General features: G+C 40.3%; 61 protein-coding genes (1 of these 61 running past the window's edge). 34 read left to right on the top strand and 27 right to left on the bottom strand.

The genetic code is table 11. The features are described 5' to 3' along the window. Positions 1-268 carry the 5' portion of a PadR family transcriptional regulator gene (locus FTV28_RS04135; protein WP_004973333.1) on the bottom strand. The gene continues 284 nt to the left of window position 1, outside the view, so only the first 268 of its 552 coding nucleotides appear in the window; its start codon is at positions 266-268; the stop codon falls past the left edge of the window. Positions 269-402: 134 nt separating this feature from the next. Here FTV28_RS04135 and FTV28_RS04130 point away from each other — a divergent pair, with 134 nt between their 5' ends. The 3 genes from FTV28_RS04130 (at position 403) to FTV28_RS04120 (ending at position 4,178) form a co-directional block, all read left to right on the top strand. Further along, positions 403-2,427, top strand: coding sequence for an NADPH-dependent 2,4-dienoyl-CoA reductase (locus tag FTV28_RS04130; RefSeq protein ID WP_179989502.1), 2,025 nt, complete (start codon positions 403-405; stop codon positions 2,425-2,427). A gap of 140 nt (positions 2,428-2,567) precedes the next feature. Beyond that, the gene (locus FTV28_RS04125) at positions 2,568-2,981 is read left to right on the top strand and encodes a nuclear transport factor 2 family protein (RefSeq protein ID WP_004973337.1); all 414 of its coding nucleotides are present in this window, start codon (positions 2,568-2,570) and stop codon (positions 2,979-2,981) included. A 90-nt stretch (positions 2,982-3,071) separates the two neighbouring features. Beyond that, positions 3,072-4,178, top strand: a complete 1,107-nt coding sequence (locus tag FTV28_RS04120) for a YheT family hydrolase (RefSeq protein ID WP_026438425.1) — start codon at positions 3,072-3,074, stop codon at positions 4,176-4,178. A gap of 197 nt (positions 4,179-4,375) precedes the next feature. Here FTV28_RS04120 and FTV28_RS04115 read toward each other — a convergent pair whose 3' ends face one another. Then, on the bottom strand, positions 4,376-4,795 hold the full coding sequence (locus tag FTV28_RS04115) for an internalin (protein ID WP_096900861.1): 420 nt from the start codon (positions 4,793-4,795) through the stop codon (positions 4,376-4,378). Between the two features lie 226 nt (positions 4,796-5,021). Here FTV28_RS04115 and FTV28_RS04110 point away from each other — a divergent pair, with 226 nt between their 5' ends. The 7 genes from FTV28_RS04110 to FTV28_RS04080 all read left to right on the top strand — a co-directional run bounded on the left by FTV28_RS04110 (position 5,022) and on the right by FTV28_RS04080 (position 12,380). Then, positions 5,022-6,662: a CTP synthase gene (locus tag FTV28_RS04110; protein ID WP_004973343.1), complete on the top strand. Its 1,641-nt coding sequence runs from the start codon at positions 5,022-5,024 to the stop codon at positions 6,660-6,662. A 31-nt stretch (positions 6,663-6,693) separates the two neighbouring features. Then, positions 6,694-7,551: a 3-deoxy-8-phosphooctulonate synthase gene (kdsA, locus tag FTV28_RS04105; protein ID WP_004973345.1), complete on the top strand. Its 858-nt coding sequence runs from the start codon at positions 6,694-6,696 to the stop codon at positions 7,549-7,551. Positions 7,552-7,624: 73 nt separating this feature from the next. After that, positions 7,625-8,914, top strand: coding sequence for a phosphopyruvate hydratase (gene eno / locus FTV28_RS04100; RefSeq protein ID WP_004973347.1), 1,290 nt, complete (start codon positions 7,625-7,627; stop codon positions 8,912-8,914). A 13-nt stretch (positions 8,915-8,927) separates the two neighbouring features. After that, positions 8,928-9,332: a septum formation initiator family protein gene (locus FTV28_RS04095; RefSeq protein WP_167846043.1), complete on the top strand. Its 405-nt coding sequence runs from the start codon at positions 8,928-8,930 to the stop codon at positions 9,330-9,332. Next, the gene (gene ispD, locus FTV28_RS04090; RefSeq protein WP_167846042.1) at positions 9,289-10,020 is read left to right on the top strand and encodes a 2-C-methyl-D-erythritol 4-phosphate cytidylyltransferase; all 732 of its coding nucleotides are present in this window, start codon (positions 9,289-9,291) and stop codon (positions 10,018-10,020) included. The genes FTV28_RS04095 and ispD overlap by 44 nt, the downstream gene beginning before the upstream one ends. Positions 10,021-10,147: 127 nt before the next feature. After that, positions 10,148-11,284, top strand: a complete 1,137-nt coding sequence (gene rodA / locus FTV28_RS04085) for a rod shape-determining protein RodA (protein ID WP_179988624.1) — start codon at positions 10,148-10,150, stop codon at positions 11,282-11,284. A 187-nt stretch (positions 11,285-11,471) separates the two neighbouring features. Beyond that, positions 11,472-12,380, top strand: coding sequence for an AEC family transporter (locus FTV28_RS04080; RefSeq protein WP_179989500.1), 909 nt, complete (start codon positions 11,472-11,474; stop codon positions 12,378-12,380). Positions 12,381-12,408: 28 nt separating this feature from the next. On the opposite strand, the gene FTV28_RS04075 is transcribed toward FTV28_RS04080, so the two are convergent. Then, positions 12,409-13,059, bottom strand: a complete 651-nt coding sequence (locus tag FTV28_RS04075; RefSeq protein WP_004973366.1) for a hypothetical protein — start codon at positions 13,057-13,059, stop codon at positions 12,409-12,411. A 98-nt stretch (positions 13,060-13,157) separates the two neighbouring features. On the opposite strand from FTV28_RS04075, the gene ispF reads away from it, so the two are divergent. Continuing rightward, entirely contained in the window at positions 13,158-13,646 is a 489-nt protein-coding gene (ispF, locus tag FTV28_RS04070) for a 2-C-methyl-D-erythritol 2,4-cyclodiphosphate synthase (RefSeq protein ID WP_004973369.1), read from the top strand. A 34-nt stretch (positions 13,647-13,680) separates the two neighbouring features. On the opposite strand, the gene FTV28_RS04065 is transcribed toward ispF, so the two are convergent. The 3 genes from FTV28_RS04065 to FTV28_RS04055 form a co-directional block, all read right to left on the bottom strand. Continuing rightward, positions 13,681-14,202, bottom strand: coding sequence for a protein tyrosine phosphatase family protein (locus FTV28_RS04065; RefSeq protein ID WP_004973370.1), 522 nt, complete (start codon positions 14,200-14,202; stop codon positions 13,681-13,683). 61 nt (positions 14,203-14,263) lie between these two features. After that, on the bottom strand, positions 14,264-15,355 hold the full coding sequence (locus FTV28_RS04060) for a 3-deoxy-7-phosphoheptulonate synthase (RefSeq protein WP_042068745.1): 1,092 nt from the start codon (positions 15,353-15,355) through the stop codon (positions 14,264-14,266). Positions 15,356-15,525: 170 nt separating this feature from the next. Next, the gene (locus FTV28_RS04055) at positions 15,526-16,413 is read right to left on the bottom strand and encodes a sulfite exporter TauE/SafE family protein (protein WP_179989497.1); all 888 of its coding nucleotides are present in this window, start codon (positions 16,411-16,413) and stop codon (positions 15,526-15,528) included. Positions 16,414-16,639: 226 nt separating this feature from the next. Between FTV28_RS04055 and lpxB the strand changes: the two genes are divergently transcribed. After that, a complete protein-coding gene (gene lpxB / locus FTV28_RS04050) occupies positions 16,640-17,815 on the top strand; it encodes a lipid-A-disaccharide synthase (protein WP_179989495.1) in 1,176 nt (391 codons plus the stop codon). Positions 17,816-17,820: 5 nt separating this feature from the next. Here lpxB and FTV28_RS04045 read toward each other — a convergent pair whose 3' ends face one another. After that, complete coding sequence (locus FTV28_RS04045) at positions 17,821-18,774, bottom strand: AraC family transcriptional regulator (protein WP_178867416.1); 954 nt, start codon at positions 18,772-18,774, stop codon at positions 17,821-17,823. A gap of 166 nt (positions 18,775-18,940) precedes the next feature. Here FTV28_RS04045 and FTV28_RS04040 point away from each other — a divergent pair, with 166 nt between their 5' ends. The 3 genes from FTV28_RS04040 (at position 18,941) to FTV28_RS04030 (ending at position 20,906) form a co-directional block, all read left to right on the top strand. Beyond that, a complete protein-coding gene (locus FTV28_RS04040) occupies positions 18,941-20,146 on the top strand; it encodes an alkane 1-monooxygenase (RefSeq protein WP_004973378.1) in 1,206 nt (401 codons plus the stop codon). Positions 20,147-20,322: 176 nt separating this feature from the next. Beyond that, the gene (locus FTV28_RS04035; protein ID WP_178867413.1) at positions 20,323-20,571 is read left to right on the top strand and encodes an AbrB/MazE/SpoVT family DNA-binding domain-containing protein; all 249 of its coding nucleotides are present in this window, start codon (positions 20,323-20,325) and stop codon (positions 20,569-20,571) included. Continuing rightward, complete coding sequence (locus FTV28_RS04030; protein WP_096900853.1) at positions 20,571-20,906, top strand: type II toxin-antitoxin system PemK/MazF family toxin; 336 nt, start codon at positions 20,571-20,573, stop codon at positions 20,904-20,906. Before FTV28_RS04035 ends, FTV28_RS04030 begins: the two co-directional genes overlap by 1 nt. Positions 20,907-20,995: 89 nt before the next feature. On the opposite strand, the gene FTV28_RS04025 is transcribed toward FTV28_RS04030, so the two are convergent. From FTV28_RS04025 to FTV28_RS04010, 4 genes are all read right to left on the bottom strand, one after another. Beyond that, a complete protein-coding gene (locus FTV28_RS04025) occupies positions 20,996-22,195 on the bottom strand; it encodes an acyl-CoA dehydrogenase family protein (RefSeq protein WP_179989493.1) in 1,200 nt (399 codons plus the stop codon). Positions 22,196-22,246: 51 nt separating this feature from the next. Then, entirely contained in the window at positions 22,247-23,557 is a 1,311-nt protein-coding gene (locus tag FTV28_RS04020) for an acyl-CoA dehydrogenase family protein (protein ID WP_179989491.1), read from the bottom strand. Between the two features lie 269 nt (positions 23,558-23,826). Next, positions 23,827-25,200 carry an AarF/ABC1/UbiB kinase family protein gene (locus FTV28_RS04015; protein WP_179989488.1) on the bottom strand — a complete coding sequence of 458 codons (1,374 nt, stop codon included), beginning with the start codon at positions 25,198-25,200 and terminating at the stop codon, positions 23,827-23,829. A gap of 143 nt (positions 25,201-25,343) precedes the next feature. Further along, entirely contained in the window at positions 25,344-25,649 is a 306-nt protein-coding gene (locus FTV28_RS04010) for a hypothetical protein (RefSeq protein WP_154320717.1), read from the bottom strand. 230 nt (positions 25,650-25,879) lie between these two features. Here FTV28_RS04010 and FTV28_RS04005 point away from each other — a divergent pair, with 230 nt between their 5' ends. From FTV28_RS04005 to aroC, 3 genes are all read left to right on the top strand, one after another. Beyond that, positions 25,880-26,260: a DUF1311 domain-containing protein gene (locus FTV28_RS04005; protein ID WP_004973395.1), complete on the top strand. Its 381-nt coding sequence runs from the start codon at positions 25,880-25,882 to the stop codon at positions 26,258-26,260. Positions 26,261-26,366: 106 nt separating this feature from the next. Then, complete coding sequence (prmB, locus tag FTV28_RS04000; protein WP_004973398.1) at positions 26,367-27,377, top strand: 50S ribosomal protein L3 N(5)-glutamine methyltransferase; 1,011 nt, start codon at positions 26,367-26,369, stop codon at positions 27,375-27,377. A gap of 13 nt (positions 27,378-27,390) precedes the next feature. Beyond that, the gene (gene aroC, locus FTV28_RS03995; RefSeq protein ID WP_179989486.1) at positions 27,391-28,485 is read left to right on the top strand and encodes a chorismate synthase; all 1,095 of its coding nucleotides are present in this window, start codon (positions 27,391-27,393) and stop codon (positions 28,483-28,485) included. Between the two features lie 253 nt (positions 28,486-28,738). On the opposite strand, the gene FTV28_RS03990 is transcribed toward aroC, so the two are convergent. The 8 genes from FTV28_RS03990 to FTV28_RS03955 form a co-directional block, all read right to left on the bottom strand. Further along, positions 28,739-29,038, bottom strand: coding sequence for a cyd operon YbgE family protein (locus FTV28_RS03990; RefSeq protein WP_004973403.1), 300 nt, complete (start codon positions 29,036-29,038; stop codon positions 28,739-28,741). Between the two features lie 4 nt (positions 29,039-29,042). After that, on the bottom strand, positions 29,043-29,144 hold the full coding sequence (gene cydX / locus FTV28_RS03985; protein WP_004860610.1) for a cytochrome bd-I oxidase subunit CydX: 102 nt from the start codon (positions 29,142-29,144) through the stop codon (positions 29,043-29,045). Positions 29,145-29,168: 24 nt separating this feature from the next. After that, positions 29,169-30,314, bottom strand: coding sequence for a cytochrome d ubiquinol oxidase subunit II (gene cydB / locus FTV28_RS03980; RefSeq protein WP_179989483.1), 1,146 nt, complete (start codon positions 30,312-30,314; stop codon positions 29,169-29,171). 2 nt (positions 30,315-30,316) lie between these two features. Beyond that, the gene (locus FTV28_RS03975; protein WP_096900849.1) at positions 30,317-31,897 is read right to left on the bottom strand and encodes a cytochrome ubiquinol oxidase subunit I; all 1,581 of its coding nucleotides are present in this window, start codon (positions 31,895-31,897) and stop codon (positions 30,317-30,319) included. Further along, on the bottom strand, positions 31,897-32,088 hold the full coding sequence (gene cydP, locus FTV28_RS03970; RefSeq protein ID WP_004973408.1) for a cytochrome oxidase putative small subunit CydP: 192 nt from the start codon (positions 32,086-32,088) through the stop codon (positions 31,897-31,899). The genes FTV28_RS03975 and cydP overlap by 1 nt, the downstream gene beginning before the upstream one ends. 553 nt (positions 32,089-32,641) lie before the next feature. Then, positions 32,642-33,250, bottom strand: coding sequence for an OB-fold-containig protein (locus FTV28_RS03965; protein WP_096900848.1), 609 nt, complete (start codon positions 33,248-33,250; stop codon positions 32,642-32,644). Positions 33,251-33,403: 153 nt separating this feature from the next. After that, positions 33,404-33,715 carry a Rieske 2Fe-2S domain-containing protein gene (locus tag FTV28_RS03960; protein ID WP_179988655.1) on the bottom strand — a complete coding sequence of 104 codons (312 nt, stop codon included), beginning with the start codon at positions 33,713-33,715 and terminating at the stop codon, positions 33,404-33,406. 14 nt (positions 33,716-33,729) lie between these two features. Further along, on the bottom strand, positions 33,730-34,734 hold the full coding sequence (locus FTV28_RS03955) for an adenosine kinase (RefSeq protein WP_004973415.1): 1,005 nt from the start codon (positions 34,732-34,734) through the stop codon (positions 33,730-33,732). A 139-nt stretch (positions 34,735-34,873) separates the two neighbouring features. Between FTV28_RS03955 and FTV28_RS03950 the strand changes: the two genes are divergently transcribed. The 3 genes from FTV28_RS03950 to FTV28_RS03940 all read left to right on the top strand — a co-directional run bounded on the left by FTV28_RS03950 (position 34,874) and on the right by FTV28_RS03940 (position 39,595). Next, entirely contained in the window at positions 34,874-35,323 is a 450-nt protein-coding gene (locus tag FTV28_RS03950) for a GNAT family N-acetyltransferase (RefSeq protein WP_004973417.1), read from the top strand. A 149-nt stretch (positions 35,324-35,472) separates the two neighbouring features. Next, positions 35,473-38,412 carry an insulinase family protein gene (locus FTV28_RS03945; RefSeq protein WP_179989481.1) on the top strand — a complete coding sequence of 980 codons (2,940 nt, stop codon included), beginning with the start codon at positions 35,473-35,475 and terminating at the stop codon, positions 38,410-38,412. A gap of 34 nt (positions 38,413-38,446) precedes the next feature. Beyond that, positions 38,447-39,595, top strand: a complete 1,149-nt coding sequence (locus FTV28_RS03940; protein ID WP_179989479.1) for a phospholipase A — start codon at positions 38,447-38,449, stop codon at positions 39,593-39,595. A gap of 96 nt (positions 39,596-39,691) precedes the next feature. Here the strand turns inward: FTV28_RS03940 and FTV28_RS03935 are convergent, their stop codons facing one another. The 3 genes from FTV28_RS03935 to ilvA form a co-directional block, all read right to left on the bottom strand. Continuing rightward, entirely contained in the window at positions 39,692-41,032 is a 1,341-nt protein-coding gene (locus FTV28_RS03935; RefSeq protein WP_004973423.1) for a TrkH family potassium uptake protein, read from the bottom strand. Continuing rightward, positions 41,029-41,685, bottom strand: a complete 657-nt coding sequence (locus FTV28_RS03930; protein ID WP_096901585.1) for a TrkA family potassium uptake protein — start codon at positions 41,683-41,685, stop codon at positions 41,029-41,031. The genes FTV28_RS03935 and FTV28_RS03930 overlap by 4 nt, the downstream gene beginning before the upstream one ends. Positions 41,686-41,814: 129 nt before the next feature. Next, complete coding sequence (gene ilvA / locus FTV28_RS03925) at positions 41,815-43,353, bottom strand: threonine ammonia-lyase, biosynthetic (RefSeq protein ID WP_019837302.1); 1,539 nt, start codon at positions 43,351-43,353, stop codon at positions 41,815-41,817. Positions 43,354-43,459: 106 nt separating this feature from the next. Here ilvA and rpiA point away from each other — a divergent pair, with 106 nt between their 5' ends. The 7 genes from rpiA to FTV28_RS03890 all read left to right on the top strand — a co-directional run bounded on the left by rpiA (position 43,460) and on the right by FTV28_RS03890 (position 50,190). Continuing rightward, on the top strand, positions 43,460-44,131 hold the full coding sequence (gene rpiA / locus FTV28_RS03920) for a ribose-5-phosphate isomerase RpiA (protein ID WP_004973429.1): 672 nt from the start codon (positions 43,460-43,462) through the stop codon (positions 44,129-44,131). 91 nt (positions 44,132-44,222) lie between these two features. Beyond that, the gene (locus FTV28_RS03915) at positions 44,223-44,903 is read left to right on the top strand and encodes a M48 family metallopeptidase (protein WP_179989477.1); all 681 of its coding nucleotides are present in this window, start codon (positions 44,223-44,225) and stop codon (positions 44,901-44,903) included. 187 nt (positions 44,904-45,090) lie between these two features. After that, positions 45,091-46,146 (top strand): N-acetyl-gamma-glutamyl-phosphate reductase, encoded by a 1,056-nt coding sequence (argC, locus tag FTV28_RS03910; protein WP_171062573.1) that lies wholly within the window; start codon positions 45,091-45,093, stop codon positions 46,144-46,146. 79 nt (positions 46,147-46,225) lie between these two features. Continuing rightward, positions 46,226-46,999 (top strand): DUF6776 family protein, encoded by a 774-nt coding sequence (locus FTV28_RS03905; protein ID WP_179989475.1) that lies wholly within the window; start codon positions 46,226-46,228, stop codon positions 46,997-46,999. A gap of 19 nt (positions 47,000-47,018) precedes the next feature. Next, the gene (gene clpS, locus FTV28_RS03900) at positions 47,019-47,435 is read left to right on the top strand and encodes an ATP-dependent Clp protease adapter ClpS (RefSeq protein ID WP_004973438.1); all 417 of its coding nucleotides are present in this window, start codon (positions 47,019-47,021) and stop codon (positions 47,433-47,435) included. Positions 47,436-47,444: 9 nt separating this feature from the next. Next, a complete protein-coding gene (clpA, locus tag FTV28_RS03895) occupies positions 47,445-49,721 on the top strand; it encodes an ATP-dependent Clp protease ATP-binding subunit ClpA (RefSeq protein WP_179989473.1) in 2,277 nt (758 codons plus the stop codon). A gap of 115 nt (positions 49,722-49,836) precedes the next feature. Continuing rightward, positions 49,837-50,190: a YnfA family protein gene (locus tag FTV28_RS03890; protein WP_004973443.1), complete on the top strand. Its 354-nt coding sequence runs from the start codon at positions 49,837-49,839 to the stop codon at positions 50,188-50,190. A 75-nt stretch (positions 50,191-50,265) separates the two neighbouring features. Here the strand turns inward: FTV28_RS03890 and FTV28_RS03885 are convergent, their stop codons facing one another. From FTV28_RS03885 to FTV28_RS03875, 3 genes are all read right to left on the bottom strand, one after another. Next, on the bottom strand, positions 50,266-50,754 hold the full coding sequence (locus FTV28_RS03885; protein WP_004973445.1) for a hypothetical protein: 489 nt from the start codon (positions 50,752-50,754) through the stop codon (positions 50,266-50,268). 148 nt (positions 50,755-50,902) lie between these two features. After that, on the bottom strand, positions 50,903-51,823 hold the full coding sequence (gene argF, locus FTV28_RS03880) for an ornithine carbamoyltransferase (RefSeq protein WP_179989471.1): 921 nt from the start codon (positions 51,821-51,823) through the stop codon (positions 50,903-50,905). Between the two features lie 111 nt (positions 51,824-51,934). Next, positions 51,935-52,585, bottom strand: a complete 651-nt coding sequence (locus FTV28_RS03875; protein WP_168417358.1) for a TetR/AcrR family transcriptional regulator — start codon at positions 52,583-52,585, stop codon at positions 51,935-51,937. A gap of 336 nt (positions 52,586-52,921) precedes the next feature. Here FTV28_RS03875 and prpB point away from each other — a divergent pair, with 336 nt between their 5' ends. From prpB to FTV28_RS03855, 4 genes are all read left to right on the top strand, one after another. Further along, positions 52,922-53,806 (top strand): methylisocitrate lyase, encoded by an 885-nt coding sequence (gene prpB / locus FTV28_RS03870; protein ID WP_004973459.1) that lies wholly within the window; start codon positions 52,922-52,924, stop codon positions 53,804-53,806. A 4-nt stretch (positions 53,807-53,810) separates the two neighbouring features. Then, the gene (prpC, locus tag FTV28_RS03865) at positions 53,811-54,947 is read left to right on the top strand and encodes a 2-methylcitrate synthase (protein WP_004973461.1); all 1,137 of its coding nucleotides are present in this window, start codon (positions 53,811-53,813) and stop codon (positions 54,945-54,947) included. A 298-nt stretch (positions 54,948-55,245) separates the two neighbouring features. Continuing rightward, the gene (locus tag FTV28_RS03860) at positions 55,246-55,467 is read left to right on the top strand and encodes a hypothetical protein (protein ID WP_004973462.1); all 222 of its coding nucleotides are present in this window, start codon (positions 55,246-55,248) and stop codon (positions 55,465-55,467) included. A 5-nt stretch (positions 55,468-55,472) separates the two neighbouring features. Then, entirely contained in the window at positions 55,473-55,748 is a 276-nt protein-coding gene (locus FTV28_RS03855) for a type II toxin-antitoxin system RelE/ParE family toxin (RefSeq protein ID WP_004973465.1), read from the top strand. Between the two features lie 7 nt (positions 55,749-55,755). Here the strand turns inward: FTV28_RS03855 and FTV28_RS03850 are convergent, their stop codons facing one another. Beyond that, positions 55,756-56,250, bottom strand: coding sequence for a CinA family protein (locus FTV28_RS03850; RefSeq protein WP_096901591.1), 495 nt, complete (start codon positions 56,248-56,250; stop codon positions 55,756-55,758). 212 nt (positions 56,251-56,462) lie between these two features. Here FTV28_RS03850 and FTV28_RS03845 point away from each other — a divergent pair, with 212 nt between their 5' ends. Then, entirely contained in the window at positions 56,463-56,693 is a 231-nt protein-coding gene (locus FTV28_RS03845; protein ID WP_167846030.1) for a hypothetical protein, read from the top strand. A 529-nt stretch (positions 56,694-57,222) separates the two neighbouring features. Continuing rightward, positions 57,223-57,384: a hypothetical protein gene (locus tag FTV28_RS03840; protein WP_004973471.1), complete on the top strand. Its 162-nt coding sequence runs from the start codon at positions 57,223-57,225 to the stop codon at positions 57,382-57,384. A 54-nt stretch (positions 57,385-57,438) separates the two neighbouring features. Here FTV28_RS03840 and FTV28_RS03835 read toward each other — a convergent pair. Next, the coding region (locus tag FTV28_RS03835) for a transposase (RefSeq protein ID WP_179989469.1) at positions 57,439-57,671 on the bottom strand (233 nt) is incomplete at its 5' end.

Below are 57,671 nucleotides of genomic sequence, written 5' to 3'. Positions count from 1 at the left end.
GTGCAGGCGGGCTTTGCTCGACCATCCAGTTTGCCAGTTCATGCCGCCCCAAAGCTTCTACCTGATAGGTTTTGCTACGACTGCTAGAATCTTCATCTTCTAAGGTTGAAATCCAACCTTTTTTCAGCATGGTATTTAGTTCGCGATAAATTTGTTGATGGGTCGCATTCCAGAAAAACCCCATAGAGCGGTCAAAACGGCGTGCCAATTCAATACCGTTACTGGGTTTTTCAATTAAACTGGTCAATAAAACGTGAGCGAGCGACATAAACAGAGCAACTTTATTTTTTTCAGCTTTAATTATGCAACATGTTGCATAAAAATTAAATCTAGAATATAAAAGTATGCAACAAGTTGCATTAAGCATAAAACAGCCAGCATTTTTGCCAGCAGGGAGATTCTATGTCTGACTATCCACATTTACTTGCGCCTTTAGATTTAGGCTTTACCACTTTAAAAAATCGGGTCTTAATGGGTTCAATGCACGTTGGACTAGAAGAAGCACCGGGTGGATACGAACGTATGGCGGCTTTTTATGCAGAGCGTGCCAAAGGTGGCGTTGGGCTGATTGTAACAGGTGGTATTTCACCGAATGATGCAGGCTTAACCTTTGCGGGCGGCAATAAACTTGATACTCGTCAAGAAGCAGAAAAACATAAAGTGGTGACTCAGGCTGTGCATGATGCAGGCGGCAGAATTGCTTTACAGATTTTACATACGGGACGTTATTCCTATCAGCCCGATATTGTCGCACCGTCAGCAATTCAGGCACCGATTAACCCAAGTAAACCACATGCACTAACATCGGCAGAAGTACAGCAAACCATTGCCGACTTTGTGAATTGTGCCAAATTGGCACAATACGCAGGCTATGATGGTGTCGAAATCATGGGTTCGGAAGGCTATTTAATTAATGAGTTTATTGTTGCGCGTACCAACCATCGTGATGATGAATGGGGCGGCAGTTATGAAAACCGTATTCGTTTCCCAATTGAAATTGTTAAACGTACCCGTGCAGAAGTGGGTGAAAACTTTATTATTATTTACCGCTTGTCGATGTTGGATTTAGTCGAAGGCGGTTCGAGTTTTGAAGAAGTGGTGCAATTGGCACAAGCGATTGAAAAAGCAGGTGCAACCATTATCAATACAGGGATTGGCTGGCATGAAGCACGTATCCCAACCATTGCTACCAAAGTCCCTCGCGCAGCTTTTACATGGGTGACAGAGAAATTAAAAGGTTTGGTTAAAGTGCCACTGATCACTTCAAACCGTATTAACACCCCTGAAATGGCTGAGCATGTTTTGGCTGCAGGACATGCCGATATGGTATCGATGGCACGTCCAATGTTGGCAGATGCTTTCTTTGTGCAAAAAGCAGAGCAAGGTCGCAGTGATGAAATCAACACATGTATTGGTTGTAACCAAGCTTGTTTAGACCATATTTTCTCAATGAAGATTGCTTCATGTTTGGTCAATCCACGTGCTTGCCATGAAACAGAACTCATTTTTAAAGAAGCAACACAGACTAAAAAAATTGCGGTGATTGGTGCAGGGCCTGCAGGTTTGAGCTTTGCAACCTATGCTGCAGAACGTGGGCATCAGGTGACGATTTTTGAAGCATCGAATCAAATTGGTGGGCAGTTTAATATTGCTAAAACCATTCCTGGTAAAGAAGAGTTTTACGAAACTTTGCGCTATTTCAAACGCCAAATTGAGCTGCAACCGAATATTAAATTGGTATTGAATCATACGGCTAGTTTTGAACAATTGCTCAATGCTGACTTCGATGATGTGGTTGTGGCAACAGGTGTAACCCCGCGTCAATTGGATATCGCAGGTATTAATCACCCTAAAGTGCTGAGCTATATTGAGGTATTAAAAGAGCGTAAGCCTGTAGGTCAACGTGTTGCGATTATTGGCGCTGGTGGTATTGGTTTTGATACTGCAGAATATTTAAGCCATGAAGGTGAAAGTGGTAGTCTAAATCCTGAAAAATTCTACGATGAATGGGGAATTGATACCAATTATGCGCATGTCGGTGGTTTAAAAGCAGCAAAAGTTGAAGAATCGCCACGTGAAATTTATTTATTGCAACGTAAAGCATCATCCGTGGGTGCTGGCTTGGGTAAAACAACAGGCTGGATTCATCGTACAGGTTTAAAAAACCGTGACGTTAAAATGATTGCAGGGGCAAGTTATGACCTGATTGATGATCAAGGCTTGCACATCACCGTCAATGGTCAAAGTACAGTGCTCGAAGTTGATCATGTGGTGATTTGTGCAGGGCAAGAGTCTTACACCGCCATGTATGAGCAATTACAGGCAGCAGGCAAAAATGTGCATTTAATTGGTGGGGCGAAAGAAGCAGGCGAGTTAGATGCCAAACGTGCAATTCGTCAGGGTGCTGAATTGGCAGCGAAAATTTAATGTAATTCCTTCTCCCTCTCCTTTGGGAGGGGGCTGGGGAGAGAGTTAATAATCGCTTCTGCCCAGTGCAGCAGTGCTTCAGTCTCACTCAGGGACTCTGCATAGAAATGAAATATCAAAACAAAAAAAAGGAACTTAACATGACTTTGGAAACAACAAAATTAGCGGTACAGCGTTGGCATACAATGCTGCAAAACCATGATATGTCTATTTTGAGTGAATTGCTGGCAGATGATGTGGTGTTTCGTTCACCTGTAGCGTACCAACCTTATGCGGGTAAACAAGTGGTATTTTTTATTTTGACCAATGTAATTCAGGTCTTTGAAAACTTTACTTATCACCGTGAGTTTTATACTGAAGATGGTTGCAATGTTGTACTTGAATTTTCCGCCAATGTGGGAGATAAAAAACTTAAAGGAATTGATATGATTCAATTCAATACACAAGGACAAATTGTGGACTTTGAAGTGATGATTCGCCCGAAAAGTGGTTTAGAGGCATTGGCTGTGCAAATGGGACAACGTATGGCTGCCTTTATGCCAACCGAAAAATAAAATACCGCGTGTGTATGGCAATGAAGTTGTTTTATAGAAATCGGTTTCGGGTTGGCATGCTTGAAAGTGCATGTATTGCTTGGGAGTAAAATGATGTCTACATTACAAAAAATAGCGAAAATTACACAAGCGGTTTTAGATCAGGTCACAGGCGCAGATTTACCGACGTTGTATTATCATCCACATGGAGAAATCCGTCGGGTATTGGATTATTTACCACAGCTCAAAGAAAAATACCGTCCAACACCGTGGCTGTCCAATACACATGCGCATCTTTTATATTTTGATTTAATTAAAAAGAAAACCATTCGTCAGCAGTATGATCGGGTTGATCAACTCACTATGCAAGATGGCGGTATCACCGCAGTTGCTTGGGTGGGTTATGACTTACCTGCAGATACTCCCACAATTGTTTTAATGCATACCATTACAGGTTCTTTGGAAAGTATGCGTGAGTTGGTGCGCGATTTACATCAGCAGACACAGTGGCGTATTGCCTTATGTTTACGTCGTGGGCATGGCAATTTACCTATGCCTGTACCACAAATGAATCTGTTTGGTTCGACGCATGATTTGCGTGAACAAATAGTGTTTATTCAGCAACAATTTCCACAATCTGAATTATATGCTGTTGGTTCTTCCGCAGGGACAGGATTATTGGTGCGCTATTTGGGCGAAGAAGGCGAACAAACTCCAATTAAAGCCGCGTTTGCACTGTGCCCAGGATATAACACTGAACTAGGCTTTCAGCATGTGCATCCTTTTTACAGTAAAGTGATGACCAAAAAATTATTCCAGTTTTTTATTCAGCCCCATCAGGACATTTGGCAAAACGTAAAATCTTTATCGCAAGTGTTAAGTGCGACTACATTGGCAGAGTTTGAAAAGGCGTATTTTGAATTGGCGGGTTTTGAAGATTATGACAGCTACACACAAGCCATTAACCCAATTTATGTGTTTGAGAATGTCAAAATTCCGCTTATGGTTTTAAATGCAGAAGATGACCCAGTGTGCCACATCAAAAACTTTGACCCTTATAAAGAAACCATACGGAAAATGCCAAATATTATGGTAGTGACGACCCGTAAAGGCAGTCATTGTGGTTTTTATGAAGGTGTCGGTTTTACTAAATCTTGGGCATCGCGTTTAATTTCTAATTATTTTAAAGTGCAATCGCAGTTGCTGCAGGCAAGTTAAAGTGAAGCGCACAAACCTATGTAGAAATAGGTAGCTGTATTGCAAATGTATTCACGAGTTATCTCAGCGAAGACTCATCCAAATGAATAAAAAACCCAGTACACAATGACTGGGTTTTTTAACGTCAATTCAAATCTAAGATAAGAACTTACACCTTAAAACTGACTTTAACTTAAAGCTTAGTTTTAAGTGAGCACTTAGTTCTCAAGTGCTGGGGTTGCAGCAGCAATCGCAGCGGCAACAGCATCATCTTCAGATTGAGCACCTGTGTTATTGCTTGGACGTGCTTGAGTTGGTTTATCTTCTGCTACAGGAGCTGCCGCTTTCGGCGCAGGCGCAGGTGCAGCAGCAGGTTGTGCAGGTGTTTCACGACGGATTTCAGTTGTGGTGTTCACTGTTTCAGTGCGCTCCACTTCTACCTGTGCAGGCGCTTCTGGTTCAGCATCTTGAATGTTTTCAACAGGTTCTAGTGGTTCAAATTGAGCAGTTTCAGTAGTTTGTTCAGTTTGAACCTCTACTTGTTCTTGCTCATCTTGCTTTGGCTGTTCTTTTTTTACACATGCAGTTAATAACAACGCCGTTGCAATTGCACCACAAATTAAAAGTTTCTTATTCATAATTGCACAAAATAAAAGATCGGATAGACGGACGTATTATAGCAATAAAATGACAGATGAAAATCCTCTCAAGAAGTTCTAATTTTTTATAGGAAATGCTGATAGAATAACCAATTGTTTATTGTTCTATGAATTGATGCGGAATGACTTTGCTTTATTGGTGCAGAGTAAAGTAAAATTGCGCAACATTGCAGGCCGATTTAGGCTCGATTGTACGAGAAACCCAATGACCCATTTTATTTTCGTGACTGGTGGTGTAGTTTCATCACTAGGTAAAGGTATTTCAGCTGCTTCAGTTGCTGCACTTTTAGAAGCCCGTGGTTTAAAAGTAACCATGGTCAAAATGGATCCATACATTAATGTCGATCCAGGGACAATGAGTCCTTTCCAACATGGTGAAGTTTTTGTCACAGAGGATGGTGCCGAAACTGACTTAGATTTGGGTTATTACGAACGTTTCTTGCGTCGTGCGAAAATGACCAAGTTAAATAACTTTACATCTGGTCGCGTGTATCAAGACGTTCTAAACAAAGAGCGCCGTGGTGATTACTTGGGCGGTACTGTTCAGGTGATTCCACACATTACCGATAATATTAAAGAACGTGTACTTCGCGCTGGCGAAGGCTACGATGTCGCAATCGTAGAAATTGGCGGTACAGTAGGCGACATTGAATCTCTCCCATTCATGGAATCTGTACGTCAATTGATGGTGGAATTAGGGCATAAGCGTACTATGCTCATGCACTTAACTTTATTGCCATATATCAAATCTGCGGCAGAGTTAAAAACCAAGCCAACTCAACACTCAGTTAAAGAATTGTTATCTATCGGTATTCAGCCAGATATTCTCATCTGCCGTACTGAACATGATGTTGATGCTGACACTACCCGTAAAATTGCGTTATTTACCAACGTAGAAGCACGTGCGGTTGTGGTATGTAAAGATGCCAAAACCATCTACCAAATTCCGCGTACATTCTATGAACAAGACGTTGATGATTTAATTTGTGAGCGTTTTGGCTTCAATGATCTTCCAGAAGCAGATTTATCTGATTGGGATAACGTAGTTGATGCATTATTGAACCCTGAATACAGCGTTCGTGTGGCGATGGTGGGTAAATATGTTGAACTGCCAGATGCCTATAAATCTGTAAACGAAGCATTATTGCATGCGGGTATTCAAAACCGCGTCAAAGTTGAAATTGACTATGTCAATGCAGAAGACCTTGAAAGCCAAGACGTTAATACTGTACTTAAAGATGCCGATGCAATTTTAGTTCCGGGCGGCTTTGGTGAGCGCGGTACCGAAGGTAAAATGCAAGCCATCAAATATGCACGTGAAAACGGTGTCCCATTCTTGGGAATCTGTTTGGGTATGCAATTGGCTGTGATTGAATATGCACGTAATGTGGCAGGTATTGCCGATGCAAGTTCAACAGAGTTTAACCGTTCGACTAAGTCGCCACTTATTGGTTTGATTACTGAATGGTTAGATGAGCGCGGCGAAGTTCAACAGCGTTCTGTCGATTCTGACTTGGGCGGCACTATGCGTTTAGGTGCACAAAAATCTGAATTGGTTGAAGGTACCAAAACTCGTGAAGTGTATGGTTCTGCAGAAATTGTAGAGCGCCATCGCCATCGCTATGAAATGAATAACCGTTATATTCCTGTGCTTGAAGAAGCAGGTCTTAAAATTTCGGGTTATTCACCAATTCAGCACTTGGTTGAAACTGTTGAAATTCCGCAACATCCTTGGTTTATTGCGGTACAATTCCACCCAGAATTTACCAGCTCGCCACGTGATGGACATCCATTGTTTGCTGGCTTTATCGGTGCGGCAAAACAACAGCATCAAAAAACCAAATAAGATGGCTTTAGGGATAAACTAGGAAGTTGAAATGTCACAATTAAAACCACAAGAAATTGTACGTTTGGGTGATATACAAATGGCGAATCATTTGCCATTTGTATTGTTTGGCGGCATGAATGTACTTGAGTCTAAAGACCTTGCATTTGAAATTGCTGAAACTTATGTGGATATTTGCACACGCTTAAATATCCCGTATGTATTCAAAGCCAGTTTTGACAAAGCCAACCGTTCTAGCCTGAACTCATTTCGTGGTCCCGGTTTAGAAAAAGGTATTGAATGGCTGGCTGACATTAAAAAGCATTTTAATGTGCCAATTATTACCGATGTGCATGAGCCGTATCAGGCTGCGCCTGTGGCAGAAGTGGCAGATATTATTCAGCTTCCTGCGTTTTTAAGTCGCCAAACCGATTTGGTTGAAGCGATGGCAAAAACTCAAGCCATTATCAACATCAAAAAAGCACAATTCCTTGCGCCGCACGAAATGCGTCATATTTTGCATAAGTGTTTAGAAGCAGGGAATGACAAATTGATTCTTTGTGAGCGTGGTTCAGCATTTGGTTACAACAACTTGGTTGTCGATATGCTGGGCTTTGACATCATGAAAGAAATGAATGTACCTGTGTTCTTTGATGTAACCCATGCTTTGCAAACTCCGGGTGGTCGTGCAGATTCGGCAGGTGGTCGTCGTGCACAAATTACCACCTTGGCACGTGCAGGTATGGCAACTGGCTTGGCAGGTTTATTCCTAGAAGCACATCCTGAACCAGAGCAGGCAAAGTGTGATGGCCCATGTGCATTGCGTCTATCACAACTTGAGCCGTTCTTGGCACAGCTTAAAGAATTGGATACCTTGGTAAAAGGTTTCCAAAAGCTAGATACACACTAAATTAGATCCATATTAAATTATAGACTCATTGATGCCTAAAGCATCACGTTATTAATCAACTGAGGAATTGTTCATGAGCCAAATCGTTGACATTCGTGCACGTGAAATTTTGGACTCTCGTGGTAACCCAACCATCGAAGCAGACGTAATCTTAGCATCTGGCGTAGTTGGCCGTGCATGTGCACCATCAGGTGCTTCAACTGGTTCTCGTGAAGCTCTAGAACTTCGTGATGGCGATAAAGCACGTTACTTGGGTAAAGGCGTTAAAACTGCGGTAAATAACGTCAATACTTTAATTCGTGATGCTTTACTTGGTAAGTCTGTGTTTGAACAAAAAGACATCGACAACACCATGATTGCGCTTGATGGTACTGAAAACAAAGAAAAATTAGGTGCTAACGCAACTTTAGCCGTGTCTTTGGCTGCTGCGCGCGCTGCTGCTGATGAAAAGAAAATTCCTCTTTTCCAATACATCGCAGACCTTCGTAACAACAGCATTTTAACCATGCCTGTACCAATGATGAACATCTTAAATGGTGGTTCACACGCAGACAACAACGTTGATATTCAAGAGTTCATGATTGAGCCAGTGGGCTTTACTTCATTCTCTGAAGCATTACGTGCTGGTGCAGAAATTTTCCACTCATTAAAATCTGTATTGAATCAAAAAGGTTTAAACACAGCAGTGGGTGATGAAGGTGGTTTTGCGCCAAACTTACGTTCTAACGAAGAAGCAATCACAGTTATTCTTGAAGCTATTGAGAAGACTGGCTACAAAGCGGGTTCTGACATCATGTTGGCGCTTGACTGTGCATCTTCAGAATTCTACAAAAATGGTCAGTACATTCTTGCAGGTGAAGGCAACAAAGCATTCACAAGCAACCAATTCTCTGACTATTTAGCTGGTCTTGTAAATCAATATCCAATTATCTCAATTGAAGATGGTTTAGATGAGTCTGATTGGGAAGGTTGGTCTTACCTCACTTCGATCTTAGGTGACAAGATTCAATTGGTCGGTGATGACTTGTTCGTTACTAACCCGAAAATCTTACAACGCGGTATCGATGAAAAAGTAGGTAACTCAATCCTGATCAAGTACAACCAAATTGGTACTTTGACTGAAACGCTTGATGCAATTTACCTTGCGAAAGCCAATGGTTACACAACTGTTATTTCACACCGTTCAGGTGAAACTGAAGATTCTACAATTGCAGATCTTGCAGTAGGTACAGCAGCAGGTCAAATCAAGACTGGTTCACTGTGCCGTTCTGACCGTGTAGCAAAATATAACCAATTACTTCGTATTGAAGAATTGACGAATGCTGCATATCGCGGTAAAGCTGAGTTCAAAGGTTTGAACTAAGCGAAATTAGTAGATGTCATTATTAAATGTATTTGACTCCAAAGCGAGTAAAGCATTGTTGGGCCTTGCGATCTTTTTGATCGCAGGGTTTCAATATTTACACTGGTTTGGTGAAGGTGGTTATCGTGACCATGCTGCACTGACAGAAAAAATCCAACAACAAATAGAATTAAATACAGAGCTGAAGGAGCGCAATCGTGTACTTGCAGCAGAAGTTTATGATTTAAAAAATGGGGTAGAAGCCATTGAAGAGCATGCCCGTTTAGATTTAGGCTTAATTAAGCCACATGAAACCTTTGTGCAAATGAGCACCATCAGCACACAATATAAACCAATTTATATTCAACCAAATTCCACAGTAGATTTACGCACCAATGAATCACAACAACCTGCAGCAGCAACCGCCCCGACACCCTAAACTTTGGGCGGTTATTCCCGCAGCGGGTTCTGGTAGTCGTTTTTCTAGAACTGAACTTAAACAATATCAGTATATTCAAGATCAAACAGTCTTAGCGCACAGCATCGCACGTTTAAATCACTTGCCTTTAGCGGGTTATGTTTTGGCGATTGGTCAAGCAGATGATGTGGCGCAAAACCTAAACTTGGCAGAAAAAGAAAAAGCACATTTTTGCGTAGGTGGTGCAGAGCGAGTGGATTCAGTCTTGAATGCACTGCATTATTTATCTGAAATCGCCCATGTAGATGACTGGGTTTTGGTGCATGATGCAGCGCGTCCTTGTGTGACAGCTGCTTGCCTTGAACAGTTGTATCAGACTGCACTGGCAACAGATCAAAGTGCAATTTTGGCTATTCCAGTGCGTGATACTTTAAAAAAGGTAAGCCAAGGCACAAAAATTGAAACCACGGTAAGCCGTGACCAACTTTGGCAAGCGCAAACTCCGCAAATTGCTAAACTTGATGTGCTTAAAACAGCCATTGAATCTGCATTAAAACAGCAATTGACGATTACCGATGAGGCCAGTGCTTTAGAAGCAGCAGGGCAAATTGTAAATGTTGTGCACGGTCGTTCGGATAATATTAAAATCACCTATCCCGATGATTTAGAGCTGGCACGTTTAATTTTAGCCTCACAACAACATGGATGATAAAAATCTAGTGTAATTAACACCGCGTTAAACTTGAATCTTCAACGATTAAGCTTTAATGATTCACTCTGTGCCGCTTTGCTTCTATAATTGTCCATCCTGTCTATTTTAAATACCTTTGAGTCGCATGAATCCATCGCAGCAGTATCGTTTTTTACGTCACTCATTACGTGATGGTAGAAGCATTAAAAATGATTCCTCACGCTGGACTAAATTACATTTAGATCCATGGTTGCTGTGTTTTCTGATTTTAAATGCGATTCTGGGTTTAATGGTGGTATATAGTGCCACCGCGCAAGATATGGGGATGGTGCTGCGTCAAGCAACCAGTTTTGGCATTGGTTTTATCGCCATGATTATTTTGGCGCAAATTCCGCCTAAGGTATATCAAGCTGCCAGTCCATATTTTTATATCTTTGCAGTCATCATGCTGGCTTTGGTTTTGGTCATTGGTGAAACCCGTATGGGGGCAAAACGCTGGATCAGCTTGCCGGGTATTGGCAGTATGCAACCCAGTGAATTTATGAAATTTGCCATGCCATTGATGATGGCGTGGTATTTTTCGCGTCGTGCTTTCCCGCCTAAATTGATCCATATCATTGTCGCTTTAGTGATTATGATGATTCCTTTTGTCTTGGTGGCATTGCAACCCGATTTAAACATTGGTTTGATTATTCCTGGTGTCTTTGCGCTATTTTTAAGTGGCATGTCATGGCGATTAATCTTAGGAGGAATCACTGCATTGGCGCTCGCAGCACCATTGCTTTGGATGTTCTTTTTGCAGGAGTACCAAAAGAAAAGGGTACTAACCTTATTTGACCCAGAGTCGGATGCCTTGGGGGCAGGCTGGAATATTATTCAATCTAAAATTGCCATTGGTTCAGGCGGCTTTACAGGTAAAGGTTATTTAGAAGGAACGCAATCACATTTGGGTTATCTGCCTGAACATCATACTGACTTTATTATGTCGACCTATGCCGAAGAATTTGGTTTTATTGGCGTATTTTTACTGTTCAGTTTGTTTGCTGCCATTATTTTACGTTGTTTGATGATTGGGATGAATTGTTTCCATAATTTTGGACGTTTGTATGCAGGCACGGTTGGTCTGACTTTCTTTTTCTTTGTATTTCTAAACTCAGGGATGGTGAGTGGTATTTTACCTGTAACGGGTGACCCATTGCCGCTGATGAGTTATGGTGGAACGGCTGTTATTTCCATGTTGGCGAGTATGGGGATTGTGATGTCTATCCATACTCATCGTTAATACAGAATCCATCTGAAAGATGATATAGGTGAGTTTTGCTATTATCATCTTTTTCTCTTTTTGTGGTTTTAAAAAGCCTAAGCAATTAGGATAAACACAAAACAATCCTTATAATATCCAGTAAATTTACTTTATTTATTAAGCAATAATTTAAAAAGAACAGCATAACAGTAACACAGAGCACCCCATGACCCATTTAATTTTTATTGCACTTTTCCCTTTGATTGCCTTAATTGCAATGGGTTATCTGCTTAAGCAATCACGTATGTTGGATGAGCCATTTTGGAAGGGTGCAGAAAAGTTAAATTACTATATTTTGTTTCCTAGCATGTTGTTATTAAACCTCGCTACAGCAAACATTGAAGCGAAATCAATCGCACAGATTTTGTTTGTGGTGGGTATCGTGGTCACATTGGCAAGTTCTCTGTTGTACGCTTTACGGCATTATTTTAAGACACCTGCGGCACGCTTTGGGGTGTATATGCAAAGCATGGTGCGCTTCAATACTTATATTGGTTTAGCATTAGTCGTAGCTTTGTTTCAAGCACAGGGCATGGCACTGTTTGCAATTATTCTGGTATTTTGCATTCCATTGGTCAATGTGCTATCGGTACTTGCTTTGAGTGATACCAAGACTTTGCAGCCACAGCAAATTTTATATGCACTGATGAAAAACCCACTGATTTTAGGCTGTATAGTCGGTGGTTTGTTTAACATATCAGGGCTGAGTTTGTGGATCGGCGCAGAGCATTTTATTCGGCAGATTGCTTTATGTAGTTTACCATTAGGGCTGATGTGTGTAGGGGCAGCACTACAGTTTAATGGTTTACAGCGAGACTTAATGCCTTTGGGATTAAATGTCGTTGGTCGCTTGCTCTTTATGCCTGCTTTGGCATGGCTTGTTTGTTGGGGTTTGAAACTACCAGTTTTAGAAACACAAATACTGGTCTTGTTTTTTGCTTTACCGACAGCATCTGCCGCTTATGTTCTAACACAGGCTTTAGGTGGCGATAGTCGTTTAATGGCTTCAATTATTAGCTTGCAAACCGTATTCGCCGCATTAACTTTGCCAATTGTGTTGTGGTTGCTCATTTAATCTGTCTAATACAATCTATTGTTCAGCATTAATCGTATAAACGATAGATGCCCGCAAAGCGTTCACAACCTTTTTGTTTGGTTTGAATTTTTAAGATTGCTTTAGAATAATTAAACTCATAACTGCAATCGTGCTCATTGTCGATGATTTTGTTTTTTTGATCAGGTGTTGTATAAGCTAAAAAGGCAATACTTTGGCTTTCAAGGCGGTTATTTGGATTGCGATAAGCAATACCTTCAATTTTAATGCTGTTTTTATTGAGTTGATGAATTTGTAAATGTACGGGTTGTGCAGCAAATTGACCATTTTCATATTTTAAATAATGTTGAGTCATGCTTTGATTCATTGAAGTGAAAAAATTCAGTTGATCAATTCTAAAATCAAATTGCTGAGTATAACAATTTAAGCTTTTGCATTGCTGTAAGCGTTGGATCCACAATTGCTGAGTATCTTCTAACAAGCGAATAGGCGCATCACTCATCAAATAAGCTGTTAAATGTTGATCACTTAATTTTTCACGCAATTCTGAGAAATTTTCTGTGCACACCTGCGCCAACTTTTTATTGGGTGTAGATCTACAATCAATCCCTTGTGCATAAGAGAAAGATGAATATAAACAGCCAAATAACAGCAGTGTACTTAAGTTTTTGATAAGATGAATCTCAGATTTCAACAGCATGATCGCTTATACTTTCACTATGTTGCGCTAGGTCTAATATAGCGAAATCGAAAGTATGAATACAAGATTTCAATGATTTATTTCTACAGGAGTTGAACATGGTTGCACAGATTCGTATTGGACAAGGATTAGATGTTCATGCCTTTGAAGCGGGAGATTTTGTGACGCTTGCAGGTGTTCAAATTCCTCATACACAAGGTTTAAAAGCACACTCAGATGGTGATGTAGTGCTGCATGCACTATGCGATGCATTATTAGGTGCTTTGGCGCTGGGGGATATTGGGCAGCATTTTCCAGATACCGATCCAAATTATAAAGGTGCAGATAGTCGGGTATTGCTTAAACAGGTTTATCAACTCATTTTAGACCGTGGCTATAAACTGAATAACGCCGATATTACTGTGGCGTGCGAACGTCCTAAACTTGCACCGCATACGCTAGAAATGCGCCAAAGTGTCGCTGATGTATTGGATGTAGAGGTCACACAAATCAGTATCAAAGCGACAACCACTGAAAAATTAGGTTTTACTGGGCGTCAGGAAGGTATTTTAGCAACAGCGATTGTATTGATTTCTCATACAAAATAATCGCGTTAGAATTTTATCTATACAATCTGCTGAATTAAGAAAGTTCAGCAGATTCTAAAGCTTGTTGTAAATCTTGCGTGGCTTTACGACCTTGTAATTGCAAAGAAACGGCGTGAATTAAGCCTGTCCAAGTTTCATTGGGTTTCCAGATATCATGTAAAAAGTCTTGAGCCGTTGCAATATCCACATCCATAAAATATTGACGATACAAATACATTAAACTACTGACGTGGTTGTTATTGCTGCAATGTACCCACACCATTTGGCTTTCTAATAAATGATTGACCAAATCGAGCAATAATAAACATTGATCAGAGGATGGTGTTTCCCATGAAATTGGCAGTTGAATATAGTTTAGTCCAACATCCAGACAAATTTTGTCTTCATGGGGAAGGGCGTGTTCCGCATCACTTTCAGCCAAATTAATGACAGTGCCAATACCATATTCTTTAATTTGTTTTAATTCTTCAGCCGTAGGCTGACCTGAAGAAAACAAACGCTCATGAATGAACTGGAAATTTTTAATTTGGCTAAGTTGGGTTTCAATGTCATTCATGCGCGCAGAATTTCCTATGCTACAAATAGAAACGCCATCATGAAGATGGCGTTTTTAAATCTTAACGATTCACTAAAACGTCTTTTAATGCTTCATGCATTTCAAGCAATGCTTTTTCAGTGGTATCCCAGTCGATACAACCGTCAGTCACAGACTTACCATACTCTAAATCGCATAAGTTTTCAGGAATATCTTGACGACCACCTTTCAGGTGACTTTCGACCATAATCCCAACAATAGACTTATTGCCATCTAAAATTTGCTCAGTGATATTTTTTAATACCAATGGCTGTAAGAATGGGTCTTTGTTTGAGTTAGCATGGCTGGTGTCAATCATGATTTTGGTGCTGACTTTGGCTTTGTTTAATGCATTTTCAGCATCTGCAACAGAGCCTGCATCGTAGTTAGGCTTGCCATTACCACCACGTAAAACCACGTGTGCATACGGGTTGCCGCTAGTACGAATTACTGAAACCTGACCTTGATCATTAAGACCCAAGAAGCTGTGACCGTGTTTTACCGACTGCATGGCATTGGTAGCAACTGTTAAGCCGCCATCTGTACCATTTTTAAAGCCGACTGGAGAAGAAAGACCAGATGACATTTCACGGTGCGTTTGGCTTTCTGTAGTGCGTGCACCAATTGCAGACCAAGAAATTAAATCTTGATAATACTGCGGAGAGTTTGGATCAAGTGCTTCAGTCGCACATGGCAAACCTTTTTCATTTAACTCAAGTAAAAGTTTACGACCAAGACGCAAGCCTTTTTCAATGTTAAAAGAGTCATTCATGTCTGGATCGTTAATTAAGCCTTTCCAGCCCACTGTAGTACGTGGTTTTTCAAAATAAACACGCATCACAATATAAAGAGAATCTTTTACTTTTTCGCTTAATACTTTTAAACGATCTGCATATTCATGTGCAGCAGCAGGGTCATGAATAGAACATGGACCAATCACCACAAATAGACGCTTGTCTTTACCATCTAAAATATTGCGGATTGTTTCACGACCACGAAGAACGGTTTGATAAGCATTTTCAGTCAAAGGTAACTCAGTTTTTAATTCTGCAGGAGTCACGAGTGGCTGAATACTTTCAATATTCACGTCATCGATGTCTGATTGTGTAAGAGGATTAGACTGTAAAGTATTCATTGCCGTCACTGGTTTGATCATACAAAAGATTGTTTAATAGTCTGAATATAACATGAATTTCACTGTATTTTGTTATAAAAAGATGAATACTTCTTTAAAAAATAAGTGATGAATCGGGTAGATAAATTAAACGGTCTGTTTTAGCAAAATCCTGTCAGATAAAGCATTCATTATTGGCTGGCTTGTGCCTCAGAAACTGCTGTTGCAGTTTCTGGTGTGCTGATAGGTTTTGATTTCACAGGATTGACCATAAAGTTAATCCCGATAATAAATAAGGTAATACCTAAAACTTTACGAATCACTTTTTCAGGTAAACGTGAACTGACTAAAGTTCCCACCACAATTGCAGGAATCGAGCCAACCAACAGCCAAACCAATAGGTGAAAATCGACATTACCTGAACTCATGTGACCTAAACCTGCAACTAGGGTGAGTAAGACTGCATGTACGACATCTGAACCGATAATACGAATCATCGGTAGATTCGGGAACATCAGTACCAATGCCATGATGCCAAAAGCACCTGCACCCACTGAAGAAAGTGTGACAAATACACCCAGTACAACTCCCATAATTACAATGAGGGCACGCTTATCTGCAGCCTGCATTTTGACCTTTTCAAGGTCTTGAGTCATATCAGGCAATTCTTGTTTACGGTATTTATTGAAAAATGTTTCAATTTGACCGCGAAACACAATTGAGATGCCAGTTAAGGTCAACATAAAGCCCAGTACCACGGTCAGTACCATTTTGTAATGGGTAGATTGGCTTAAATAATTCTCTAAAACCCAATGGGTCGCAAATGAAGCAGGGATACTGCCCACCGCAAGCCAAATTACAATGGGCCATACAATATTCATTTTTTTGGCATGAACCAATGAGCCGCAGAATTTTGAAATGGCGGCATAAAGTAGGTCTGTTCCAATTGCGATATGCGGTTCAATTTTAAACAAGCTGATCAGAATGGGAGTCATCAGTGAACCGCCACCTACGCCAGTCACACCCACGCAGAAGCCGACCAATACACCTGCCAAAATAAACTCTAAAGGACCAACCATGAAGATATGCCGAAGTCAAAAATCGTGAATATATTATGCCTTTTGGCAATAAGCTGTTGTCTTGATTAATGATTTACTTATTCTTAAAACAGATATAGTCAATGTGGAAAATCAGTGCAAAAGATCGCAGATTCAAGCCACGGCTTACTTTCTGTTTCTTACAAAATACAGTGGCTATGCTAAAATGCGAAAATTCATATCCATTAAAATTTAGAGGACAAAACGCTTGCAAAATCGGAAACTTAAAATAGGTATCGTTGTGGGAGAAGTATCGGGTGATACTTTGGGGGCACAACTCATGCGACGTTTTCGTGAGCAAGGCATTGATGCAGAGTTTGAAGGCATTGGTGGCCCACAAATGATTGCGGAAGGTTTTAAAAGTTATTATCCGATGGATATTTTATCGGTAATGGGCATTGTTGAAGTGCTGAAAGATTTGAAAAAACTCTTTGCAGTACGGGATGGTTTGGTCGAAAAGTGGACTCAACATCCCGTCGATGTCTTTGTCGGAGTTGATGCGCCTGATTTTAATTTACGTCTTGCCAAAAGTTTAAAACAGAAAAACTTGCCGATTAAAACCGTGCAATATGTCAGTCCTTCGGTATGGGCATGGCGACAAGGTCGGGTACATGGCATTAAAGCCAGTATAGATTTGGTACTGTGTTTATTTCCGTTTGAAAAAGCCTTTTTTAAAAAATGGGATGTGCCTGCAGCCTTTGTCGGACATCCTTTGGCGAGTCAGTTGCCGTTGGAAAATCCAATTGCTGCAGCAAAACAAGAATTGGGTTTAGACCAACAGCAACAACATATTGCGTTATTGCCTGGTAGCCGACGTGGTGAAATTGAGCGTTTAGGGCCGTTAGTTTTAGATGCGGCTTATATTTTGACGCAAAAATATCCGCAGTTTAAGTTTCTAATTCCTGCAATTAATGATGCACGTAAACAACAAATTGAAGCGTTACTGCAGTCTTATCCGAGTGCATTACAAGACAAAGTGCAATTGATAGAAAATCGTGGCACAGAATCCAAAATTGGTCGTCAGGTAATGAATGCGTCCGATATGATTGCACTGGCTTCAGGCACGGCGACGTTAGAAGCGATGCTATTACATCGTCCAATGGTTACGTTTTATAAGCTCAATCGCATTACGTACTGGATTGCGAAACTGTTGGTGAAAATTCCTTATTATTCATTGCCAAATATTATTGCAGGTAAAAAGGTTATTCAGGAATTAATTCAGGATGATGCAACACCAGAGCGTTTGGCAGCAGAAATTGAAAAGTTAATTTATATCGAAACTGCACAAATTCAAGTGATGCAACATATCACTATGCATAAGCAATTATTGTCCGATAACAGCGAAGACCCTGCACAAGCAATTTTGGCGATTTTAGATCGTTAAACTGTTCATTTCGTGATTGCATTGTTGTTTTGAAACTGCTGCCGATATTGGCTAGGTGTTAGCTCAAATTGCTTTTTAAAGGTTTGGCTAAAGGCAGTTTCAGAAGAATAACCGACACGGTGGGCAATTTGTTGAATCGACAATTGTCCTTGCTGTAAATAATGCGATGCCAAGCGTAGCCGATGTTGTTGTAAGTATGCCAAAGGCGGCTCACCAATCACCTGATTAAACAAATTGGCAAATTTAGAACGTGACATGCAACATTGTTCTGCCAAACTTTCTACCGTCCATGCTTTTTCGGGTTGACCATGAATAGCTGCGAGCGCATTGGAAAGTTCAGGATGTGCCAAAGCGCCGAGCCAGTTATTTGAGTCATCAAGCTGAAAAATATAATCACGCACACATTCAATCAGTAAAATACTGACCAAGTGATCTAATATTTTATCCCGTCCCAGTCGGATTTGATGACTTTCCACCGCTAAAAATTGCAAGCCAATTTGTAACCACTCGGGCGCTGTGCTGCACATGATATGCGGAATATGCAGATATTCGGGTAGGGCACTTAAAAGCGGTTTTGCCATGGTGGTGTCCATGTGGCATTGAATCACCAAAATAAATGCGTCTTCAGCTTGTGTGTGATTTATCGTGCCAAAATTTATTGACTGCTGTGACTGAATTTGAAATAAATCCGAAATATCAAAGTGTTCTGTCCAGTGAGTGTCTGCAGTTGCACTTGCGTAATGACTGCAACCCGATGGAATCAGGACAATATCACCTGCATCAATGTGAAGGTGTGTCTGTGCAGATAAATGGATATGCAGCGAGCCTTGTAGTACTACATAAGCCAGCATTGCCCCTTGGTCACGATATTGAAATGACCAATCTCCTTGAGGATTTAAATAGATATATTCTGATTGGTGCAGATGTATATCATCAAAAATTTTACTTAAAGCATCCATATTTTAAGCATAAATCATTATAAAAAATAAACCTGTGATTTCAGGACAATATAGCGCATTTTTGCGCCAAAGACTTTTGCATAGCTTTTTTGGACGTCTGCAACTGTTCATTCTCGTGTCTTTCCTCAAATATATAGGTAGAACAGCGTAGAAGGAAGAAAATAAGATGAACGCACCACTTCATTTGCTTAAAGAGATGGAACAGGATGTTCCTTATAAAAGCGCGGCTCAACTCGATAAAAAGCGTTATTTATGGTTGATCAGCCCATTTTTACCTGTATTGGGGATGGGGATTTTAGCGGGTTATCAATTCGCTCCGAAGCCTGCGAAAAAAGTTTTTGCTCTAGGTGGCCCTTTATTATTGCATGTGATTATTCCAACAATTGATACTTTAATTGGTCAAGATGCCAATAACCCAAGCAATGAAGATGTGAAACGACTTGAGGAAGATCGGTATTATTCGCGTTTGGTGAAAAGTTTTATTCCTTTGCAATATGCCGCCAATATTTATGCAGCTTATTTGGTTGGACGGCCACAAACCTCGTTAGTCGATAAAATTTTTCTGGGTATTTCCATGGGGATGGTGAATGGTATTGCTGTCAATACTGCGCATGAACTCAGCCATAAATCTTCAAAAATAGATCACTTACTGTCACATTTGGCTTTAGCACCAACAGGATATAACCATTTTCGGGTTGAGCATCCGTATGGGCATCATAAACGTGCTGCGACACCTGAAGACCCTGCATCTTCACGTATGGGAGAAACATTTTATGAGTTTTGGCCCCGCACGGTAAAAGGTTCGTTTAAGTCTGCACTGCAAATTGAAACTCAGCGTTTAAAACGTAAAGGCAAAAGTTTTTGGTCGAAAGACAATGAATTATTACAAGGCTGGGGCATGAGTGCGGCATTTCATGCTGCATTGTTGGCGCGTTTTGGTACTGGGATCATTCCGTATTTGGCGACACAGGCTTTTTATGGCATTAGCCTGTTTGAAATAATTAATTATATAGAACATTATGGCTTGCTTAGACAAAAAGATGCGCATGGCAAATATGAGCGCACTATGCCTGAACACAGCTGGAATAATAACAATATTGTGACCAATTTGTTTTTGTATCAATTACAACGTCATTCCGATCATCATGCTTATCCAACCCGACCATTTCAGGCTTTGCGACATTTTGATGAAGCGCCTGAATTACCAAGCGGTTATGCCAGCATGTTGCTGCCTGCCATGATTCCACCTTTGTGGTTTAAAATTATGGATAAACGTGTATTTGAACATTATCAAGGCAATTTAAACAAAGCCAATATTCAGCCTAAACGCCGTGCACGAATTTTTAAGAAATTTGGTGTGGTGGATAATTGATTGAATTATTAAGATTATTTTTTAATATTCATTTTGATATTTCTTTTGTATATATCTTTCAAAGGAAAGATTGAGATGTATACCAGATGTCTATTTTCACTCATCTTACTATGAATTGACTTCATCTCATTTTGGCGCATAATAAAGTTATATATTTATATAATATTGAGGTGGGTATGATTCATACAAACTTGAGAAAAGTAGGTGGTTCGGTCATGCTTGCCGTACCGCCTACATTATTAAAAAGTTTAGGTTTAGATGCGGGAAAGGAAGTTTCTCTGAGCATTGTGAATGGTAAGTTAGTGGTCGAACCTAAAGCGAAGCCATCTTATAAATTGGCTGACTTGCTGCAAGAGCATCAAGCTTTAGCATTAGAGCCAGATGCGTGGCATGATGTAAAAGCAGTTGGGCGAGAAGAAATCTAATGAATCAAGGCGATATTTATTTGATTTCATTAGATCCAACACTTGGACATGAACAACAAGGTAAGCGACCTGTATTTGTTATTTCACCTAAGTCATTTAATCTTATTACTAAAATGCCGATTGTTTTGCCTATTACTTCTGGTGGAAACTTTGCACGAAATATGGGTTTCGCTGTAGAGCTTATTGGTGGGAAAACTACAGGTATTGTGCGTTGTGATCAATCTAGAGCTTTAGATTTTGAAGCTAGACACGCGCGGTTTTTAGAATCCTCGCACGCAGATGTTTTGGATGAGGTTTTAGCAAGATATATCGCAATTTTTTCACCTGAAGATTAATTTATATCGAAAAAGACAGAAATTTATAGCAATATTTCTATGAAAATCTGTCTTTTATCTTACTTTACTATATGCCTTAAATCATAAAATCACTTGAGCTCACTCGAACTTTTACCTAATTCACGACGGGCAATAATCAATAGCTGAATCTGTTGCGTACCTTCAAAAATATCTAAAATTTTCGAATCACGTGCCCATTTTTCCAATAACTCATCTTCGTTATAACCCACCGATGCAGCTAACTCGACACACCTGAGCGTGATTTCATTACACACGCGACCAGCTTTGGCTTTGGAAATAGAAGCTTCGCGTGAGTTAGGCTGTTTATTGTCTGCCATCCATGCTGCTTTGAGCATCAATAAACGTGCGGCTTCCCATTCTGCTTCCATCCGATAAGTCTGTGCTGCGATATGTGAACACTGTAAATAGGGCGTGGCATAATTTGCATCTAATTGGTCTTTAAAAATTTCCTTAATCCGCTCTAAAGCGGCTTTGGCACAACCAACGGCCATAGCTGCCACCAAAGGGCGAGTGTTATCAAAGGTTTCCATCACACCTGCAAACCCTTTGGCAACATCAATTTCTGTATTGCCTAAAAGGTTGCTCGCAGGAACACGGCAATTTTCAAATCGAATTGTTGCTGTGTCCGAGGCTTTAATCCCTAATTTATGTTCTAAGCGTTCCACGGTCATGCCAGGTGTGCCCTTAGTCACAACAAAGGATTTGATCGCAGCACGTCCCAGTTTTTTGTCTAAGGTTGCCCACACAACAACGGCATCGGCGCGGTCACCAGAGGTCACAAAAATCTTTTCACCATTTAAAATATATTCATTGTCTACTTTGGTGGCAGTGGTACGAATAGCCGCAGAGTCAGAACCACAGTTGGGTTCGGTAATTGCCATGGCTGCCCAAACACCATTAAAGCGTGGTAATTGTTCTTCATTGGCCACCGCAGCAATCGCAGAATTACCTAAACCTTGGCGTGGCATACTGAGTAATAAACCTGTATCGCCATAACACATTTCGACAATACTCAGTGCGGTAGACATATTTACGCCATTTTTGTTACCTGTAGATGTGTCACCACGTTTGTTGACTGCTGCACCTGCATTCATGCCATCGCCCGCTTGGTTCATACCATCAACTAAGGCGGCAAGCATGTCTAATTCTTTCGGGTAGGCGTGTTCGGCTTTATCATATTTCCTTGAAATGGGACGTAATACATTTAAAGCAACTTCATGTGCCTGATCGACCAACATTTTGAATTTTTTTGGATTTTGTAAATTCATGGATGTATTCCTTATTTTTCTAGCTGGCTATCGTTTATTGATGGTGTGAGATTAAGCATGCAAGCCTGAATGCATAATTACAGTCGCACGTAAATCACGATACCAACGCTCTACAGGATGTTCTTTGGTAAAGCCATGACCACCTAAAATTTGCACGCCATTGGTGGCAATTTGCATAGATTTTTCTGCACAGAGCAGACGTGCTAAATATGCTTCTCGATGAAAGTTTTTACCCGATTCGGCAAGACTCGCTGCATTCAGCAACAGCATGCGCATGGCTTCAATTTCAATGGCCATATCTGCAATCATAAAAGCCACACTTTGACGATGTGAAATTGGTTCGCCAAATGCAGTGCGCTCATTGGCATAGCGAATACAATAACTTTTCACTGCTTCACAGCAACCAACTGCCATGGCGCACCACATGAGATTGCCTAAATCTAAAAATGCGCTGTAATCGAAATCATCTGTGCCTAAACGCTCCGCAGGGGTTTGATTAAACTTTAAAGTCGCCGTTTCGCAGGCTTTTAAGCCCATTGCAGGCGCTGCTTTAAATTGAATAGAAGCATCACGTTGCACAATGAACACATCGGCTTGACCATTTAGCTCTGCACTAACCAAAAATAAATCTGCTGTTTCGGCCAAAATCACCAGCGTTTTTTCACCTGTAATTAGGTACTGTCCATTTTGCAAAGTCGCTTTGGTTTTTAGCTGATACGGATTAAACGCAGCAGTATTTTCCTGAATCGCAAAAGTGGCTTGAAGTGGCGTTGGATGGTTCGCGTCTGTTTCGGAAAACGCAGATAAATACTGATTTTGAACCTGTTCTGAACCCCAGCGAGTTATGGCATTCATTACGCCAAATGTGGAAAGTAATCCTGCGGTTAAGCCAAAGTCGCCACGTGCCAATTGTTCGGCAATTAAAATATGGCTGACAATATTTTGTTCAGTGGCAACACCGCCTAAAGCTTCGGGCAGAGCATAGGTGTTCAAACCTAAATCTGTGCTGTATTGCCATAATACTTGTGGGAATTTCGCATCATGATCTGCCTGATGTGCCAATGGATAGATCACTTCTGTAGCAAATTGCTGCATGGCATCGACCAGCATTTGCTGTTCTTCACTCAATGACAAATCAAATAAATCTTTGGATTGACGTGTCAGTCGTTGTTGCGGTAATTTTTGTGTGCTTTTAAAATTTTTTTGAGTGGTTTCAAAGGTTTTAAAACCTGCTTTGGCTGAGTGATATAGAGATTGTTCAACCCATTTGCGTAATTTGAATTGATCGAGCAGATCACTCGATGCCATTTTAGTGAGTAGCGCTAAGCCGAATCCTTGGGCTTTGTTTATCATTTGACTCATGATTGTGTTGTCCTACACAGAGAATGCTTGTTTTTTATGCTGACATGCAGACTATAAAAAAACTATGTCATTGCTGACATGCAGAATTGTCAAAGATAAACGGTAAAAATTTTCTTATAACTGGACTAATATGTGGATTTTTATAGATTATTAATTTTATAGAAATCTACGCTTTTAAAATAAATTGACCTAAATGACAATTGCATCGAGTGGGCAACAATCATTTAGGTCTATATAACAGCTTTGATCAAAGAAATAAAAGTTGGGACTTAAATAAACTTTTGAATCATTTTGCGGACATTGGTTTTCGCATCAATCACGGTCATAAAGGTGTAGGCACCAATAAATTTACGGCTAATAAACATAAATTCTTTAGGCGGCACACTAAAGTAACGCGAAGCCATCGATTTAGATGCTTGTTGCATGACACGGCTATGCAGCTGACTTTTTTTCCAGTCATAGCGCGATTGTTCATCCATCACGCCTGCAGGTAAATCGCGGTTATTGTCTAAGTGACTAAAGGCTTCGGTTGCCAATAGAAACACTTTGGCCATATCTGGTTTAATGCTTTCAGGGATGCTGTCAAAAAACTCATAACCCGTCATGGCATTCACCATCATTTGTGGGTCGTGGTAATAACCCGCCTTGATCAAATTACGCGCCACAGCCAGCAAGTGTTGATCAAATTGACGAATAGCACCAAAGTCGAGCAGTACAATTTTATCGTGAATATCTTCACCATTACCTAAGCGAACTAAGTAGTTGCCAAAGTTCGGGTCAGTCTGCATTTCGCCCCATTCAAATACTTCACGCACAGCAATTTCTAAAGAGGCTTCGCCTAATTGGTTACGGCGTTCTTGAGGTAATGAGAGCATGACAGGGCTGTTAATCGGTACGCCACGTTCAAAGGTCATACACAGCACTTGGTCGCTACAGTATTCATCCACAATTTGCGGCACAATGTAGCGCGGATCATCTTTTAAACGGGCAGCAAAACGACGTGTCGTTTCCGCTTCAATTTGATAGTTGACTTCACGATGCATCATTTCACGCACTTCATCAAACCACTGATCAAATTCACGGGTTTGCGGCACCATGCGTGTCAATTTGAGCATATTTCTAAATAGGCTCATGTCTGAGTCAATCGCATCTGCTACGCCTGGATATTGGATTTTTAATACCAACTCCAAACCATCCGACTTGCGGGTCGCGCGGTGAACTTGAGCCAAAGAGGCTGTACCTAATGGCTCATGATCAATGGTGAGATCATCAAGTTTGGCACCTAACTGTGCCTGTAATTGCTGTTTAATCGCAGGCCATGCCAATGCGACAGTCTGGTTATTCAGCGTGTTGAGTGCTTGCGTAATTTCTTCAGGTAAAAAATGTTCGCCGTACAGCGCCATCATTTGCCCAATCTTCACGATAGAGCCTTTGAGTTTGCCAATTTCAGCCACCAAGTAATCGGCTTGTTCTTTCATGGCTTTTTTTCGTTTACGTTCTTTTTCTTCTTCGCTTGAAAACATAGAGGTGGCATTCGAGGCTGCCCATCGTGTTCCTGCAAGTAAAGATGCCTTTGCGATGGATAAGCGTCGATCCATAGAGGAAGTCTTGAGTTGTTTAAGCTTATCGTTCTGATCTGACATTAAAATCAATCCTTAAATCAGCAATACGCAGGAAAATTAGATTGTAACGGATATTAGCGCGTCTTAACGTATTAAAAAAGTTCAACTTGCTGAACGACGAGTTTCCTCGTGAAAAAAGTATGAAAAACGGCTTAAAAGTACTTTTACATCCGATATTGCACTTTGGTTTCGGCTTTTTTCATCAATTGCGCTTTGTTGTCTTGGATAAATTTGAGAATCATCAATTTTACAGAATCGTGTAAAAAACCATGCGCATATCCCTTAACAATAATCACGCTGGGCAAACTAAAAAATAGATATTTGGCATCATCTAATGACGAATTTTCAAAAATGCCGTTTTCAATCAAAATTTGCTGAAAAAATTGTTTTTCAATCAAGACTGCTTCGGAGTGGTTGTCGTTCCAATAGCTTTGGCGCATGGCCATCAAATTATTGTGTTTGTAGCTCATAAGGCTGAAAGTTTCATCTATAAAATGAGTAATTCAATTATTGGGATATTGTCACATTTTTCAATGATTGTTGTGCATTTATCATAGACTGAATCATAAAAAGCAGGGTATTGACTATATGCTTTTTAACCTGAATCTTGTAGCATCAATGCAGCAATTTGGGTTTTGTAAAATTATAAAATATTGAAAATTTACCGCGCTTTAAAAACAGACTGCGCTCAGGGGAAAATATGAAAGTTTGGATATTTACACTATTGGGGATGCTGACTTTGGGTACAGCTCAAGTTTGGGCGAATGGCGTTTCACAAGGCTATACGCAATGTATGAACAATAGTTATGGCAAAATTTCCCAATCGCAAAAATGTATTAAAACTGAGCAAAAAGCACAAACCAAACGACTCAAAAAACACTATAAAGCCTATGTAAAACGCAGCGCAGGCAATGCCAGTAATATTCAACAACAGCATCAACTTTGGGAAAACCGTGTAAAACAACGCTGTTATTTATCGACTCAAAGCGATTTTGCCGCATTACAACGTGCACAATGTGTTTTGCTGCAAACAGCAGAGCGCGCTGATTATTATCAAGGTCAGTTTGTGGGAATCAAATAAGTAAAACCATAGTAAATAAATTACTTGGAAACTGCTTAAACATTATAAAACCGAGCAAAACAAGGTATCATAAGGCGTTTTAAAATTTGACCTTGGAGCGCCTTAAGTGGATCGACCGACAATTAGCCCTGAACATTTGCAGGAAGCTGCTGAAAACCTATCAACCATTCGTGATTTTATTCGCTTTGGGGTTACAGCACTACGTCAATACGATGCACATTTAGGTCAAGGTACAGAAGATTATTTTGCAGAAAGTTCTGCATTGGTGTTACAAACTTTGTCTTTAGACTGGAATGCAGACGCTGAAATTTTAGATGCAAAATTATTGCCGAGCGAAGCAGCTGAATTTTTAAGCTTGCTCGAACGTCGTATCAATGAAAAAGTACCAACTTCTTACTTATTAAACTTGGCGTATTTCTTCGGAAAACCATTTTATGTCGATGAGCGTGTTCTAATTCCACGTTCACCTATTGCCGAGCTAATTGAAAATCGTTTTGCGCCATATTGCCTAGATGAAGAAGGTCAAATGCGCGAAGCAGATAACAATTTACCAGCCAATGCTGCGCCTAAAACCCCACAACGTATTTTGGATATGTGCACGGGTTCAGGTTGTATTGCGATTGCTTTGGCTTATGCTTTTCCAGATGCTGAAGTCGATGCAACTGACATTTCAAAAGATGCTTTGGAAGTCGCACAAATTAACTGTGAACATCACAACAAACAATACCAAGTGGCGTTGCTTGAGTCTGATTTATTCGCCAAAATCCCAGCCGAAAATCAGTATGATTTAATCGTATCTAACCCGCCGTATGTTGATGCGGAAGATATGGCAGATTTACCTGAAGAATTCCATCATGAGCCAGAATTGGCATTGGCAGCAGGGCAAGACGGCTTAGATTTAGTCCGTAAAATGTTGGCGCAGGCGGCAGATTACTTAACTGAAGATGGTCTGATTGTGATTGAAGTAGGTAATTCTGAATGGGCGATGAAACAGAATTTCAACACGGTTGATTTGCACTGGTTAAAATTCCAAAAAGGTGGTTCAGGTATTTTTGCATTGACTGCAGCACAATGCCGTCAATATCGCGATTTATTTATTCAATCTGTTCAAGCATAAGGAGTCGTTGGACGTGGCAGGTAATAGTATAGGGCAACTTTTCCGTGTAACGACTTGTGGTGAATCTCATGGCGTAGGTCTGATGGCGATTGTCGATGGCGTGCCACCGGGGATTGAACTGTCTGCAGAAGATTTACAAAAAGATTTAGATCGCCGTAAACCGGGTACGTCTAAGTTCGCGACACAGCGCAAAGAACCCGATGAAGTTGAAATTATTTCAGGTGTTTTTGAAGGTAAAACCACTGGAACTTCAATTGGTTTACTGATTCGCAATACCGACCAAAAATCGAAAGACTACGGCAATATTGCACAGACTTTCCGCCCCGGGCATGCAGACTATACCTATACGCAAAAGTATGGTTTCCGCGATTATCGTGGTGGTGGACGTTCAAGCGCACGTGAAACAGCAATGCGCGTTGCAGCAGGTGCAATTGCAAAAAAATACCTGTTCGAAAAATTTGGAATTGTGATTCGTGGTCACGTCACTCAAATTGGCATAGAAAAAGCTGAAAAGCTAGATTGGAACGAAGTACCAAATAATCCATTTTTCTGTGGCGATGCCGATGCTGTACCACGTTTTGAAGCATTGGTAACGTCATTGCGTGAACAGGGTACAAGCTGTGGTGCAAAACTGGAAATTGTGGCTGAAAAAGTGCCTGTGGGTTGGGGCGAACCTGTTTTTGATCGTTTAGATGCCGATATTGCCCATGCCATGATGTCTATCAATGCTGTGAAAGGCGTTGAAATTGGAGATGGTTTTGCAGTGGCAGCGCAGTTTGGGCATGAAACCCGTGATGAACTGACCACTGACGGCTTTTTGGCGAACCATGCAGGCGGTATTTTAGGCGGTATTTCTAGTGGTCAAGATATTCGTGTTGCGATTGCTTTAAAACCAACAGCCAGTATTACCACGCCAGGCAAAACCATTAATTTAAACCGTGAAGATACAGACGTACTGACCAAAGGACGCCATGATCCTTGCGTAGGTGTGCGTGCAACGCCAATTGCAGAAGCTATGCTTGCGATTGTGTTGATGGATCATTTCATGCGTCATCGTGCGCAAAATGCCGATGTGGTTGCACCGTTTGCACCCATTGAGCCAAAATAACAATATGCTTTAAGCAAGACGTATTGTCATCGATAGTTATAAAAATATTGTTGAGAAAGAAGCCAAACCACAGCGTTTGGCTTTTTAATACCTGAATTTTGAGATTAGTTCATCTTTTAGATTGTAAGTTTCAAAATTTTATACGCTGTTTTATATGGTGAAGATGCAGAGGAATGATCTGCGGCTCCTAAATATTAAGCCAATAAAAAAGAGCGCATATTGCGCTCTTTTCAAGGAATTTATTTACACCTCATTAAAGAAACCAAGTGTAATAACCCCAAATCATCAATGGCCAAGCCACAAATGGGCTAAATAACCATTTCCAAAACCAAAAGCGTGGAATAAAACCAACACCGTGTACAAAGCCACCTGAAATACCAATCATAATAAACATCATGGCACGGTGGCTATATTCACCGTTGGCATCCAGCATTGCTGCTGGATGAAGAAGCAGTACAGCTGCGAGTGGGAATGCCAATAAACATGAAATAACCATCGCAATCTTGTTCGGTTTTTGAACTGTTGTTTCAGCGTTCACTGCAGTGTCTGTCATCTAATTATTCCTCGTCAAGGTCTTGATGAGATTCAATATACAGGGCACTCAAGACACCTGCAAAGCATGCCATCAGAATACCGAGAATCCATGCAAAGTACCACATAATTTATTCTCCTTAGACACAGCCTTAGTAAAGGCTGTGTGAATTCTCTTTAATGTGCTTGTTGGTGATAACGCCCCACATTTTGTAGTAACACCAAGTGGTGTATAGCAAAATAATTGGTACGAAGATACATGCTGCAACAGTCATTACAGTTAATGTGTTTTTACTTGATACCGCATCCCACATGGTCAAGCTTGCAACTGGGTTGAGGCTTGATGGCATTAAGAATGGGAACAATGCAAAACCAGCAGTTAAAATTGCACCGATCACCGCTAAAGATGAACCTGTGAAACTTAAACCCGCTTTATTTTTACCTGCTGCAAGAACAATCAAAATACCGCCCAAGATGCCCATAATTGGTGCAATCATGGTAATAGGGTACGCTGAGTAGTTATTCATCCAGCCTGGGTTTGCATTGGTTAAAACTTCTTTAGCCAATGGGTTTGCTACGCCATTCGTGTCGTATGGAGTTACTAGGGTATAACCTTCGATACCACCGAAGTATAACCATGCGCCTGCACCTAAGAAACACACAAGGAACACAATACCCATGATTTGCGTTGCTTTTGCAGAGCGTGCACGTAAGTCACCATCGGTACGCAGCATTAACCATGCACCACCATGCGCACAAAGCATAGACAAGCTGACTAAACCACAAACTAAAGCAAATGGGTTTAATAATGCAAAGAAGCTGCCTGTATATGTTGAACGTACAGTTTCGTCTAGGGTAAATGGTACGCCAAGGAACATATTACCAAACGCAACACCGAATACTAATGCAGGAACTGCACCACCTACAGCCAAACCCCAGTCCCAAGATGTACGCCATTTGGTGTTTTCAAGTTTTGAACGGTAGTCAAAACCAACTGGGCGCAGGAATAGGGCAAACAGAACTAAGAGTAGTGCCCAATACATGCCTGAGAATGCTGTTGCATATACCATTGGCCAAGCAGCAAATAACGCGCCACCCGCTGTAATGAACCAAACCTGGTTACCATCCCAGTGCGGTGCAATCGTGTTGATTGCAGCACGGCGTTCTTCGTCAGTTTTACCTACAAATGGCATGATCGCCATTGAGCCCATGTCGAAGCCATCGGTGAGGGCAAAGCCAATGAGTAATACACCCACTAACACCCACCAAATGATTTTGAGTAATTCATATTCGATCATGCTTAAGCCTCCTCATTGGCTTTTTTCGCAGCTTCAATTTTCTCGAAGTGGTATTTACCAGTATGAAGCGAGCTTGGGCCTAGACGTGAGAATTTGATCATCAAGTACATTTCAATAATCAGCAATACGGTATAGAACGCTGCCAATGCAATGATTGAGCCCCATACGTCGCCAGTGCTGAGTGAAGATGCAGACAAGTGTGTTGGAAGTACTTCACCAATTGTCCATGGTTGACGACCAACTTCTGCTACATACCAACCTGTTTGCGCTGCAATCCAAGGTAATGGTAATGAGAATAACGCAAATTTTAATAACCAAGGTTTACTTTCTGCGTTGCGTTTAGCCACTGCAAAAGTTGCAAGTGCGAATAACAACAGCATTAAGAAACCAGAAGCTACCATGGCACGGAATGCCCAGAACAAACTTGGTACGTGTGGAATAGTATCCGCAGCAGCCATTTTAATTTGTTCGTCAGTCGCATCTACTACGTTTGGCGTGTATTTTTTCAACAATAAGCCATAACCCAAATCGGTTTGAGTTTGCTCAAATGCAGCTTTAAGTTCAGGAGATTGGTCGCCCGCACGTAATTGCTCAAGTTGTTGATAAGCAACCATACCGTTACGAATACGAACTTCGTGGTTTGCGATCAGGTCTTTAATACCAGTCACTTCTTCGGTGATAGAACGCGTTGCAATAATCCCCATGACATAAGGAATTTTAACTGCGTAATCTGTCGTTTGCGTTTCTTCGTTTGGAATACCAAATAAAGTGAACGCTGCAGGAGCAGGGTGAGTATCCCATTCTGCTTCAATTGCTGCGAGTTTGGTTTTTTGAACATCACCTAATTCATAACCTGATTCATCACCAAGTAGAATTACAGATAAAGTAGAAGCTAAACCGAAAATTGCTGCAATAGCGAATGAACGACGCGCAAATGGCAAGTCTTGCTTTTTCAATAAGTAATAACTTGAAATCGCTAAAACGAAAATAGCACCCGTTACATAACCTGCAGAAACAGTGTGTACGAATTTAACTTGCGCAACAGGGTTAAAAATTAACGCCCCGAAGTCAACCAATTCCATACGCATGGTTTCGTAGTTAAAGGTAGAACCCACTGGGTTCTGCATCCAGCCGTTGGCAACTAAAATCCAGAGAGCGGACATATTAGAACCAAGCGCAACCAGCCACGTTACACATAAGTGCTGCACTTTGGAGAGGCGATCCCATCCAAAGAAGAATAAACCAATGAAGGTCGATTCTAAGAAGAAGGCCATTAAACCTTCAATTGCGAGTGGTGCACCAAAGATATCACCCACGTAGTGTGAGTAATACGCCCAGTTTGTACCAAACTGGAACTCCATGGTTAAACCAGTGGTTACCCCTAAGGCAAAGTTAATACCGAAGAGTTTTCCCCAGAATTTGGTCATGTCTTTATAAATTTCTTTACCAGAAATCACATACGTGGTTTCCATAATGGCAAGAATAAAAGCCAGACCTAAAGTCAGTGGAACAAAAATAAAGTGATACATCGCGGTCATTGCGAATTGGAACCGCGAGAGATCGACCACGCTTTCAGAAATCATCAACGTGTCTCCTTGATTGAGGAAGGACTGCCAGCAATACGCTCAGCAACTTGTGAATCAAAATTTTGAGGAATAGTTGGGGCATCAAACCAAATATTTTTGATGACCATTAACAGCACGACCTTAATTATTAAAATGACCGTGAGTTCACGAACTACTTTTCTATTTAAATCTTTAGGAACTAAGCTCACTTTTATAAGCCTATTTTTTAAACTGTGTTTTATATTATTAAACAAAAACATACAAAAAAAAATAGCTGGCACAGTTAAAATGAAAATATATTGTTAACTTATTATAAATCAGTGGTTTGTTTTTGTGTTTTGCTGATAATAAACGGGAGAAATTAGTATTTTTTAAACTTGACAGAAACACTTGTAATTAATAATTCAAAATCTGACTAAAATACTTATATTTTAAAAAAGCAAATCAGACTAAATTGCTATGAATAAAAATCAATCTAAAAATAGCAATAAATTAGAGATATTATCAGCTAATAATTATTCTCATTCTTTTGTTAAAGTTTAATGACGATTCCGCATATTTTTTTATTTCCCTACAATGTAGTGGTGCTTTGTCTTTGGCTTAGTCTAGGGTAAACAGCATTTTTTCATAATGATTTTGTGTAAATATTGTTCAGATCACATGAAATGTATCGTTTATAAACAAACAGATTGTGTTGAGTTTGAGTGAAAAATTTTAACTTTCTTAGGTCAGCAAGATTGGTTTTAAATCTTAAAAAATAACTTATTGATTGCTAAATAGGTTATTTGATGCCGAAATTTTTTTGGCAAGATAGTGAGATCTTTTTTTGCGCACAATAATAATTTGAGCTTGAAATTCAAGTTCACCAAATTCAGGTTCAACCTGCACATAATGCAGTTGCCCAAACTCATCACGTACACGTGCTTGTGCAGAAAAACCAGGACGGGCATTACCACTGGAAATTGTGGCTAAACGTCCGAGTAAATCGACTTGGCGCACGCTATATTTGGGCTTAATCACTTGGTCTAAACAGTGAATCATGAAGACTGTAAAAAAGATGGCAATAATAAACGCTGGAATAATAATGTAATAAGCAGGAACGAAATGTTGTTGTTGTGAGTAAATCAAAAACTGTAAAAAATATCCTGCAACACTGAAATTCATCAGTAAAAAAACAAAAATCAGTACTTTAGAAAATTTAACATCTAAAAGTGGCGATTCTGTAATTCGTTGTGAAAATGCACGTTTGAGCAACTGACTTGGACGAAAATTAAAGTAATAACCAATCGTTTCGACAGTGCTGAGTAGCAATAAAACAACTAGGCTGAGGTGAAAGGGCATTAAGTTCAAATCAGATAAAAACTCATGCATGCGCTAAACTCACGTGTTGAAATATTTATAGGTGATGCTATTTAGACACAGATCATTGATCTAGCTCTGCTTAGAGAGCATAGATAAATGATCTAGTTTTGTATAGAGCTAAGATTTAGAACTTTTCGCTTCTTTCTGAAAGTTGCAAAAAAGTTAGTCGTTGATCAAGTAAATCCCACCATCTGAATGAACGCTGATCTCGACTTTTTCAAGTGATTGACCTAAACAAGGGCCAGAAATACATTCACCTGTTTCAACCATAAACAATGCACCATGCGTTGAGCATTCAATATATTCTTGGTCACGGTCTAAGAATTGGTTTTCTAAAAATTCTAATTCCACTTGTAGGTGTGGGCAGACGTTTTGGTAAGCGTAATACATGCCATCACGTTGGGTGATAAAAATTGTGTCACCATTTGGCGTTTCGTAGGCACGTGCTTCACGCTCAGGAATGTCTTCCATCATACAAATTTTATTCATTATGCAGATTCCTTTTGAATGCTATGCAAAAGTTTAGCGTAATCTTCTACCGCAAGACGAGGGCCGAATTGAGAAACCACTTCACTTGAAATCAGAATGGCAAGTTGAGCTGCAGTTTGGAAACCTAAGCCTGCATTGAGTGCATACAGGAATGAACCTGCAAAGGCATCACCCGCACCGTTGGCATCAACAGCAGTGACTTGACGACCTGGTACAGAAAAAGCGTTGTTGCCATCATAAATTAGGGCACCTTGTGCGCTCAATGTAATGACAATGTATTTGCTTTTTTGTTTTAGTTGTTCTAATGCCGCTTCAGCCGTTTCCGTTCCTGTGTACATCATGGCTTCTTGCTGGTTACAGAAGATCAAATCCACACCATCATCTAGTAACTCATCCAAACCTTCACGCGCATATTGCACCATGGCAGGATCAGATAAAGTCAGTGCAATTTTAACCTGATTGGCTTTGGCAATTTCACGCGCTTGTTTTACCGCAGCACGTGCAGTATCACTAGTAGATAAATAACCTTCGATATAAAGCCATTTTGCTGTTTTAAGTGGCTCAAAATCAATTTGTGTAGCAGAAAGTTCTGCGGTAATGCCCAAGTAAGTGTGCATGGTACGTTCAGAGTCATCACTCACAAGTACCATACAAGTCCCTGTAACGCCTTCACTGACCGATTTGGTTGTGGTGTGAATACCTGCTTCATTTAAGCCTTTGAGGTAAATATCACCCAATTCATCGTTACCAACACGGCAGGCATAGAAGGCTTGACCACCTAAAGCACTAAATGCAACGGTGGTATTTGCGGCAGAACCACCCGAAGCTTGGCCTTTATGTCTTTGTGTTTTAATTAAGTTGTTGTATAAATTTGCTTGTGTTTCACCATCGGTTAATTGCATAGTACCTTTTTGCAAGCTATGTTGAATGAGAAAGTCATCCGAGACTTGAAATTCTTGGTCAATTAATGCATTACCAATTGCAAAAAGGTCAACAGTTGCCATGTCTTTAAATCACAGTCAAAATTAAAAACGCTAAGTTTACACCAATGCTCAGGATTGCTGTAGTTTCATGAATAAAATTCAGCTGAATGAATGTTATTGATGAAAAATAGGGGTTTAGCAGAGTTATCAGGAAGGTTAGATGAACATCGAAATTAAAGAAGCACAAGAGTTACCAACGCAAATTCAGACTTTGGCCAAACATGCTGCTCAAGAAGGCTTTGATTTTGTCCATCGTTTAATTGAAGAATGGGAAAGTGGTAAAAACCGCTTTAATCAGCCTGGTGAGTTTTTATTGTTTGTTTACGATGGTGATCAATTGGTTGCATGTGGTGGCTTAAACCAGCAATGGAATGAGCAAGATATTGAAAGTCGTATTGGACGTGTACGTCGTTTTTATGTTTTGCCAAATTATCGTAAACATGGCGTAGGCAAACAGCTCTTGCAACATTTAGAGAAAAAAGCACGTGCTAATTTTTCGGCGTTGTGTTTAAACACTGATACCAAATCGGCAGCGCATTTTTATCAAAAACAGAATTATGTGTATGTCGAAAATCATCCAAACTATAGTTATTTTAAATACCTGATCTAGTTTTGCTCATGCTACAGCCAGTGCAGCGCAGCATTTTGTTGATACTTTGCAAATTTCAATCAATTTAGTCGGGTTTTCAACGTGAATTATCTAAAGAACTAAAGCTATAATGGCTTTAGTTTTTTATTTGCTTATTTTTAGGAGATCACATGACTGTAGATGTCACTGAAACCATTTCCCAGACTGTACATCCTGCGTTTCAGTTGGTACGTCAACACCATGTTGAAGCCTTAGACATTTTAGTGTCTGAATTTAAACATAAAGTTACAGGTGCGGTGCATTATCACTTAGCGACAGAACATGATGAAAATGTTTTTTTAGTCGCATTTCGCACTCTGCCGATGGATTCCAAAGGTGAGGCGCATATTTTAGAGCATACTGTGTTGTGTGGTTCTGAAAAATTCCCTGTACGTGACCCGTTCTTTTTAATGATTCGTCGTTCATTGAATACTTTTATGAACGCATTTACCGCGGCAGATTGGACAGCTTATCCATTTGCAACACAAAACAAAAAAGATTTCCAAAACCTGCTTGCGGTGTATATGGATGCGGCTTTTGCAGCCAATTTAAATCCTCTCGATTTTGCTCAGGAAGGTATTCGTATTGAGCTGGAAAATGGCGAGCCTGTTTATAAAGGCGTGGTATTTAATGAAATGAAAGGTGCGATGAGTTCGCCATCCGATCAGCTTTATCACCAATTGGCTTATCATTTATTCCCTGAAACAACTTACCACTACAATTCAGGTGGCGACCCGAAAGATATTCCAGATTTAACCTATCAAGAATTGGTAGATTTTTATAAGTCACATTATCACCCAAGTAATGCGGTATTTATGACTTTTGGCAATACGCCTGCATACGATTTACAAGAACAGTTTGAACAGTTGGCTTTGGCGAAATTTGAACAGGGCGAAACGTTGTATTCGAAGCCTGAGCGTCGTTTAGCTGCGCCAGTGGCAGTGACTGAAAGTTATGCAGTCGATGCAGAAGAACTCAAAGATAAAACTTATCATGTTTTGGCGTGGTTATTGCCTGAAGCAAGCGATATTAAATTACGCTTAGGTATGCGTTTGGTTGAAGGTGTTTTACTTGAAAATTCTGCATCACCACTGCGTCATTATTTGGAAACTTGGGCGCATGCACAATCTACAGGGCCATTGATGGGCGTGGATGATTCCAACTTTGAAATGACCTTCTTCTGTGGTGTGCAAGGTTCTAACCCTGAACATGCAGCAGAATTTCAGGCGGGCGTTTTAAAAGTTTTACAAGACGTGGCTGCGCAGCCTGTAGATACGGCTTTGGTTGATGCAATTTTGCATCAAATTGAATTGCATCAGCGTGAAATTAATGGCGATGGTATGCCATACGGGTTGAGCTTGATTTTAAATGGTTTAAGCAGTGCAATTCACCACAATGACCCAATTCAGGTGTGGGATGTAGATACCGCAATTGAACAAGTCAAAGAAGAACTTAAAGACCCAATGTGGTTATCGCAATTAATTCAGACACATTTAATTGATAACCCACACCGTGTGCAAATGACTTTGGTACCGGATGCAGAAAAATCGGCCAAAGATACTGCACTTGAAAAAGCACGTTTGGCTGAAATTGGCGCACAACTCACAGATGAGCAAAAAGCAGAAATCGTCGCGCAAACGGAAGCTTTAAAAGTCCGTCAAGATACGCCCGATGATTTGAACTTATTGCCAAAAGTTGGTTTGGAAGATGTGCCTGCAGCCTTGCATATTGTGCAGGGTGAGTTGCGTGAAATTATCAGTAACCGCATTGATTATCCTTTAAATTTATATCATGCAGGAACCAATGGAATTTACTATCAGCAAGTGTTGATTCAAATTCCTGATGAAATTGTTCAATCGCCATATTTTAATTTGCTGTCTATTTTGATGGGCGAAGTGGGTGCAGGTGAATACGACTATTTAGAATTACAACAGCTACAAACCGCAGTCAGCGGTGGTTTGGGCATGGGCGCATCTTTACGCTCTAAAGTCGATGACAAAAATCAGATCAGTGCATGGCTCACTTTAACCACTAAGTCTTTGGTGAATAATCTTGAAGCCATCCGCTTGCTGAAACTGGCATTTGAGCAATTACGTTTTGATGAAAAAGACCGTATTATCGAGCTATTACAACAACGTAAAACCCGTTGGCAGTCGCGTTTGTCGGGTTCGGGGCACAGTTATGCCATGCAAATTGCAGGACGTCATCACAGTGCTTTGGCACAGCGCGATTACAACAACACAGGTTTGGGCGCATTAAATTGGTTGGCAGACTTGGTTGCTAAAATTGAAAAAGATGCAGCGGAATACGAGAAATTGATTGCTGAATTGCAATTGATTCACCATAAATTACTGCAAGCACCTAAGCAATTTTTGTTAGTATGTGAAGAACATCAATCCGATCGTTTGGTCGAAGAAGTTCAAGAAGTTTGGGATAAACTTATTGTTGCAGAAAATCCTGCTGCTTTAACTCAAGTTCCTGTAGATCATTCAACGCAAGATCAGGCATGGTTGATTCAAGCCAATGTGCAATTCTGTGCGGCTGCGTATCCTGCGGTGGAAGTGTCGCATCCTGATGCTGCACCTTTGATGGTATTGGCTGCATATTTGCGCAATGGTTTCTTACACAGCGCAATCCGTGAAAAAGGCGGTGCTTACGGTGGCGGTGCAAGCTACGATGGCAATGCATGTTCATTCCGTTTTTACAGTTATCGTGATCCACGCTTGGCAGAAACTTTCGCAGACTTTGAAGCGAGTATTGATTGGTTATTTAATGCAGAGCAATTGCCGCATCAACTAGAAGAAGCGATTTTAGGTTTAATTGCTAGTATGGATAATCCAGGTTCGCCTGCAGGTGAAGCGATTACTGCATGTTATGCATTATTGCACGCGCGTACACCCTCATTCCGCACAGTATTACGTGAGCGTTTATTGGCGGTGACTTTAGACGATTTAAAACGTGTTGCGGAGCAATATTTGCGTCAGCAGCAAGCATCTAAAGCCGTAGTCGCACCTGTGTCAAAACGTGAAGCATTGCTCGAACTTGGTTTTGAAATTAAACAAGTGAACTGATACGTGAAATAACAACGAAAACTTAGGGGGATTTATGAGCGCGTTCAAACTGTTTGAACGCACAGGACTGTCGCTGAGTGTTGCCGCACTCAGCACTGTGTTTGTGGCGAAAACCTATGCACAAGACCCAGCTAGCTTAGTTGCACCTGCAACACCTGAAGCCTGTGTGGCTTTAGAGTCAAATGCTGATCGTTTGGTGTGTTACGATGCTCTGTTTAAAATTCCTGAAGCAGAAAAAACAGCGCTGATTAGCGAACGTCAAGCTGCTCAGGCACTAGCGCCTGAACCCGAAACGGTGACAGAAAAAATTGCAGTGGGTGTGAGTAATTTATTTTCTTTTGATGTACCAAAGCTTGATCCGAATGTATCTTTACTGGATAAGCGCTGGGAGCTTTCACCCGATAGCAAATTAGGCACATGGAATTTACGTGCTTATCAACCTGTGTATTTGATGCCTACTTTTTGGACGTCCGATAAAAATGAACGTCCACAAAGCTTGAATGAGCAAAATACCGTTCCCGTGGGTAAGGAGCAAAACCTGACCTCAATGGAAACCAAATTTCAGCTGTCTTTAAAAACCAAAGCGGTAGAAAATCTGTTGGGTGATAACGGTGATGTGTGGCTAGGTTATACCCAGTCATCACGTTGGCAAGTTTACAATGGTGATGAGTCACGCCCATTTCGTGAAACCAATTATGAGCCTGAAGCCAGTTTAATGTTCCGTACCAATTATCAGCTTTTTGGTTTACATGGGCGTTTGATGGGGCTGACATTGAATCACCAGTCCAATGGTCGTTCTGATCCATTATCACGCAGTTGGAATCGGGTGATTTTTAATTTAGGTTTTGAAAAAGACAATTTTGCCTTGATGTTACGTCCGTGGTATCGCATTGAAGAAGACCGCAGTGATGACAATAACCCTGAAATTAAAAATTATATCGGGCGTGGCGATATGTTGGCATTTTATCGCTGGAAAGAGCATGACTTTTCTTTGATGCTTCGTCATAGCTTAAAAGGCGGTGATGACGCGCACGGTGCAGCACAGTTTGACTGGGTTTTCCCAATCAGTGGAAAATTACGCGGTCATTTCCAGTTGTTTGATGGTTATGGCGAAAGCCTGATTGATTATAACCACCGCGCCACCTATGTTGGTTTGGGTGTGTCTTTAATGAATTGGTTTTAAGTAGATTAAGATTGATTTCTCATTATTGCTCGCTGAATATAAAACGCCAATCTTGAAGATTGGCGTTTGTTTTTGAAGTCGGATCGTATCCAGCTTTTATCCAACTTGAATATCTGCGGTTGGATGTTTAAGTCGGCTTTTTTGTGGTGTGGCGATTAAATAAGCCAAAGTCAGCGGCCCTAAACGACCTGCAAACATCAACAACATTAAAATAATTAAGCTGGCAGGTTGTAATTCACCTGTAACACCACGGGATAAACCCACCGTGCACGCTGCAGATACAGCCTCAAACAACAGGTCTAAAAAATTCAGTTTCGGTTCAAGGGCAAGTAAGCTAAACAAACCGAGGCAAATTAACATACCTGTGATGCTGATCACCGCCAAAGCTTTAAAGGTGGTACGTTCAGGTACAGCATGATTAAACACACGCACCTCATCTGAACGTCTTAAAAAACTGATCACACTTAAAATGACAATAATAAATGTGCCAACTTTAATACCGCCTGCGGTACTGAGCGAACCACCACCAATAAACATCAGAAGCATGGTGAGCAAGGTCGAGCTATTTTGCATACTTGCGACATCTAGACTATTAAAGCCTGATGAGCGAGGAACGGTAGCGTGAAACCATGCATTGAGGGCTTGATCGCCAATACTCATGGCTGCAAGTGTATGTGGATTATTGGCTTCAATCGCCCAAATCAGCAGAAAGGCCACAAAGTTTAAACCAGCAATGGTCGATAAAATCAGCTTGCTATTGGGTGAGAGTTTTTTCCAGCGTTTGGCACGTTTAATATCCATGAGTACCACAAAACCAATACCGCCAATGATATACAGCATACTAATAGTTAAGGTAATCAGGTATTGATCTGCAAAACTCATTAAGCTATTGGGAAATAATGAAAATCCACCATTGTTAAAGGCTGAAACACTATAGAAAGCCGCATAGAAAAATGCATCGCTAAATGGATAATCCTGCATCCATGCCAAGGTTAAAATAACCGTGCCAATCCCTTCAAAAAACAATGAGTAGAGCAACACGCTTTTAATGGTCATCGACACTTTAGACAGGTTGGTTTGCCCAATGGTGTCTTGCGCCATGATTTGTTGTTTTAAACCAATTTTGGATGACAAACTTAAAACCGCTAAAATCGCAAAAGTCATAAAACCTAAGCCACCACATTGTAACAACAACATAATGACCATTTGCCCAAATACGGTATAAGCATCGCCAATATTCACTACAGACAATCCAGTGATCGTCACTGCAGATGTAGCAGTAAATAAGGCATTAATCCAACTCATCTCGCCATGATGGGAAATGGGCAGTTTCAGCAAGATTGTGCCAATGCTAATAAAGCTTAAAAAGCCCAGTGCCAAAAGACTGGGTGGGCTTAAATTGACAGTTTTGATTGGTTGTTTCGCTGTTTTTTTCATTCTGACTTAAATTGTTTAGATAAGCGTTTTAATGGTTCAAGTTGTCCTTCAACCACCAAAATATCATCTGTTTGTAGCATTAAATTGGATTCAAGCGTATAGAAAATCGTTTCGGCACGTTTAAACAGTAAAAGTTTAACTTCGGGTGCATGTGACATCAGACTATGAATGCGCGTGCCATGCAAGTTGTCTTTAATTTTTACTTTTACAATATAGTGGTTGTCGTTTAGGCTCATATAACGACTCACCATCGGATAACTCAGCGATTGCGCGATGCGAACGCCCATATCTTCTTCAGGGTGAATAATTTTACTTACGCCCAAATGGGTCAAAATCATGGTGTGCGCTTTACTTTTGGCTTTAACGTAAATTTTAGAAATACCCAAATTCTTTAAATTTAAGACACATAAAATACTGGCTTCAATATCTTCACCAATGGCGACCACCACTGCATCACAATTTTGAATATTCAGTTCTTCCAAAACGTGTTCATCGGTTGCATCGGCAATCACCGCATGGGTAATTTGATCGGCAATGTTTTCTACAAACTTTTTATTGCTATCAATCCCAATGACATCATGGTTGAGTTTGACCAATTGTGTCGCCACAGTTGCACCAAAGCTACCTAAACCAATGACAGCAAATTGTGTCATAGCATCATCCTGAAAAATTATATTATTCTTCCAATATTCTAAAATATTTTAGGGCTCTATACTGTAGCAATATGACTAAAAAACCGCTGAAATCAGCGGTTTTTTGCACTTATTGAGATGTGTGATCGGTTATTTTAAGAAACGCTGATAACCCAAGTTATTAGTAATCTCTTGGTATGGATAAGTGATCTTTTCCAAAGTTTCAATTAAACCATCTGGGTTCTGTTTGGCATCCGAAGCTTCTAAACCGACCAATACACGGCCTTCCGCTGCACCGTGGTTACGGTAATGGAACAGGGTGATGTTATGGGTTGGGCCTAAGCGCTCCAAGAAAGTCAGTAATGCACCCGGACGCTCTGGAAATTCCACACGGAATAGACGTTCATTTTCAATATCGGCATGACCACCGACCAAATAACGAATGTGTAGTTTTGCTACTTCATCATCCGACAAATCATCAACATCGTACTGGGTTTTGAGTAACTCATAAATGTCGTGGCGTTCTTTTTCACCAGATTTTAAGCTGATGCCGACAAAGACTTGTGCAGCAGTAGCATCGCTGGCGCGGTAGTTAAACTCGGTGATATTACGACCTTGCAGCGCACGGCAGAAGTTAAGGAACGCACCTTTTTCTTCTGGAATGGTCACGGCAAAAATTGCTTCTTTATGTTCACCGAGTTCAGTACGTTCCGCAATATAGCGTAAACGGTCAAAGTTCATGTTTGCGCCACAGACAATTGACACAATATTTTTATTTTGCAATTGGTGTTGCTCGACATATTTTTTGATGCCTGCCAAAGCCATTGCACCTGAAGGTTCTACAATGCTGCGGTTTTCATCAAAGGTGTCTTTAATTGCCGCACAGATTTCATCGGTATTCACCAAAACTACATCGCGCTCAACAATTGGGCCTGATTGATCTGATTTTTGTAGTTGTAAAACTTCAAACGGTTTCTCACCAATTTGTGCGACAGCAGTACCATCGGCAAATAAACCCACTTGCGGCAAAATAACCCGTTCATTGGCTTCAAAAGCCGCTTTTAAGCAAGCCGATTCATCATATTCTACAGGAATGACTTTGACATGCGGTGCGACATCGCCCAAGTAGGCTGCAACACCTGCAATTAAACCGCCACCACCAACAGCAACGAAAACATATTCGACATCGCGCCATTGACGCAAAATTTCATTGGCAATCGTACCTTGACCTGCCATGACCAATTCATCGTCATACGGTGGAATAAAAGTCATGCCTTCATCTTGGGCACGTTGAATTGCATATTTGTTGGCAACATCAAATGAGTCACCATGTAATACCACTTCGCCACCCAAGCGTTTTACCGCTTGTACTTTAATATCTGGCGTGGTTTTAGGCATAACGATAATGGCGCGAATGCCCAGTTTTTGCCCAGACAATGCTACACCTTGCGCATGGTTGCCTGCAGAGGCAGTAATTACACCACGTTCAAGTTGGTCTTTGGGTAATTGGCTAATACGGTTATACGCACCACGCAATTTAAAAGAGAATACAGGTTGTAAGTCTTCACGTTTAAAGCGAATGTTATTGTTCAGTTTTTCACTAATTCGTGGCGCTGCGTCGAGTGGGGTTTCGATTGCAACATCGTAGACCGTTGCTTGTAAAATTTGTCGAACCAAACGAGACAGCATGTTAATCTTCCATCTAACAGTTTAAAATAGGGGGTTATTGTAACAAACCCCTGCACATTTGCGCTGTAAAATCGGCAACAAATGTCAAAAATAGTTGAGTGAAGTCATGAGTCTGTATGCTACCCAAGATGAAAAGAAGCAAGCGGCTGCCAAAGCAGCATTAAAACATTTGCCTAAAGGCGGGATTTTGGGGGTAGGTACAGGCAGTACAGTGAATTTCCTGATTGATTTATTGCCTGAATTACAATTAGAAGCAGCTGTGGCAAGTTCTGAAGCGACTGCGGAGCGCTTAAAGAAACTTGGTATTGAAGTGGTCGATATGAACTCTGTGGGCAGTTTAGATGCTTATGTTGATGGTGCAGATGAAATTGACCGTCACATGCACATGATTAAAGGCGGCGGCGCAGCGTTGACCCGTGAAAAAATTGTGGCTTCTATTGCACGTAAGTTTATCTGTATTGTCGATGATTCAAAATGGGTAGAGCAGTTAGGACGTGAGTTTCCATTGCCAATCGAGGTCATTCCAATGGCTCGTTCTGCGGTAGCACGTAAAATTGTGGCTTTAGGTGGCGATCCTGCTTACCGTGAAGGTGTGGTAACTGATAACGGTAACGTGATTTTAGATATTTATAATTTAAATATTTTAAATGCGTTGGAATTAGAAAAAACCTTGAATGATATTCCGGGTGTTGTGACCAATGGTATTTTTGCCATCAATAAAGCAGATATTGCAATTGTAGCGACCAATAACGGCATTGAAGAACGTACTGCGGTTTAATTCGTCTCCCAAGTCCCTTGTTTTTAATGGGGGGCTTTTCTTCCTCCTTTATTAAAGGAGGGGTCGGGGAGGATTTAATAAAAGAACAACAATGACATTATCCGACTTACCTGAAATTCAAATCACACCACATGCAAAAGCAACACGTTTACGTTTGCGTGTCGAGCCGCATCAAATTCGCTTAACTGTACCGAAATATTGTACTCAGCGACAAATTCAGGATTTTTTGCAGCAATCTGAACAGTGGATGATTGAAACTTGGCATAAACAGCAGGCGCAGCAAGGACTTGTTCGGCGTGAATTGCCAAATCAGTTATCACTTTTTAATTTGGCTAAGCCTTTAAATATTCATTATCAAACACAAAAACACAGTTTTATTTTAGATTTAAAACAGCATTGCCTATGGGTTAGTGACCGCCAACCTGCGGCATATTTAAAAGCCTTTGTTATTGCTTATGCCAAACAAATGTTGCCGATATATTTGCAAACAGTCAGTCATGAAATTGCTTTGCCATTTAAACAGTGCGCAATTCGTCAACCGAAAACCCGTTGGGGCAGTTGCAGTACGCAACAGCATATTATGCTCAATAGCGCCTTGGTGTTGTTTCCTGAACAAATTGTGCGATATGTTGCTGTGCATGAGTTGGCACATACCCGACATTTTGATCATAGTCCTGCGTTTTGGGCTGAAGTGCTGCGGCATGATGTGCACTATTTGCAGCATCGCAAACAGTTAAAAACAACGCCTTTGCCTTGGTGGTGGTATCAATAAAAAAGCCAACACCCACATGATAAGACTACAATGCAAAGGTGTTGCACGTATTGACTACAATCCAAATCATCTTTTATAAAATCAACAGAATAAAGAAAAGCCCCAAAACCCTAGTAAAACAGTTTAGAAAACCAAAACTTCCTGTCATACTATAGCGTTAGCTTAAACATGCTTTTGAATTGAGGTAATGCACGTGATTTCAGTTGGTATTGTCGGTGGTACAGGTTATACAGGCGTTGAATTATTGCGTCTTTTGCTACGACACCCAAATGTAAAAGTAAATGTACTGACTTCACGTACAGAAGCGGGTCGCCGTGTAGATGATATGTTCCCAAGCCTGCGTGGGCACACAAACCTATGCTACTCAGATTTAAACATCGAAGAATTAAAACAGTGTGATGTGGTGTTCTTTGCTACACCGCACGGCGTTGCAATGCAACATGCTGCGGAGCTTGTTGCAGCCAACACCAAAGTGGTCGATTTAGCAGCAGACTTCCGTTTGCAAGATTTAGCACAGTTTGAAAAATGGTATGGCATGCAACATGCTTGCCCAGACATTTTAAAAGATTCAGTTTATGGCTTGTCTGAACTCAACCGGGAACAAATTAAACAAGCACAGGTGATTGGTAACCCAGGGTGTTATCCAACCACAGTGCAACTTGGTTTAGCGCCATTATTTAAACAAGCTGAAGCTTTAGTGAAACCTGAAAGTATTATTATTGATGCAAAATCGGGTGTATCTGGTGCAGGGCGTAAAGCCAGTTTGGGCATGATTTACTCTGAAAATGCCGACAACTTTAAGGCTTATGGCGTTGCGGGGCATCGTCATCATCCAGAAATTGTAGAAGCATTGGAAAATATTTCAGGTCAAAAAGATGTGTTTAATCACATTGTGTTTGTACCGCATTTAGTACCTATGATTCGCGGTATGCTCAGCACCATTTATGTAGATTTAACTGATGCAGGTGATGCAGCAGATTTACAAAGCCTGTATGAGCAGTTTTATGCCAATGAACAGTTTGTAGATGTCATGCCAGCCAACAGTTCACCAGAAACACGCTCAGTACGTGGCGCTAACCAGTTGCGTATCGCATTGTATAAGCCACAACCGAAAAAATTAGTACTTTTGGTGGCACAAGATAACTTGGTGAAAGGTGCAGCAGGGCAAGCAGTACAAAATATGAACCTCATGTTTGGTTTTGCAGAACATGCAGGACTTGAGGTGATTGGTTTATTACCATAAGAACACGTTTTTCAACTTCACACACATTTAGATTTCGATTTAAATGTGTGTTTTGAATGAATCAAAACAAGAGATGACGATGCATAACACCGATACAGAAACCACGTCACAGTCGAATTCAAGCATGACACCCTCATCTACACCGCCAGAAAAAAAGCCATTTCTTGAAAGCAATGCGCCTTTGGCAATTGGTGCTGCCATTTTAATTTTAGGTAGTGGCTTTTTGGGCTATTCAGTCGGGCATCGTCAGGGCTTAACTGTGGTTGGTTACGATGCCGATGCAGAACAACTGGTTGAAGTGGTGCAAGAACAAAAAACGCGTTTGGAAAGTCTGAATAAGAGCTTAAATGCTGCGGTTCAAGAACGCGATGTTGCGGTCAGTAACTCCAATGATTTGTATCAAGCTTTCACTCAAGCAACTGAAGATAAGCAACGTACTGAAGGCATGAGTGCGATTTATCGTGAAGTTTTGCGTCAACGTGGTGGTTTAAGCCTGACCGTGCAAAATCTTGGGGTAAAACCATTACCAGACAATGCTTATGAATATCAGGTCGATTTGATACAAGTGAGTCCAAACAAGCGACGTGCAAGTGGTACGGTAGAACTGCGTTTAATTCAAGGCACAGAAGTGCTGGTTGTTCCGATGGAAGACAGCAATTTTAATTTTGATAATTATGAGCGTTTAACAGGGCGCTGGAGCATGCCTAAAGGCTTTAATCCAGACTTTATTGAAGTCCGTTTAAATGGCGCAACTCCTGTGATTAAACGCTTCAGTTGGAGCAAAGGCAAAGCCGTGGAGGCAGATTCTGCCTTTATTTCTGAAATTCCACAAGCAGAAGCTAGCGCTCAATAATGTGTGATATGTAAAACTTATGCGAACCCAAAAAAGATCCATCTGTTTAAATGAAATTAAAACCACTTTTCATCAATCTGGCTATGTCGATTGGCATTTAACCCCGCGTTTAAGTGTGGATGATGCAGGACATGAAGATGATGGTGATATTGCGGTACAAACTGCGCCGCCACAATTAAAACGCCCACCTTTATATGTTGTCGTTTTAATGAACGATGATTACACCCCAATGGACTTTGTAATTGAAATTTTACAACAATACTTTGCAATGAATCTTGACCAAGCGACTCAAGTAATGCTAACTGTACACTATGAAGGAAAAGGTGTCGCAGGGGTCTATCCGCGGGATATTGCGGAAACGAAAGCGAACCAAGTCAATAATTACGCTCGATCACAAGGTCATCCATTACTTTGTCAGATTGAGCCTAAAGATTAAGGGGGTTACATGCTCAGTCGTCAATTAGAAGTATCACTACGTTTGGCTGTTAGCATGGCTCGTCAAAAGAGACACGAGTTTCTAACGGTTGAACATTTATTATTGGCTTTATTAGACAATGATTCGGCAGTCAATGCACTCAAGGCGTGTGGTGCAGATGTTATTGTGCTGCGTAAAGAACTCGAAGAATATGTAGAACAACATACCCCTAAACTTGCTGAAAATAACGATCAGGCGCCGCACCCGACCGAAAGTTTTGACCGCATTTTGCAGCGTGGTATTTTCCATGTGCAATCTAGCGGTGGTGACCGTACGGTTGAAGGCGCAGATATTTTAGTGGCAATGTACTCTGAACGTGATTCATTTGCCGTGTATCTACTCAAGCGTCATCAAATTAACCGTTTGACCTTAACGCAATACCTATCACACGGGACCCGTAAAGATGAAACACAAGCTGAAGAAGAAATTGAAGAGTTAGATGGTGAAAGTTCAAGCTCTGCCAATGCAGGCCCGCTTGAGCTTTACACGCTGAATTTAAATACCGAAGCTCAAAAGGGTAAAACCGATCCGTTAATTGGGCGTGAAAAAGAAATTGAGCGTGCTGCACAAATTCTATGCCGTCGTCGTAAGAACAACCCATTGTTGGTGGGTGATCCAGGCGTGGGTAAAACCTCTATTGCCGAAGGTCTGGCGTGGCTGATTGTGAATGGTAAAGCGCCAAAACCACTCGAAAATGCCGAAGTATATAGTTTGGATATCGGTGCGTTGGTAGCGGGTACAAAATACCGTGGTGACTTTGAAAAGCGTTTAAAACAACTGTTAAATGCCTTGAAAAAGAAACCTGATGCCATTTTATTTATTGACGAAATCCACATGATTATTGGTGCAGGCTCAAGCATGGGCAGCACTATGGATGCATCAAATTTAATTAAACCTGCGTTGGCAAATGGTACTTTGCGTTGCATTGGCTCGACGACATTCCAAGAATATCGTCAGGTATTTGAAAAAGACCATGCACTTTCACGCCGTTTCCAAAAAATTGATGTGAATGAGCCTTCAATTTCAGAAACGATTGATATTTTACGTGGTTTAAAATCGAAATTTGAAGAATTTCACCATGTTAAATATGATGATAAAGCATTGGTGTCTGCGGTAGAGTTATCGGCCAAATTTATCAATGACCGTTTCTTGCCAGACAAAGCCATTGATGTGATTGATGAAGCAGGTGCGCAGCGCCGTTTAAGAGCTGAGCAAGATGATACTTTAATCACAGTAGAAAATATTGAAGATATCGTCTCTAAAATTGCACGTATTCCACCTAAAACCGTATCGAAAGATGACAAGACTGTACTTGAACATCTTGAGCGTGATTTAAAACGTGTGGTCTTTGGTCAAGATGAAGCTATTGAAGCGTTAGCATCAGCAATTAAACTGTCACGTGCTGGTTTAAAAACACCAGACAAACCAGTGGGTAGTTTTGTATTTGCTGGCCCGACAGGCGTTGGTAAAACCGAAGTTACCAAGCAGTTGGCAAAACTGTTGGGTGTGGAATTGGTTCGCTTTGATATGTCTGAGTACATGGAGCGCCATGCCGTTTCACGTTTAATTGGTGCACCTCCAGGCTATGTCGGTTTTGATCAGGGTGGCTTACTCACCGATGCGATTCATAAAAATCCGCATTGTGTGTTGTTGTTGGATGAAATTGAAAAAGCGCATCCTGATGTATTTAACCTATTGCTGCAAATTATGGATCATGGTTCATTGACGGATAATAATGGTCGTAAATCAGACTTCCGTAATGTGATTTTGGTTCTGACCACTAATATTGGTGCGGAAAGTATTTCCCGCGTGAGCATTGGTTTCATGGATCAAGACAACAGTAATGACAACCAAGAAGCGATGAAAAAAGCCTTCTCACCTGAGTTCCGTAACCGTTTGGATGGGGTCATTCAATTTAAAGCTTTACCTACTACAGTAATTGAAAATGTAGTGGATAAATTCTTGACTGAATTACAAGCGCAGTTGGATGATAAAAAAGTCATTCTTGAGGTTGATCAAGATGCGCGTGAATGGATGGCTGAGCATGGATATGATCGCTTAATGGGCGCACGTCCAATGCAACGTCTGATTCAGGAACACTTGAAAAAGCCATTGGCAGAAATGATTCTGTTTGGTGAACTTGCAGAACAGGGCGGTAATGTGGCTGTTTCTGTGAAGAAAGAGAACGGTAAGGCAGTCGGTTTGAAACTTGAAGTCTTTGAAGATCAAACGGCTGAACCAGCCTAATCAATCCTTATTTGAATTTTGAAAATAACCCATGTTGAACATGGGTTATTTTTTATGAATTCGCAGATGCGTGAACTTGAATCGTTACTGCTAAAAGAGAGACCACATAGGATTTATGGATTTTCAGATCACTAAAATTGCCAGCACAACGTTCTTGTTTTTTGTTACGGCAGTTATGGAAATATTAGGCTGTTATTTTCCTTATTTGATTTTAAATCAGGGGAAATCACAGTGGTTATGGCTGCCAACAATTTTAGCCTTAGCGGCTTTTGTGTGGTTATTGACTCTACATCCTGCGGCATCGGGGCGAATTTATGCGGCTTATGGTGGTATTTATATTTGTACAGCCTTGATTTGGTTAAAGTATGTAGATCAAGTCAATTTAACACGTTGGGATATGTTCGGTGGAATGATAGTAGTTTTAGGCGCATTGATCATTATTTTACAACCGCAAGGTTTAATACGTTAGGTTATATTTGGGTTTACGCATTAAACCTTAGGCATTAAATCTTAAAGCTGAGGTTGTTTTAGTTTTAAATACAGTTCAGTCTGCTTTAAATTGGCACTCGCTATTTGCCAATTGCACATTAAACTGGGTTTTTTCTGCACTGAGTTTTAAGTTCAATACATAGGGATTTACCCGTTGGAACTGATGCTCAAAAATAGATTCACAATTATGAATTAAGTTTTGTTTAATCATATTTTTGACATTGTTATAACCCGTACTTTCTACAAACTGCGTGAAGTCAGGTGAAATAATCATGCCACGAATATTGATTTGTTTGTCTGTCGCCGTACTTTGTTCAATCACTGTATTTTGATCGACCTGATAAGGCATAGTACGAGAATCTTCATCACTAATGACATCTAAAATTTCATTTAAAGCGACGATATTTTGAATTTTATAATCTGCACTTAGAATCTTTTGTTGGACTAAATATTGATCTAATTCACTGGCTTTGGCATAGAGTGAAGCACTCGCGATCAGTGTAGTAGTGCACAGCGTAATTGTGGCAAGTGTTTTATCAATCATATTGTTTATCTAGGCTCTTTTAGAAATTTTAGAAAAATAGACCATAACTCAAGATTATAGCGAGCCAAATAAAAAAACAGCACCTTTTGGTGCTGTTTGTAACAAAACTCATCAAAGTTTTGTGAATATTTAAGACGGGTTTTAAAGCTTAGTCTTTTTTAAGATTTTCATTCAATAAAAACTCAACCAATGCTTTTTGAGCATGTAGGCGGTTTTCTGCTTCATCCCACACCACAGCATTTTTGTGATCGAGCATGTTTTCAGAAATTTCTTCACCACGGTGCGCAGGTAAGCAGTGCATAAATAAACAATCAGGGTGTGCTAAATCCATCAAGCGTTCATTCACTTGATAGTCTGCAAACGCTTTTTCACGGATTTTTTGTTCTTCTTCCTGTCCCATGCTTGCCCAAACATCGGTCACAATCAGGTCAGCATTCACTGCTGCATCTTCAGCAGAATCGACCAATTCTACGCAGTGTGCAAATTCAGACAGGAAGCGCTGTTCTGGCTCATAACCTTTCGGTGTCGCAATTTTTAAATTAAAGCCCCACATGTGTGCTGCTTCAATATATGAGTTACACATATTGTTGCCATCACCAATCCACGCCACAGTTTTACCTTCAATTGAACCACGGTGTTCAACATAGGTTTGCATGTCTGCAAGGAGTTGGCATGGGTGATGATCGTCAGTTAAGGCATTGATCACAGGAACTTTAGAGTAAGAAGCAAAGCGTTCTACAATGTCGTGACCAAAGGTACGAATCATCACAATGTCAAGCATACTTGAAATGACGCGTGCAGAATCTTCAATTGGCTCACCGCGACCTAATTGTGTGTCACGTGATGATAGGAAAATTGCGCTGCCACCAAACTGACTCATACCTGCTTCAAACGATACACGAGTTCGGGTACTAGATTTTTCAAAAATCATTCCCAAGACTTTGCCCACAAAGGGTTGGAAAACTTCATTGTTATGCTGTTTACGCTTAAGCTCAATGGCGCGTTGCAAAATTTGATTCAGTTCTAAAGTCGATAAATCGCGTAATGTTAGAAAGTGACGTAGAGCCATTCGTTACTCCACAATAATTGCTGAATGAGAAAAACAACAATTAGTTGTTGGTTGGTTAAGTGAAAAAGGGAATCGGCTAATATACTATAGGATGAAGAAATTGCAAAAAAACTAGACTTTTTGATGGGCGTCTAGAAAGCGATCTACACAATAACTTACATAATTGATTGTTTCTTGTTCAGTTTCTTGTTTTGGAATGCCCATAATAATGCGCCATTCTAAATTTCTTAAAATTCCAAAATACAATTGTGCCGAATAAACAGGGTGTTCGCAGCGAATGAGTCCTTGTTGGCTGGCATGCTCTAGCACTTTGGCAATGCACAATTGAACGTGTAGAGGGCCACGTTCATGGATATGTAAAGCAATGTCGGGGTTGCGCTGACTTTGCTCTAAAACTAAACGCATAAAAGCTGCATTTTCAGGCGCTAGTATATGATGATAAAAATTCAGCAAGGTCTGAATTAAATAACCACGTAAATTGGAATCTATTTGTTCAAAAGGGATGTGAATATCCTGAAAAAACTTGTCACGGCGATAATCACAAATCGCTTTAAACAAGCCTTCTTTATTGCCAAAGTATTTATAAATAGAAGCTTTAGAACCGCCAGCATGTTGCACAATATCATCTAAAGATACGGCATCGTAGCCACGTTCTAAAAACAGATCAGTTGCACTGACGAGCAGCGCCACACATCGCTCATGTCCACGCTTTGTAGGAGGGACATCTTTACCGAAAGGGGTTAAATGAGCGATATCTTGCATATTGGATAATATTTCAGCAAATGATCAAAGGGAGAGATTGTTATTATAGCAAATTTATGCACAGCGTGCTGTGTTGAAGTGTACGGGCAGCGTGCTTGAATTCAGAAAAAATAGAAATACACTCAAAATAAGCAAAATTTTGCTTATTTAGTATGCAAAAAAGCTATGTTTATTAAATTTAAATAATAAGCAATATCACGAAAATTTATTGTGCAATAAAATTTCGAATTATTTGACTAAAGTTTTAGAGCATAGATTCTAAAAAGTCATGGCGCAGCTTTGCATTCCCGATATACTCAAACCTCGAAAAATATAGTAAGAAAAGCGGAAAGGAAGATGACAGAACAAACATCTGCGGGCTTAAGATTCAGACAAGCCTTGGAAGTCGAAAAGCCATTACAAATTATCGGCACGGTAAATGCTTATGCTGCCATGATGGCAAAACAAGTGGGCTATAAAGCCATTTATTTATCTGGTGCAGGTGTTGCCAACTATTCTTACGGTTTACCTGACTTGGGCATGACCAGTTTAGACAACGTCTTGGAAGATGTACGTCGTATTACTGAGCGTGTTGATACACCATTATTGGTGGATATTGACACAGGTTGGGGCGGTGCATTCAATATTGCCCGCAGTATTAAACAAATGATTGCTGCGGGTGCTGCTGCAGTTCATATTGAAGATCAGGTTGCACAAAAGCGTTGTGGACATCGTCCAAACAAAGAAATTGTAACCCAGCAAGAAATGGTTGATCGTATTAAAGCGGCTGTTGATGCGAAAACCGATTCAAACTTTGTAGTCATGGCACGTACTGATGCCTTGCAAAAAGAAGGTTTACAGGCGGTTATTGACCGTGCTTGCGCATGTGTGGAAGCGGGTGCAGATGCAATTTTTGCAGAAGCTATGACTGATATTACCATGTATAAAACTGTATGTGATGCCGTAGGTGTACCTGTATTGGCAAACATTACCGAGTTTGGTGATACCCCTTATTACACCACTGAAGAATTGGCTGAGCAGGGCATTCGCATGGTGTTGTATCCACTTTCACCAACTCGTGCTATGCAAAAAGCAGCACTTGAAGTGATGCAATCCATTCGTAAAGATGGCACGCAAGTGAATGTCTTAGACAAAATGCAACAACGTAAAGAATTATACGAATTCCTTGATTATCATACTTTTGAAAATACATTAGACAAGCTGTTCAAACAGGAGAATTAAAAAAATGGCTGAAGGAAAAGTACTCACAGGCGCAGGATTGCGTGGACAAGTGGCAGGTAAAACCTCACTCTCAACTGTTGGTAAAAGTGGCGCAGGCTTAACTTACCGTGGTTATGATGTGCAAGACTTGGCAGAAAACTGTCAGTTTGAAGAAGTTGCATACTTGATTTTCTTTGGTGAATTGCCGACTTCAGAGCAATTGGCTGCCTATAAAGCAAAATTGAAATCTTTACGTGCATTGCCTCAAGCACTCAAAGAAGTGCTTGAGCGTATTCCTGCAGATTCACACCCAATGGATGTGATGCGTACAGGTGTTTCAATGCTAGGTAACTTAGAAACCGAACAGTCATTTGAACAGCAACAAGATGTAGCAGACCGCATCTTGGCGACTTTGCCAGCTATTATTTGCTACTGGTATCGTTATAGCCACGATGGCGTGCGTATTGAAGAAAATACGGATGATGATTCAATTGGCGCACAATTCCTGCATTTATTACGTGGTGAAAAACCAAATGAATTGCATGAACAAGTCATGAATGTGTCATTAATTTTGTATGCAGAGCATGAGTTCAACGCATCAACATTTACAGCACGTGTTTGCGCATCAACTTTGTCTGACATGCATTCATGTATTACAGGCGCGATTGGTTCATTACGTGGCCCATTACACGGTGGCGCGAATGAAGCAGCGATGGAAATGATTGAAAATTGGACATCGCCAGAAGAAGCTGAACGTGAAATGCTAGGCAAGTTGGAACGTAAAGAAAAGATCATGGGCTTTGGTCATGCGATTTATAAAGACAATGATCCACGTAACGGCATCATCAAAATCTGGTCTGAGCGTTTAGCGCAAGATGTAGGTGATACAGTACTTTATCCTGTATCGGTGCGTTGTGAAGAAGTGATGTGGCGTGAGAAGAAATTATTCTGTAATGCTGACTTCTTCCATGCGTCTGCGTATCACTTTATGGGTATTGCGACCAAACTATTTACACCAATCTTTGTGATGAGCCGTGTAACAGGTTGGGCAGCACACGTGATGGAACAGCGTGCAGATAACCGTATTATCCGCCCAAGTGCAGATTATACAGGCCCAGAATTGCGTAAAGTTGTACCAATTGCAGAGCGTTCGGCTGCTTAATTGGTTGTCTAAAAAGCTGTACCGTGCATGAACATCGTGTGATGCAGCAGTTTAGGCTGAAGATAAGGTTTCATTGTTAAGCAATGGAACCTTATTTTTTTTGAGGTTTGGATGAGGGTAGTCAAAAATACAATGAGTAATTATTGAAGCGTTAGAGAATTAAAAAAGATCGGGCGTACGATAGCGCATTTTTAAATATTTGATCATAAAAGAAGGTTGTTGTATTTTGTTTCTTAAGGTTGTAAATGGTTGCATGATTGGCTAAAATTTATTCCATAATTAATATGAGGAAAAAGCAATGTCACATGTAGCAGTTAAAATCGACAGCGATATTGTTGAATCAGCAAAGATTTACGGGATGGCTGAAAGTAGAAGTGCAACTAAACAAATTGAGTACTGGGCTAAAATTGGAAAAATCGCACAAGACAATCCCGATTTAACTTTTCAAGATATAGCAGATTTGTTGCTTAGTATGGCGCATGTCAAAGCAGGGAATACAACACCATATAGCTTTGGTTGAGTTCAATGAATATACAACAAACTCCCCTATTTGAACGGACAGTGAAAAAACTAACCAAGCAGCAGAAAAAAGATGTTGATAATGCCGTAATAACCGTTTGGAATAATCCTGATATCGGAGAAGCTAAAGTGGGGGATTTAGCAGGAGTATTTGTTTATAAATTTAAAATGGACAAACAGCTTGTGCTACTGGCTTACTCTGTGAGTGATGACGAAATCATGACACTCTATCTTTTAAAATTGGGCAGTCATGAGAATTTTTATAGAGACTTAAAAAGATAGGTTTACTTCAGGGTGCAGTACAAGTGTTTGTATCTTGCATTAGATCAATCAGGTCTTGAGCGACTAACAGAGTGAGCTGTTCTAGTCGTTGTAATGGATTGCCATCTAAAAAATATTTGTACTGAAAAGTTTGCTGCTGATAATGAATGGCGATAAAAAATGTCCCTACAGGTTTTTCTGGTGTGGCACTGCCGCCTGGTTTCAGTAACCCTGTGCATGCCACAATAAAATCAGCATGTTGAAATAGTTTTTTGCCTTGAACTGCCATGGCTTGTGTGACTTCTGCGGATTCAGCGGTATAGGTGGCAATTAAGTCACTATTCACATGCAAAATCTCACGTTTAATGCTTGGGTCGTAACTGACTAATCCACCAAGTAAAATATTGGCACCGCTATTTTTATAAATAGAAAACTGACTACATAAGTAACCTGAGCTGGCACTTTCAATAAAAGCCACAGTCTGTTGGCGTTGTTCAAGTATGGCACAGCATTGTTTGAGCATGATAAATCTGCAAGTGAATAGAATAAGTTGCTCAAGTGTACTGAATTTTGTCGACTTGTGCGAAAAAACATCAAAAAGTGAAATGCTAAAATAAGAATGTTCACGATTTAACTGCCTATAAATACAGCAAAATTTACAATTATAGGTTTAATCGTGGCATGAACGGTGATACAAATAAAAGTAAAGCAAAAAGTAATAAAAAGGATGCTGTGATGAAAACAACGGTGAAATATATCGTTTTAAAAAGTTTGGACTATCAACTTGGTACATCATTATTTGAGGATGAAATTGATGCTGATGCACAATATTTTGACCAAATTCCAAGCATTATTGAATATCAAAACTTGCACTTTAAAGTCGTGAGTAAAGAACAAAAGCGTTTACAACTGATTGAGGAAAATGAGGAGCATCAAACCATCATTGTCAGAGTTCTGGTGATTTAAAGTCATTTCAATCTAAATTAAACAGAGCTTCCATATAATAGCAGACTGGTTGAGCATCAGTGGAGCGTATCGAAGTTGGTGCTTTTTGACCGCTAGATGAAAAAAATTGTACTTCACATCACAAGAAAAATTGAAGAATTGATTAAAAATGCCAACTATGTCACATATTTGTGTTGGTGTTTTTATCGATTAGCATTTTTCAAACAGGCTTGTAATGGCTTAAATAAGTTTATGTTTTTTAGGTTAATTTTTTATTTTAACTGACTTCTAAATGGGATAGAGAAAATTAATTAAAAACATCTTAAAAATATAATCAGGACAGATAGAAAAAATATAATTGAATTTTAACGTATTTTTTGAATATGTCTTACATTTTATTTTTTATTATATTGTTAAATAATAAAGTGTTTTTCTTAGATAAAATTAAAAAAACAGTGTATTTTCTTTATTAGAATTGAGCATTTTTGTTATTGCTGTGTATAGTCCTTGCATCTCACAATAGTGAGGAAGTTTAAAGGGGCTAAATATAATGAATCATAATGCAATTATCATGATGACGCTGATCATTTTAGCTGTGGGATTTTCTCTAGGCATTTATGTGTATTTTGAACAAAAGAGAAAGCAAAATGAAGAAATTCAGCTGATCATTACAGAAGCAAGACAGGGTCTAGTAGAGTTAGATCGGAAATAATAATCTAGGTGTAAATCGTATACTTCGATGCGGATCCAATGGGATAAGCTGTCATTAAAAAGTAAACATGTATTCTTTTCCGAATTGGTTTGATACTCTCTCCACCCATTGCTCTATTTTATCAGCTGTCATGACTTGAAAATCTCGCCAATAATATTTGATCTGCTTCCATACCATCTCGATTCGATTTAACTCAGGGCTATAAGCTGGAATAAAATACAAATTCGTCGAAAAGTTACTTTTAAGTAGCTCTCTGTAATCAGCCATCTTTTTACTTCTATGAATCG

The sequence above is a fragment of the Acinetobacter sp. YH12252 genome (genome assembly GCF_013417365.1).
Lineage (GTDB): Bacteria > Pseudomonadota > Gammaproteobacteria > Pseudomonadales > Moraxellaceae > Acinetobacter > Acinetobacter towneri.
The sequence above is the reverse complement of the archived record's forward strand: the minus strand, read 5'-3'. Positions and strand labels throughout refer to the sequence as shown.

Coding starts and splice junctions, on each gene's coding strand:
- FTV28_RS04130 (WP_179989502.1), top strand. CDS start 403: ATGTCTGACTATCCACATTTACTTGCGCCTTTAGATTTAGGCTTTACC.
- FTV28_RS04125 (WP_004973337.1), top strand. CDS start 2,568: ATGACTTTGGAAACAACAAAATTAGCGGTACAGCGTTGGCATACAATG.
- FTV28_RS04120 (WP_026438425.1), top strand. CDS start 3,072: ATGATGTCTACATTACAAAAAATAGCGAAAATTACACAAGCGGTTTTA.
- FTV28_RS04115 (WP_096900861.1), bottom strand. CDS start 4,795: ATGAATAAGAAACTTTTAATTTGTGGTGCAATTGCAACGGCGTTGTTA.
- FTV28_RS04110 (WP_004973343.1), top strand. CDS start 5,022: ATGACCCATTTTATTTTCGTGACTGGTGGTGTAGTTTCATCACTAGGT.
- kdsA (WP_004973345.1), top strand. CDS start 6,694: ATGTCACAATTAAAACCACAAGAAATTGTACGTTTGGGTGATATACAA.
- eno (WP_004973347.1), top strand. CDS start 7,625: ATGAGCCAAATCGTTGACATTCGTGCACGTGAAATTTTGGACTCTCGT.
- FTV28_RS04095 (WP_167846043.1), top strand. CDS start 8,928: ATGTCATTATTAAATGTATTTGACTCCAAAGCGAGTAAAGCATTGTTG.
- ispD (WP_167846042.1), top strand. CDS start 9,289: ATGAATCACAACAACCTGCAGCAGCAACCGCCCCGACACCCTAAACTT.
- rodA (WP_179988624.1), top strand. CDS start 10,148: ATGAATCCATCGCAGCAGTATCGTTTTTTACGTCACTCATTACGTGAT.
- FTV28_RS04080 (WP_179989500.1), top strand. CDS start 11,472: ATGACCCATTTAATTTTTATTGCACTTTTCCCTTTGATTGCCTTAATT.
- FTV28_RS04075 (WP_004973366.1), bottom strand. CDS start 13,059: ATGCTGTTGAAATCTGAGATTCATCTTATCAAAAACTTAAGTACACTG.
- ispF (WP_004973369.1), top strand. CDS start 13,158: ATGGTTGCACAGATTCGTATTGGACAAGGATTAGATGTTCATGCCTTT.
- FTV28_RS04065 (WP_004973370.1), bottom strand. CDS start 14,202: ATGAATGACATTGAAACCCAACTTAGCCAAATTAAAAATTTCCAGTTC.
- FTV28_RS04060 (WP_042068745.1), bottom strand. CDS start 15,355: ATGAATACTTTACAGTCTAATCCTCTTACACAATCAGACATCGATGAC.
- FTV28_RS04055 (WP_179989497.1), bottom strand. CDS start 16,413: ATGGTTGGTCCTTTAGAGTTTATTTTGGCAGGTGTATTGGTCGGCTTC.
- FTV28_RS04045 (WP_178867416.1), bottom strand. CDS start 18,774: ATGGATGCTTTAAGTAAAATTTTTGATGATATACATCTGCACCAATCA.
- FTV28_RS04040 (WP_004973378.1), top strand. CDS start 18,941: ATGAACGCACCACTTCATTTGCTTAAAGAGATGGAACAGGATGTTCCT.
- FTV28_RS04035 (WP_178867413.1), top strand. CDS start 20,323: ATGATTCATACAAACTTGAGAAAAGTAGGTGGTTCGGTCATGCTTGCC.
- FTV28_RS04030 (WP_096900853.1), top strand. CDS start 20,571: ATGAATCAAGGCGATATTTATTTGATTTCATTAGATCCAACACTTGGA.
- FTV28_RS04025 (WP_179989493.1), bottom strand. CDS start 22,195: ATGAATTTACAAAATCCAAAAAAATTCAAAATGTTGGTCGATCAGGCA.
- FTV28_RS04020 (WP_179989491.1), bottom strand. CDS start 23,557: ATGAGTCAAATGATAAACAAAGCCCAAGGATTCGGCTTAGCGCTACTC.
- FTV28_RS04015 (WP_179989488.1), bottom strand. CDS start 25,200: ATGTCAGATCAGAACGATAAGCTTAAACAACTCAAGACTTCCTCTATG.
- FTV28_RS04010 (WP_154320717.1), bottom strand. CDS start 25,649: ATGAGCTACAAACACAATAATTTGATGGCCATGCGCCAAAGCTATTGG.
- FTV28_RS04005 (WP_004973395.1), top strand. CDS start 25,880: ATGAAAGTTTGGATATTTACACTATTGGGGATGCTGACTTTGGGTACA.
- FTV28_RS03990 (WP_004973403.1), bottom strand. CDS start 29,038: ATGACAGACACTGCAGTGAACGCTGAAACAACAGTTCAAAAACCGAAC.
- cydX (WP_004860610.1), bottom strand. CDS start 29,144: ATGTGGTACTTTGCATGGATTCTCGGTATTCTGATGGCATGCTTTGCA.
- cydB (WP_179989483.1), bottom strand. CDS start 30,314: ATGATCGAATATGAATTACTCAAAATCATTTGGTGGGTGTTAGTGGGT.
- FTV28_RS03975 (WP_096900849.1), bottom strand. CDS start 31,897: ATGATTTCTGAAAGCGTGGTCGATCTCTCGCGGTTCCAATTCGCAATG.
- FTV28_RS03965 (WP_096900848.1), bottom strand. CDS start 33,250: ATGCATGAGTTTTTATCTGATTTGAACTTAATGCCCTTTCACCTCAGC.
- FTV28_RS03960 (WP_179988655.1), bottom strand. CDS start 33,715: ATGATGGAAGACATTCCTGAGCGTGAAGCACGTGCCTACGAAACGCCA.
- FTV28_RS03955 (WP_004973415.1), bottom strand. CDS start 34,734: ATGGCAACTGTTGACCTTTTTGCAATTGGTAATGCATTAATTGACCAA.
- FTV28_RS03950 (WP_004973417.1), top strand. CDS start 34,874: ATGAACATCGAAATTAAAGAAGCACAAGAGTTACCAACGCAAATTCAG.
- FTV28_RS03945 (WP_179989481.1), top strand. CDS start 35,473: ATGACTGTAGATGTCACTGAAACCATTTCCCAGACTGTACATCCTGCG.
- FTV28_RS03940 (WP_179989479.1), top strand. CDS start 38,447: ATGAGCGCGTTCAAACTGTTTGAACGCACAGGACTGTCGCTGAGTGTT.
- FTV28_RS03935 (WP_004973423.1), bottom strand. CDS start 41,032: ATGAAAAAAACAGCGAAACAACCAATCAAAACTGTCAATTTAAGCCCA.
- FTV28_RS03930 (WP_096901585.1), bottom strand. CDS start 41,685: ATGACACAATTTGCTGTCATTGGTTTAGGTAGCTTTGGTGCAACTGTG.
- ilvA (WP_019837302.1), bottom strand. CDS start 43,353: ATGCTGTCTCGTTTGGTTCGACAAATTTTACAAGCAACGGTCTACGAT.
- rpiA (WP_004973429.1), top strand. CDS start 43,460: ATGAGTCTGTATGCTACCCAAGATGAAAAGAAGCAAGCGGCTGCCAAA.
- FTV28_RS03915 (WP_179989477.1), top strand. CDS start 44,223: ATGACATTATCCGACTTACCTGAAATTCAAATCACACCACATGCAAAA.
- argC (WP_171062573.1), top strand. CDS start 45,091: ATGCACGTGATTTCAGTTGGTATTGTCGGTGGTACAGGTTATACAGGC.
- FTV28_RS03905 (WP_179989475.1), top strand. CDS start 46,226: ATGCATAACACCGATACAGAAACCACGTCACAGTCGAATTCAAGCATG.
- clpS (WP_004973438.1), top strand. CDS start 47,019: ATGCGAACCCAAAAAAGATCCATCTGTTTAAATGAAATTAAAACCACT.
- clpA (WP_179989473.1), top strand. CDS start 47,445: ATGCTCAGTCGTCAATTAGAAGTATCACTACGTTTGGCTGTTAGCATG.
- FTV28_RS03890 (WP_004973443.1), top strand. CDS start 49,837: ATGGATTTTCAGATCACTAAAATTGCCAGCACAACGTTCTTGTTTTTT.
- FTV28_RS03885 (WP_004973445.1), bottom strand. CDS start 50,754: ATGATTGATAAAACACTTGCCACAATTACGCTGTGCACTACTACACTG.
- argF (WP_179989471.1), bottom strand. CDS start 51,823: ATGGCTCTACGTCACTTTCTAACATTACGCGATTTATCGACTTTAGAA.
- FTV28_RS03875 (WP_168417358.1), bottom strand. CDS start 52,585: ATGCAAGATATCGCTCATTTAACCCCTTTCGGTAAAGATGTCCCTCCT.
- prpB (WP_004973459.1), top strand. CDS start 52,922: ATGACAGAACAAACATCTGCGGGCTTAAGATTCAGACAAGCCTTGGAA.
- prpC (WP_004973461.1), top strand. CDS start 53,811: ATGGCTGAAGGAAAAGTACTCACAGGCGCAGGATTGCGTGGACAAGTG.
- FTV28_RS03860 (WP_004973462.1), top strand. CDS start 55,246: ATGTCACATGTAGCAGTTAAAATCGACAGCGATATTGTTGAATCAGCA.
- FTV28_RS03855 (WP_004973465.1), top strand. CDS start 55,473: ATGAATATACAACAAACTCCCCTATTTGAACGGACAGTGAAAAAACTA.
- FTV28_RS03850 (WP_096901591.1), bottom strand. CDS start 56,250: ATGCTCAAACAATGCTGTGCCATACTTGAACAACGCCAACAGACTGTG.
- FTV28_RS03845 (WP_167846030.1), top strand. CDS start 56,463: ATGAAAACAACGGTGAAATATATCGTTTTAAAAAGTTTGGACTATCAA.
- FTV28_RS03840 (WP_004973471.1), top strand. CDS start 57,223: ATGAATCATAATGCAATTATCATGATGACGCTGATCATTTTAGCTGTG.